The 44,362-nt window shown below is 65.4% G+C and carries 42 protein-coding genes, 1 pseudogene and 1 riboswitch; of the genes and pseudogenes, 30 read left to right on the top strand and 13 right to left on the bottom strand.

The window, feature by feature from the left end; genetic code table 11:
- Positions 1-124: 124 nt before the first annotated feature.
- Positions 125-724 (top strand): annotated as a pseudogene (locus tag B0E49_RS19625) (IS1595 family transposase); the annotation flags it as partial.
- A gap of 6 nt (positions 725-730) precedes the next feature.
- On the opposite strand, the gene B0E49_RS19620 reads toward B0E49_RS19625, so the two are convergent.
- The 4 genes from B0E49_RS19620 to hppD form a co-directional block, all read right to left on the bottom strand.
- Entirely contained in the window at positions 731-1,045 is a 315-nt protein-coding gene (locus B0E49_RS19620) for a type II toxin-antitoxin system RelE/ParE family toxin (RefSeq protein WP_077564456.1), read from the bottom strand.
- Positions 1,045-1,332 (bottom strand): ribbon-helix-helix domain-containing protein, encoded by a 288-nt coding sequence (locus tag B0E49_RS19615; protein WP_077564455.1) that lies wholly within the window; start codon positions 1,330-1,332, stop codon positions 1,045-1,047. Before B0E49_RS19615 ends, B0E49_RS19620 begins: the two co-directional genes overlap by 1 nt.
- Before the next feature lie 76 nt (positions 1,333-1,408).
- Positions 1,409-2,269 (bottom strand): phenylalanine 4-monooxygenase, encoded by an 861-nt coding sequence (gene phhA / locus B0E49_RS19610; RefSeq protein ID WP_077564464.1) that lies wholly within the window; start codon positions 2,267-2,269, stop codon positions 1,409-1,411.
- A gap of 171 nt (positions 2,270-2,440) precedes the next feature.
- Positions 2,441-3,577, bottom strand: coding sequence for a 4-hydroxyphenylpyruvate dioxygenase (gene hppD / locus B0E49_RS19605; RefSeq protein ID WP_077564454.1), 1,137 nt, complete (start codon positions 3,575-3,577; stop codon positions 2,441-2,443).
- 112 nt (positions 3,578-3,689) lie between these two features.
- On the opposite strand from hppD, the gene B0E49_RS19600 reads away from it, so the two are divergent.
- On the top strand, positions 3,690-4,163 hold the full coding sequence (locus B0E49_RS19600; protein ID WP_077564453.1) for an Lrp/AsnC family transcriptional regulator: 474 nt from the start codon (positions 3,690-3,692) through the stop codon (positions 4,161-4,163).
- A gap of 13 nt (positions 4,164-4,176) precedes the next feature.
- Here the strand turns inward: B0E49_RS19600 and B0E49_RS19595 are convergent, their stop codons facing one another.
- Positions 4,177-5,457, bottom strand: coding sequence for a CynX/NimT family MFS transporter (locus B0E49_RS19595; protein ID WP_077564452.1), 1,281 nt, complete (start codon positions 5,455-5,457; stop codon positions 4,177-4,179).
- Positions 5,454-6,158 (bottom strand): FadR/GntR family transcriptional regulator, encoded by a 705-nt coding sequence (locus tag B0E49_RS19590; RefSeq protein ID WP_077564451.1) that lies wholly within the window; start codon positions 6,156-6,158, stop codon positions 5,454-5,456. The genes B0E49_RS19595 and B0E49_RS19590 overlap by 4 nt, the downstream gene beginning before the upstream one ends.
- 180 nt (positions 6,159-6,338) lie before the next feature.
- Between B0E49_RS19590 and B0E49_RS19585 the strand changes: the two genes are divergently transcribed.
- The 8 genes from B0E49_RS19585 (at position 6,339) to B0E49_RS19550 (ending at position 15,024) form a co-directional block, all read left to right on the top strand.
- A complete protein-coding gene (locus B0E49_RS19585; RefSeq protein ID WP_077564450.1) occupies positions 6,339-6,968 on the top strand; it encodes a GNAT family N-acetyltransferase in 630 nt (209 codons plus the stop codon).
- Positions 6,969-7,025: 57 nt separating this feature from the next.
- On the top strand, positions 7,026-7,901 hold the full coding sequence (locus B0E49_RS19580; RefSeq protein ID WP_077564449.1) for a CorC family transporter: 876 nt from the start codon (positions 7,026-7,028) through the stop codon (positions 7,899-7,901).
- Entirely contained in the window at positions 7,901-9,481 is a 1,581-nt protein-coding gene (gene lnt, locus B0E49_RS19575) for an apolipoprotein N-acyltransferase (protein WP_077564448.1), read from the top strand. Before B0E49_RS19580 ends, lnt begins: the two co-directional genes overlap by 1 nt.
- Before the next feature lie 72 nt (positions 9,482-9,553).
- Positions 9,554-10,459 carry a glycine--tRNA ligase subunit alpha gene (gene glyQ, locus B0E49_RS19570; RefSeq protein WP_077564447.1) on the top strand — a complete coding sequence of 302 codons (906 nt, stop codon included), beginning with the start codon at positions 9,554-9,556 and terminating at the stop codon, positions 10,457-10,459.
- Entirely contained in the window at positions 10,456-12,663 is a 2,208-nt protein-coding gene (gene glyS, locus B0E49_RS19565) for a glycine--tRNA ligase subunit beta (RefSeq protein WP_077564446.1), read from the top strand. Before glyQ ends, glyS begins: the two co-directional genes overlap by 4 nt.
- A complete protein-coding gene (gmhB, locus tag B0E49_RS19560; RefSeq protein WP_077564439.1) occupies positions 12,660-13,259 on the top strand; it encodes a D-glycero-beta-D-manno-heptose 1,7-bisphosphate 7-phosphatase in 600 nt (199 codons plus the stop codon). The genes glyS and gmhB overlap by 4 nt, the downstream gene beginning before the upstream one ends.
- Before the next feature lies 1 nt (position 13,260).
- Entirely contained in the window at positions 13,261-14,049 is a 789-nt protein-coding gene (locus B0E49_RS19555) for a lysophospholipid acyltransferase family protein (protein WP_077564437.1), read from the top strand.
- Between the two features lie 9 nt (positions 14,050-14,058).
- Complete coding sequence (locus B0E49_RS19550) at positions 14,059-15,024, top strand: M48 family metallopeptidase (RefSeq protein WP_168175091.1); 966 nt, start codon at positions 14,059-14,061, stop codon at positions 15,022-15,024.
- 231 nt (positions 15,025-15,255) lie between these two features.
- Here the strand turns inward: B0E49_RS19550 and B0E49_RS19545 are convergent, their stop codons facing one another.
- Complete coding sequence (locus B0E49_RS19545) at positions 15,256-16,323, bottom strand: MBL fold metallo-hydrolase (protein ID WP_077564433.1); 1,068 nt, start codon at positions 16,321-16,323, stop codon at positions 15,256-15,258.
- 121 nt (positions 16,324-16,444) lie between these two features.
- Between B0E49_RS19545 and B0E49_RS19540 the strand changes: the two genes are divergently transcribed.
- The 7 genes from B0E49_RS19540 to B0E49_RS19510 all read left to right on the top strand — a co-directional run bounded on the left by B0E49_RS19540 (position 16,445) and on the right by B0E49_RS19510 (position 24,461).
- Positions 16,445-16,849 (top strand): MerR family transcriptional regulator, encoded by a 405-nt coding sequence (locus B0E49_RS19540; RefSeq protein WP_077564432.1) that lies wholly within the window; start codon positions 16,445-16,447, stop codon positions 16,847-16,849.
- 32 nt (positions 16,850-16,881) lie between these two features.
- The gene (locus B0E49_RS19535) at positions 16,882-17,349 is read left to right on the top strand and encodes a PaaI family thioesterase (protein WP_077564430.1); all 468 of its coding nucleotides are present in this window, start codon (positions 16,882-16,884) and stop codon (positions 17,347-17,349) included.
- Between the two features lie 36 nt (positions 17,350-17,385).
- The gene (locus tag B0E49_RS19530; protein WP_077564429.1) at positions 17,386-18,564 is read left to right on the top strand and encodes an isovaleryl-CoA dehydrogenase; all 1,179 of its coding nucleotides are present in this window, start codon (positions 17,386-17,388) and stop codon (positions 18,562-18,564) included.
- A gap of 35 nt (positions 18,565-18,599) precedes the next feature.
- Complete coding sequence (can, locus tag B0E49_RS19525; protein WP_077564427.1) at positions 18,600-19,259, top strand: carbonate dehydratase; 660 nt, start codon at positions 18,600-18,602, stop codon at positions 19,257-19,259.
- A gap of 5 nt (positions 19,260-19,264) precedes the next feature.
- Entirely contained in the window at positions 19,265-21,079 is a 1,815-nt protein-coding gene (aceK, locus tag B0E49_RS19520) for a bifunctional isocitrate dehydrogenase kinase/phosphatase (RefSeq protein ID WP_077564425.1), read from the top strand.
- Between the two features lie 28 nt (positions 21,080-21,107).
- A riboswitch (TPP riboswitch) is annotated at positions 21,108-21,208 on the top strand.
- A 94-nt stretch (positions 21,209-21,302) separates the two neighbouring features.
- Positions 21,303-23,174 carry a phosphomethylpyrimidine synthase ThiC gene (thiC, locus tag B0E49_RS19515; protein WP_077564423.1) on the top strand — a complete coding sequence of 624 codons (1,872 nt, stop codon included), beginning with the start codon at positions 21,303-21,305 and terminating at the stop codon, positions 23,172-23,174.
- Positions 23,175-23,279: 105 nt separating this feature from the next.
- Complete coding sequence (locus B0E49_RS19510) at positions 23,280-24,461, top strand: acetyl-CoA C-acyltransferase (protein WP_077564421.1); 1,182 nt, start codon at positions 23,280-23,282, stop codon at positions 24,459-24,461.
- A gap of 36 nt (positions 24,462-24,497) precedes the next feature.
- Here the strand turns inward: B0E49_RS19510 and B0E49_RS19505 are convergent, their stop codons facing one another.
- Entirely contained in the window at positions 24,498-25,766 is a 1,269-nt protein-coding gene (locus tag B0E49_RS19505) for a carbohydrate porin (RefSeq protein WP_077564462.1), read from the bottom strand.
- A gap of 182 nt (positions 25,767-25,948) precedes the next feature.
- Between B0E49_RS19505 and B0E49_RS19500 the strand changes: the two genes are divergently transcribed.
- From B0E49_RS19500 to B0E49_RS19470, 7 genes are all read left to right on the top strand, one after another.
- Positions 25,949-27,076: an acyl-CoA dehydrogenase family protein gene (locus B0E49_RS19500; RefSeq protein WP_077564419.1), complete on the top strand. Its 1,128-nt coding sequence runs from the start codon at positions 25,949-25,951 to the stop codon at positions 27,074-27,076.
- Positions 27,077-27,228: 152 nt separating this feature from the next.
- Entirely contained in the window at positions 27,229-27,570 is a 342-nt protein-coding gene (locus B0E49_RS19495; protein WP_077564411.1) for a hypothetical protein, read from the top strand.
- 13 nt (positions 27,571-27,583) lie between these two features.
- Positions 27,584-29,161 (top strand): DUF1800 domain-containing protein, encoded by a 1,578-nt coding sequence (locus tag B0E49_RS19490; protein WP_077564409.1) that lies wholly within the window; start codon positions 27,584-27,586, stop codon positions 29,159-29,161.
- 18 nt (positions 29,162-29,179) lie between these two features.
- Positions 29,180-30,364 carry a DUF1501 domain-containing protein gene (locus tag B0E49_RS19485; RefSeq protein ID WP_077564407.1) on the top strand — a complete coding sequence of 395 codons (1,185 nt, stop codon included), beginning with the start codon at positions 29,180-29,182 and terminating at the stop codon, positions 30,362-30,364.
- A 118-nt stretch (positions 30,365-30,482) separates the two neighbouring features.
- On the top strand, positions 30,483-30,896 hold the full coding sequence (locus B0E49_RS19480) for a rhodanese-like domain-containing protein (RefSeq protein ID WP_077564405.1): 414 nt from the start codon (positions 30,483-30,485) through the stop codon (positions 30,894-30,896).
- Entirely contained in the window at positions 30,893-31,300 is a 408-nt protein-coding gene (locus B0E49_RS19475) for a YchJ family protein (RefSeq protein WP_077564403.1), read from the top strand. Before B0E49_RS19480 ends, B0E49_RS19475 begins: the two co-directional genes overlap by 4 nt.
- A 52-nt stretch (positions 31,301-31,352) precedes the next feature.
- Entirely contained in the window at positions 31,353-32,015 is a 663-nt protein-coding gene (locus tag B0E49_RS19470) for an HAD family hydrolase (protein ID WP_077564393.1), read from the top strand.
- An 11-nt stretch (positions 32,016-32,026) separates the two neighbouring features.
- Here the strand turns inward: B0E49_RS19470 and B0E49_RS19465 are convergent, their stop codons facing one another.
- Together B0E49_RS19465 and B0E49_RS19460 are read right to left on the bottom strand one after the other, a co-directional pair.
- Complete coding sequence (locus tag B0E49_RS19465) at positions 32,027-33,031, bottom strand: aldo/keto reductase (RefSeq protein WP_077564460.1); 1,005 nt, start codon at positions 33,029-33,031, stop codon at positions 32,027-32,029.
- Positions 33,032-33,086: 55 nt separating this feature from the next.
- A complete protein-coding gene (locus B0E49_RS19460; protein ID WP_077564391.1) occupies positions 33,087-34,070 on the bottom strand; it encodes an aldo/keto reductase in 984 nt (327 codons plus the stop codon).
- Positions 34,071-34,173: 103 nt separating this feature from the next.
- Here B0E49_RS19460 and B0E49_RS19455 point away from each other — a divergent pair, with 103 nt between their 5' ends.
- Complete coding sequence (locus B0E49_RS19455) at positions 34,174-35,067, top strand: LysR family transcriptional regulator (protein WP_077564390.1); 894 nt, start codon at positions 34,174-34,176, stop codon at positions 35,065-35,067.
- 63 nt (positions 35,068-35,130) lie between these two features.
- Here B0E49_RS19455 and B0E49_RS19450 read toward each other — a convergent pair whose 3' ends face one another.
- Positions 35,131-35,955 (bottom strand): SDR family oxidoreductase, encoded by an 825-nt coding sequence (locus B0E49_RS19450; protein ID WP_077564388.1) that lies wholly within the window; start codon positions 35,953-35,955, stop codon positions 35,131-35,133.
- A 162-nt stretch (positions 35,956-36,117) separates the two neighbouring features.
- Here B0E49_RS19450 and B0E49_RS19445 point away from each other — a divergent pair, with 162 nt between their 5' ends.
- Positions 36,118-36,336 (top strand): hypothetical protein, encoded by a 219-nt coding sequence (locus B0E49_RS19445; protein ID WP_077564386.1) that lies wholly within the window; start codon positions 36,118-36,120, stop codon positions 36,334-36,336.
- A 6-nt stretch (positions 36,337-36,342) separates the two neighbouring features.
- Here the strand turns inward: B0E49_RS19445 and lipA are convergent, their stop codons facing one another.
- Both lipA and B0E49_RS19435 read right to left on the bottom strand, forming a co-directional pair.
- Complete coding sequence (gene lipA, locus B0E49_RS19440; protein WP_077564384.1) at positions 36,343-37,377, bottom strand: lipoyl synthase; 1,035 nt, start codon at positions 37,375-37,377, stop codon at positions 36,343-36,345.
- A 423-nt stretch (positions 37,378-37,800) separates the two neighbouring features.
- A complete protein-coding gene (locus B0E49_RS19435) occupies positions 37,801-39,546 on the bottom strand; it encodes a carboxylesterase/lipase family protein (RefSeq protein ID WP_077564382.1) in 1,746 nt (581 codons plus the stop codon).
- Between the two features lie 154 nt (positions 39,547-39,700).
- Here B0E49_RS19435 and B0E49_RS19430 point away from each other — a divergent pair, with 154 nt between their 5' ends.
- The 4 genes from B0E49_RS19430 to B0E49_RS19415 all read left to right on the top strand — a co-directional run bounded on the left by B0E49_RS19430 (position 39,701) and on the right by B0E49_RS19415 (position 44,235).
- On the top strand, positions 39,701-40,768 hold the full coding sequence (locus tag B0E49_RS19430; protein ID WP_286138152.1) for an AraC family transcriptional regulator: 1,068 nt from the start codon (positions 39,701-39,703) through the stop codon (positions 40,766-40,768).
- 802 nt (positions 40,769-41,570) lie between these two features.
- The gene (locus tag B0E49_RS19425) at positions 41,571-42,068 is read left to right on the top strand and encodes a hypothetical protein (RefSeq protein WP_077564380.1); all 498 of its coding nucleotides are present in this window, start codon (positions 41,571-41,573) and stop codon (positions 42,066-42,068) included.
- Between the two features lie 60 nt (positions 42,069-42,128).
- The gene (locus B0E49_RS19420) at positions 42,129-43,172 is read left to right on the top strand and encodes an alpha/beta fold hydrolase (protein ID WP_077564378.1); all 1,044 of its coding nucleotides are present in this window, start codon (positions 42,129-42,131) and stop codon (positions 43,170-43,172) included.
- 112 nt (positions 43,173-43,284) lie between these two features.
- The gene (locus B0E49_RS19415) at positions 43,285-44,235 is read left to right on the top strand and encodes an alpha/beta hydrolase (RefSeq protein ID WP_077564376.1); all 951 of its coding nucleotides are present in this window, start codon (positions 43,285-43,287) and stop codon (positions 44,233-44,235) included.
- Positions 44,236-44,362 lie beyond the last annotated feature (127 nt).

Genomic DNA, 44,362 nt, shown 5'->3' with positions numbered 1-44,362 from the left:
TTGCACTCGACGCTGGGCTACGTCAGCCCAATGACGTTTGAGCAACGCTGGATCGCGGCCCAGCAGCAAGACAGGAAGTCCGCATAACGGGCAGCCTATGGAGTGCGGACAACAGGGGCAAGTTCACACCGCATTTCGCTGGCGCCATCGCTTTCTTGAGGCTGCGGCCGCACACCGCGCTGAGCACGAGGGTGGGATTGTCGAGGCCGATGAAACCTTCTTTTTGGAGTCCTTCAAGGGCCAGCGTAAGTTGCCACGGCCCGCACGCAAACGCGCAGGGGTGGGCACCCATTGGGAGCGCATTGCGGTGCTCGTAGTGCGTGACCGCGGCGGACAAACCGCCGACTTCAGGTTGGACAAGATCGACGCGCCCCATGTCGCCGCCGTGCTGCGCCCCTTGGTGGACCGGGACGCCATTCTGTGCACGGATGGCGCTCGGGTCTATCAAACGGTTGCCCGTGACATGGGCCTGACCCATCGGGCCATCAATGTCCAACAGGGCGTTCGGGTCATCGACGGAGCCTTCCATATCCAAAATGTCAACGCCTACGATAGTCGCCTCAAGGAGTGGATTCGCCGCTTTCACGGGGTGGCCACCAAGTACCTGGAAAACTACCTCGGCTGGCGCCGCATGATGGAGCGCTACCGCCAAAACATCTCACCTACCGCTTGTTTGTGCGAAGCGCTCGGGAGATTCCCATCTCAACAGCTAATGCAGACATAGCCCGATTTAGTCGTCTAAATCGGATTGCAATGCCGTCTCGTAATCCTGGCCGCCGTAGAAAATACCAATGATGGAGACTTGCTCGGCATCCACGGCAAAGGCGATCACCGCCCGCTTTTTGTAGTTCGTGATGCGCAGGCCGGGGCGCACGTCGTCGCGGCGGGTGCCTCGATGCGGGAAGTCCCGCAAGCCTTCGCAATACGTGACGATGGCACTCGTGTAGCGCTCAGCAATCTCTGGCGAAGCTGCGGCCGCAATGTACCGGTAGAGCGCGGCGAGCTGTTCCTGTGCTTCTGGCGTGAAAACGACGGTGTGCCGCATCACGCTTTTGCAGTGGCCTTCTTGTGCTTCCTGTGCTCGGCCGCAAGCGTTGCCCGCACCTGGTCAACGGTGACCGCCCGCGCCGGGTTGGCCTTCAGCGCGTCGTAGGCGGGTCCTACTTCTTGCCGCAGCCAATGATCCATGGCGCGGTCGCGGGCCATCAGGGCGCGCAGCCCGTCCCGGATGACTTCGCTCTCAGTCGCGTACTCGCCGGCCGCGACTTTGGTTTTCACAATGTCCGCCATTTCGTTGGGCAGGGTGATACTGAATTGCTGTGTGGTCCGCATGATCGGCCTCCATTGACCTAATGGGATTGAATCCTACTCTGGAGGCCATCCCTACGTCAAGAGGGCGAGGCTGCAATCAGCGCGCGATGACGACGTCTTCAGGCAGCCGCGCATCCGCCGCGAGTTCGGGCTGCGCCTTCACGCGCCCGTACAGCGGCGTGAAGTCGGGCGCGGTCAGGTCGAACAGCTGCTGGAAGCTGTCGATGACGAAGTAGGTTTGCTGGTAGCTATCGATCTTGTAGCGCGTGCGCATGGCCCGCTCTGGGCTGAGGGCGATTCTGTTGGGTATTTCGCTGCGCACCGCGTGCTGCAGCTCGCCGCTGGAGCTCAGGATGCCGGCACCGTAGGCACGCAGGCCATCCGGCTGGCGCATCAGCCCGAATTCGATGGTGTACCAGTAGAGCCGGCTCAGCTGCTCGCAGGCGCCCAGTCCGTGCGCTTTCAGGGCGCCGCGGCCGTAGTCCTGGATGTGGTCGGCATACACCGGGTTGAACAGCAGCGGCACGTGGCCGAACAGGTCGTGGAACACGTCGGGCTCGACGATGTAGTCGAACTCTTCGGGCGTGCGCAGCCAGTCGGTCACGGGGAACTTGCGGTTCGCCAGCAGCGTGAAGAATGGCACCTCGGGGATGAGTCCGGGCACGGCGACGATTTCCCAGCGCGTGGCCTTAAACAACCGCGCGTTGATGTCCTCGAAGCGCGGGATGTGGTCCTTCGCGCCCAGCGCGGGCAGCGCGGCGATGAACTCGTCGCAGGCCAAGCCGGGAATGAGCGCGGCCTGGCGCTCGTACAGGCGCCGGTAGGTGTCGTGGTCCTGCGCGGTGTAGGCGGCGTAATTCTGCGGGCAGGTGTAGTCGGCCTGCACCAGCCCCTCGCGGGCGTAGTCGCCGCGCGGCGGGCGCTCGCTGGCGCCGTAGATGGCGGGTTCAACGGCCATGTTGGTCATGCTCCCAAGTTGGTTATTGCGACTTGCTGTCATTCCCGCGCAGGCGGGAATCCACGGCAGTAGCGGCACAGGCGCTTTTTGATATGCGGGCATGGATTCCCGCCTGCGCGGGAATGACAGGGGTGCGCGCGGGAATGACAAACCGGCGGGAAGGGCAGGGACTCACTTGGTTCCCAGCACGCCGCGGCGCATCTGGTCGAGTTCGATGGACTCGAACAAGGCCTTGAAGTTGCCTTCGCCAAAACCGTCGTCGCCCTTGCGCTGGATGAATTCGAAGAAGATGGGCCCCAGCTGGTTCTCGCTGAAGATCTGCAGCAGCAGCGCGCCCTTCTTGCCGTCCAGCAGGATCTTGCGCTTGTGCAGTTCGGCCACGTTCTCGCCGTGGCCGGGGATGCGCTTGTCGATCAGCTCGTAATAGGTGTCGATGGTGTCGAGCAGCTTGACGCCGCGCTCGCGCAGGGCGTCCACGGTGGCGAACAGGTCGTTCGAGCCGAGCGCGATGTGCTGGATGCCTTCGCCGCGGTACATGTCCAGGTACTCCTGGATCTGGCCGGCGGTCTCGTTGCCTTCCTCGTTGATCGGGATGCGGATCTTGCCGCAGGGGCTGGTCATGGCCTTGCTCTTCACGCCGGTGACCTGGCCTTCGATGTCGAAGTAGCGGATCTCGCGGAAGTTGAACAGCCGCTCGTAGAAGTCGGCCCACTCGTTCATGCGGCCGCGGTGCACGTTGTGCGTGAGGTGGTCGATGTAGGTCAGGCCGTTGCCGGGCGGGTTCAGCGCCTCTTTCGCGTCCAGCCCGGGCAGGGCCTCGAAGTCCACGTCGAAGAAGCTGATGTTGCCGATGTCGCCGTCCCTGGCGCCGTTCTTGCCGCGCCAGCGGTCCACCAGATAGATCAGGCTGTCGCCGATGCCCTTGATGGCCGGGATGTTGAGCTCGCCCGGTCCCGCGTGGCCCGCGTAGCCGAAGGCGCCCAGGTCGAGCGCGCGCGCATAGGCGCGCCGCGTGTCCTGCACGCGAAAGGCGATGGCGCAGATGCTCGGGCCATGCTGGCGCGCGAAGCGCTGCGCGAACGAGTCGGGCTCGGCGTTGATGATGAAGTTGATGCCGCCCTGGCGGTACAGCGTGACGTTCTTGTGCCGGTGTTTGGCGACCGGCGTGAAGCCCATGCGCTCGAACAGCGCGCCCATGGCGGCCGGGTCGGGTGCGGCGTATTCGATGAATTCGAAGCCGTCGGTGCCCATGGGGTTGTCCCAGGCGGTGGCGGGCTGCGGCGTGGTGGCCGGCGAGGTTGCGGTCATGGCGAAGTCTCCAGGGTGTAACTCTCAAATATATAAGCGTTGCACATCATTTTTTCTGCATATTGAGGCGCCCGATTTGTATCGAATGCAGGAAAACTGCAAAATACTTTTGATGGAAGCACTCGACAAGCTCGATAAACAGATTCTTCGCAGTCTGCAGGCGGATGGGCGCGCCACCTACGACCAGATCGCCGAGGCCGTGAGCCTGTCGCCCAGCGCCGTGCTGCGCCGCGTGAAGCGGCTGGAGGCGACGGGCGTGATCGACCGCTACGTGGCGCTGGTCAAGCCGGAGGCGGTTGGCCTGGGCCTCACGGCCTACATCAACGTGCGGCTGGAAAAGCACACCGAGAGCCACAAGCGCAACCCGATGGACCTGTTCCGCGCCAGCGTGCAGACCTGGCCCGAGGTGGTGGAATGCGCCGCGCTGACCGGCGAGATGGACTATTTGCTGCGCGTGGTGATGGCCGACATGGCGCACTACAGCCGCTTCATCATGGACACGCTGCTCAAGCACCCGAGCGTGCAGGACTGCAAAACCAGCTTTGTGATGGACCGGGTGAAGGCCACCACGGCGCTGCCGGTGTGAGGTGCGATGAATCTCAGCTGGTCTTGGCGACCGCCACGGCGCGCACGTACTGCGTGCGGCCGGCGCCCAGGCCGCTGGCCACGAGCGCCGCGCCGATCAGCACGAACAGCACGGCCGAAGACGCGAAGCTGCCCGTCCAGCCGCGCAGCAACCCGACCAGCAGCGGCCCGAAGGCGGCCACCAGGTAGCCCACGCCCTGGGCCATGCCGGAGAGCTGCGCGGCCACGTGCGAGTCGGGCGAGCGCAGCACGATGAGCGTGAGCGCGAGCGCGAACGAGCCGCCCTGCGCGATGCCGAGCAGTACCGCCCACGCCCACACGCCGGCCAGCGGCGCGAACAGGCAGGCGAGCATGGCCGCGACCGTGAGCACGGCGACAGTGACCGCGATGCCGACCTGGTTGCGGCAGCGGGCCGCGATCGACGGCACCACGAGGCAGGTGAGCACCTGGGTCATGACCGACACCGAGACCACATAGCCGGCCGTGGCGGCGTCCAGGCCGCGCTCGCGCAGGATCGGCGCGAGCCAGCCCATCACGATGTAGGCGAGGGCGGACTGCAGGCCCATGAACAACGTTACCTGCCAGGCCAGGCGGTCGCGCCACAGGCCGCGCACCGTGACGCCCGATTCGCTGGCGCGGGGTTTCAAAGGCAGCGCCAGCGGCGCCCACAAGAGCGTGACGAGCGCGGCCGGCACGGCCCACAGCGCCAGCGCGCGGGGCCAGCCGCCGCCCAGCGCATGCTCCAGCGGAACGGTCAGGCCGGCCGCGCCGGCCGCGCCGCCGCACACCGCCATCGTGTACAGCCCCATCATGAGGGCGGCCCGGTGCGCGAAGTCGCGCTTGAAGAGGGCGGGCAACAGCACGTTGTTGACCGCGATGCCGATGCCGGCGATGGCCGACGCGACGAACAGCAGGACCAGGCTGCCGCTGCCGCGCGCCAGCGTGCCGACGACGATCAGCAGCATGCAGCCCAGGAGCGTGCGTTCGGTGCCGAAGCGGCGCCCGAGCCACGGCGCCAGCGGCGCGAACAGGCCCAGGCACAGCACCGGCAGCGTCGTGAGGAAGCTCGCGGCGGTGGGCGTGAGGCCGCTCGTGGCCATGATTTCGGGCAGCGTCACCGACAGGCTGGAAAATACCGGGCGCAGGTTGAACGCGATCAGCACCACGCTCAGGCCCAGCAGCAGCTGGCGGCCCCGGCTCGCGGCGGGCGTCGCGCGCGGCGGCGGCCGGTTGTCGGCCTCGGTGTCGATCAGCAGGTCGTCGAGGATGGGGTGTGTGGCGGCGGGGGCGTTCATGGAGCGGTCGTGGCCATCGTGGTGGCCGTGGTGGGGGTGAGTGCCGCGATCATGGGCGCCATGAAGGCGCGCACGGCGGCGGCGGCACGCTCGGGGTCGCGGCTCGCGATGGCGTCGACGATGGCGCGGTGCGCGTCTTCGCCGGGCTCGGGCGGGCCGTCGCCCATCGTGCTGGCGATGGTTTCCCTGATGTAGCCGGACACGAAGCGGCAGGTTTCCACCAGCGCCAGGTTGCCGGAGATGTCGACGATCGCGAGGTGGAACGCCATGTCGCGCTCGATGAAGCCGGCCGCGCCCTGCGCGTCCTCGCGGCTGCCGCGCTGGTCGAGCAGGGTCCGCAGCCGGCGCAAATCGTGCGCCGTGTGGCGCAGCGCGGCCAGGCGCGCCGCCTCGACCTCGAGCGCGCAGCGCAGCTCGAACTGGTCGCGCAGGCTGGCGCGGCGCAGCTTGTGCAGGCCCTCCGACGGGTCGACGTTTGACAGCACATAGGTGCCCGAGCCCTGGCGTACCTCGAGCAGCCCGCCGTGCACCAGCGTCCTGATGGCCTCGCGCACCGTGCCGCGGCTCACGCCCAGCCTGTGCGCCAGCTGCGACTCGATCGGGATGCGTGTGCCCACGGCCCAGCGGCCGCTGGCGATCTCCGTGCGGATGCCGGCGGCGGCGGTATCGGCCAGCGAGGTTCTGGGGGCTTGGGCGAGCATGGGCGTGATATTGCGTTAATTCATAAAATCATCCGATGAATTATACTGAATAGTTGCTCAAGGCCCTGATGAGTCATCGGCCGGGTAAAGGCGACCACGGGCGACCCCGGCGCTGCCGGTGTAACAACTTGTCGTTTTTCCTAAGCTAACTTCACTAGCGAAAACCCGTATATTGAAACCATGACTGACACAAAAACCCCGGTGATGGTGCCGATCCGCTCGCTCGGCCCCGGCCATCGCGAGCGCATCACCGCCCACCTGCTGGCGCTCGACGAGCACGACCGCTACCTGCGCTTCGGCTACATGGCCAACGACGAGCAGATCACGCGCTACGCCGATGGGCTGAACTTCGAGCGCGACGAGATTTTTGGCATCTACAACCGCAAGCTGGAACTGATCGCGATGGCGCACCTGGCCTTCTCGGTGAGTCCCGAGTGCCGCTCGTGTGCGGAGTTCGGGGTATCGGTGCTCAAGCACGCGCGCGGGCGCGGCTACGGCGCGCGCCTGTTCGACCGCGCCGTCATGCATGCGCGCAACGAGGGCGTGGAGCTGATGTTCATCCACGCGCTGTCCGAGAACAAGGCGATGCTCAAGATTGCCCACAACGCGGGCGCCACGGTGGAGCGCGACGGCTCCGAGTCCGAGGCGCACCTGCGCCTGCCGCCCGCCACGCTGGACAGCCGGGTGAGCGAGCTGGTGGAGACGCAGTTCGCCGAAATGGACTACAAGCTCAAGACCCAGGCCAAGCAGTTCCGGGACTTTCTGGCGGGCCTGCAGGCCACGCGGCGCGGCGTGCGCGAGGACCAGTGAGTCGTGCGCCGCACCGATCCGCTATCCTAGAGGCTCCATCACTACCGCACATCCACTGTGTCCGACCCCCACCCTTCGCGCTTTCATGAGAAGGAAGACAAGCGCACTTTCCTGCAAAAAGTTGCCGAATTTATTTCCCCCGGGCCCGATTCCAAAACGGGGTTGATCCAGACCCTGGCCGATGCCGAGGAGAATCAGGTGATCGGCGCCGAGAGCCGCGTCATGCTCGAGGGCGTGATCCGCATGGCCGACATGACCGCCGGCGATGTCATGGTCGCCGCCACGCGCATGGACCTGATCGACATCGACGCGCCCTTCGACGAGCTGCTGCATGACGTGATCCAGACCGCGCACTCGCGCTTTCCGGTGTACGAGGGCGAAAAGGAAAACATCATCGGCATCCTGCTGGCCAAGGACCTGCTGAAACTGCAGCGCGCGCCCGAGCTGAATATCCGCGCGCTGTTGCGCCCCGCCGTGTTCGTGCCCGAGACCAAGGCGCTGAACGATTTGCTGCGCGACTTCCGCGGCAACCGCAATCACCTGGCGATCGTGATCGACGAGTTCGGCCGCGTCGCCGGGCTCATCACCATCGAGGACGTGCTGGAGCAGATCGTCGGCGAGATCGAGGACGAGTTCGACATCCCCGAGGACGAAGGCGACATCTTCGGCCTGGCCGACCACACCTACCGCGTCAGCGGCGACACGCCGATCGAGCGCGTGAACGAGGCCTTCGACGTCACGCTGGCGAGCACCGACCCCGAGGACGAGTTCGACACCATTGGCGGCCTGATCGCGCACGAAATGGGCCATGTGCCCAAGCGCGGCGAGCAGCACCGGATGGCCGGGCTCGACTTCGTGGTGCTGCACACCAAGGGCGGCGCCGTGCGCTGGTTCAAGGTCTCGCCCGCCGCCACCGAAGATCTCACGGGCTAGTGCGAGCTTCCCTCCCACGCTCCCTGCTGCTGGTCGCGCTGGCCGGCGCCGCGCAGGCCGCCAGCCTGGCCTGGCCCTTCGCCTTCGGGCTGGCGCCGGGCGCTCCCGTGGGGTGGCTGCAACTGCTGTCCCTGGGCGTGCTGGCCTGGCAGGTGGACCGCTGCCGTGCCGGCGACGACTGGCGCCACGCGGCGGGGCTGGGCTGGCTGTTTGCGCTGTGCTGGCTCGGCGGCACGTTCTGGTGGCTGTTCATTTCCATGCACACCTACGGCGGCCTGCCGGCCGTCTTGGCGGTTCTGGCAGTCGCCGCCCTGGCGGCACTGCTGGCGCTATACTACGCCGCGGCTTGCGCGGTTTTTGTGGCGCTAGCCCCCGCCGGCAGGGCGCTATCTGCTATTGTTTTCGCAGCGCTGTGGCTGCTCGCCGAACTCGCGCGGGACCAGTGGTTCACCGGCTTTCCGTGGGGCGCGGGCGGCTATGCGCAGGTCGATGCGCTGGGCATGTTTGCCAGCAGCGTGGGTGTTTTTGGCGTGGGCTGGATCGCCACCTTGCTGGCGTATCTGGTGGCGGCCTGGCTGCGCCAGCCGGGGACGCTGGTGCTGCGTCCCTGGGGACTGCTGGCAGCCCTCCTTCCCGTGGCCGTGCTGGTGGCTCTGGCGCGGCATCCCTGGAGCACCGACAGCGGGACGCTGGGCGTGACGCTGCTGCAGGGCAACATCCCGCAGGACGAAAAATTCCAGGGCGGCAGCGGCATTCCGGTGGCGCTGCAGTGGTACGGCGAGCGCCTGCAGGCGGCGCGCACGCCGCTGGTGGTGGCGCCGGAGACCGCCATTCCGCTGTTGCCGCAGCAACTGCCCGCGGGCTACTGGGCCGCGCTGCAGCAGCGCTTTGCGCAGCCCGGCGTGAACGGGCCGCAGGCGGCGCTGATCGGCATTCCGCTGGGCAGCTACGAGCAGGGCTACACCAACTCGGCGCTCGGGCTGGCGCCGGGCCAGGCGGCGCCGTACCGCTACGACAAGCACCACCTGGTGCCGTTCGGCGAGTTCATTCCGCCGCTGTTTCGCTGGTTCACCGAGATGATGAACATCCCGCTGGGCGACTTCAACCGCGGTGCGGTCGGGCAGCCCTCGTTCAAGGTGGACGGGCAGCGCCTGGCGCCCAACATCTGCTACGAAGACCTGTTCGGCGAGGAGCTGGGCGCACGCTTTCGTGATGCGGCTGCAGCCCCCACCATCCTTGTCAACATGAGCAACATCGGCTGGTTCGGCGACACCGTGGCGATCGACCAGCACCTGCAGATCTCGCGCATGCGCGCGCTGGAGTTCGAGCGGCCCATGATCCGCGCCACCAACACCGGGCCCACCGTGATCATCGACTACCGTGGCCACGTGACGCGCGAGCTGCCGCGCTACACGCGCGGCCTGCTGGTGGGCGAGGTGCAGGGGCGGAGCGGCATCACGCCCTACGCCTGGTGGGTGTCGCGCTTGGGGCTATGGCCGCTGTGGGCGCTGGGGTTTCTGAGCGTGGCGCTGGCGCTGTGGCAGCGCCGGCGCAGCGGTGGGGCGCCGGAAGGCCCGTAAAATCAGGGCTCAGGCGGGCTTGAGCCTGCTCCCTTACCGTTTGCGCCGGGCCGGTCGGCGCGCCCATCACCTATGTTGACCTTTCAGCAAATCATTCTGACCCTGCAGTCCTATTGGGATGCCCAGGGCTGCGCGCTATTGCAGCCTTATGACATGGAAGTCGGCGCCGGTACTTCGCATACTGCTACATTTTTAAGAGCAATCGGGCCGGAACCGTGGAAGGCCGCGTATGTGCAGCCGAGCCGCCGCCCGAAGGACGGGCGCTATGGCGAGAACCCGAACCGACTGCAGCACTACTACCAGTACCAGGTGGTGCTCAAACCCGCGCCGTCCAACATCCTGGAGCTGTACTTGGGCAGCCTCACGGCGCTGGGCTTCGACCTGAAGAAAAACGACATCCGCTTTGTCGAGGATGACTGGGAGAACCCCACGCTCGGCGCCTGGGGCCTGGGCTGGGAGGTCTGGCTGAACGGCATGGAGGTCACGCAGTTCACCTACTTCCAGCAGGTCGGCGGCATCGACTGCCGGCCCCTCACGGGTGAGATCACCTACGGGCTGGAGCGCCTGGCCATGTACTTGCAGGGCGTGGACAACGTCTACAACCTGAAGTGGACCGAGAGCATGAGCTATGGCGACGTCTACCTGCAAAACGAGAGGGAACAGTCGGCCTACAACTTCGAGCACAGCGACGCCGACTTTCTGTTCACCGCCTTCAATGCGCACGAAAAGCAGGCGAAGCACCTGATCGAAGTGCAGCTCGCGCTGCCGGCCTATGAGCAAGTCCTGAAGGCCGCGCACAGCTTCAACCTGCTGGACGCGCGCGGCGCCATCAGCGTGACCGAGCGCGCCGCCTACATCGGCCGCATCCGCAACCTCGCGCGCGCCGTGGCGCAAAGTTATTTCGAGAGCCGCGAGCGATTGGGCTTCCCGATGGCGCCGCGCGAGTGGGTGGCGCAGATGACGAAGAAGGCCGCATGAACAAAAATCTCCTCGTTGAACTGTTTGTGGAAGAGCTGCCGCCCAAGGCGCTGCGCGCGCTGGGCGAGGCATTTGCCGGCGTGCTGTTCGAAAAGCTGCAGGCGCAGGGCCTGACGGGCTTTGATGCCCAGCTCACCGCCTTTGCCTCGCCGCGCCGGCTCGCCGCGCATGTCACCGATGTGGCCGCGCAGGCCGTTGACAAGGCCGTGTCGCAAAAACTCATGCCGGTCGCGGTCGGGCTCGATGCCGCGGGCCAGGCCACGCCCGCGCTGCTGAAGAAGTTGCAGGCGCTCGGTGTCGGCGCGCAAGCGGTCCCGGGCCTCAGGCGCGCCGTGGATGGCAAGGCCGAAGCGCTGTTTCTTGAACGCACGGAGAAGGGGGCAACGCTGGCCGAGGGCTTGCAGGCGGCGCTGTTGGACGCCATCGCGAAACTGCCCATCCCCAAGGTCATGAGCTACCAGCTGGAGAGCGGCTGCGAGCTGCCGGGCTGGAGCAGCGTGAGCTTTGTGCGGCCCGCACACGGTCTGGTCGCGCTGCATGGCGCCGACGTGGTGCCGGTGCAGGCGCTGGGCCTGCAGGCGGGGCGCGACACGCACGGCCATCGCTTCGAGGCGCGGGTAGACCCGGTCGTGCTGCGGGACGCCGACAGCTACGCGCAGCAGCTGGCCGAGGACGGCGCGGTGATCGCCAGCTTCGAGGCGCGCCGCGCCGAGATCGTGCGCCAGCTGGCGGCCGCTGCGCTCAAGGCGGGCAGCGCCGACGGCGGGAAGTCGCACGCAGCGCTGCAGCCGATCCACGACGACGCGCTGCTCGACGAGGTGACCGCGCTGGTCGAACGCCCGAACGTGCTGGTGTGCGCGTTCGAGCCGCAGTTTCTCGAGGTGCCGCAGGAATGCCTGATCCTCACGATGAAGGCGAACCAGAAGTACTTCCCGCTGCTCGATGCAAAGGGCAAGCTCACCCATCAGTTCCTGGTCGTCAGCAACATCACGCCCGAGGATGCCAGCGCGGTGGTGCAGGGTAACGAGCGCGTGGTGCGCCCGCGCCTGGCCGACGCCAAGTTTTTCTTCGACCAGGATCGCAAGATATCGCTGGCCTCGCGCGTCGAGCAGCTCGGCAAGGTGGTCTATCACAACAAGCTCGGCACGCAGGGCGAGCGTGTGCTGCGGGTGATGCGCATCGCGCGCGCGATCGCCGAGCAGCTGGGCGGTGCCGGGCTCGCCGCGCAGGCCACGCAGGCCGCGCAGCTGGCCAAGGCCGACCTCGTGACCGACATGGTGGGCGAGTTCCCCGAACTGCAGGGCACCATGGGGCGCTACTACGCGCTGCACGACGGGCTTGACCCGGCCGTGGCCGATGCGATCGAGGACCACTACAAGCCGCGCTTCGCGGGCGACACGCTGCCGCGCAACGCGGTCGGCACGGTGGTGGCGCTGGCCGACAAGCTCGAAACCCTGGTCGGCATGTTCGGCATCGGCAACCTGCCGACCGGCGACCGCGACCCGTTCGCGCTGCGCCGGCACGCGCTCGGCGTGATCCGCATCCTGATCGAGAAGAGTCTGGATTTGGAGCTGGCGCAATTGGTGGGTATGGCGTCTGCCGCGTTTGATCAATCAGCACAAGGCGAGTCAAAACAGGCGGGCGACAAAGCCGGGGGTGACTTTGGTTGGCATTTGGACGCTCCGGGCGCAGACGCAATTTCGACTTTCATCTACGACCGCCTGACCGGCTCCCTGCGCGAACAGGGCTACAGCGCTGGGGAAGTCGATGCTGTGGTGTCGCAACGGCCGCAGCGCCTGGCCGACGTGCCCAAGCGCCTCGACGCCGTGCGCGCCTTCGCCATGCTGCCCGAGGCGCCCGCGCTGGCCGCCGCCAACAAGCGCATCGGCAACATCCTGAAGAAGGCGCCCGAGGTGGACCCGCATGTCAGCGAGCTGCTGCTGAAGGCGCCGGCCGAAGCGGCCCTGTTCGCAGCCATGAACCAGACCGCGGCGCAGGCCAATGCGCAGTTCGAGGCCGGCGACTACACCGCCTCGCTGCAGACGCTGGCGGCGCTGCGCGAGCCGGTCGATGCGTTTTTCGACGGCGTGATGGTGAACGCCGAGGAGCTGGACCTGCGCCTGAACCGGCTCGGCCTGCTCAAGCGCCTGCACGATGCCATGAACCGCGTGGCCGACCTGTCCAGACTGGTGGCCGTGCCATGAAGCTCGTCATCCTCGACCGCGACGGCACCATCAACTGGGACAGCGAAGATTTCGTCAAGACGCCCGACGAATGGATTCCCATGCCCGGTGCGCTGGAGGCGATTGCCCGGCTCAACCATGCGGGCTGGCGCGTGGTGGTGGTGGCGAACCAGCCGGGTCTCGGGCGCGGGCTGTTCGAGATGGCCTCGCTGAACCAGATCCACGCCAAGATGCACAAGCTGCTGGCGGCCCAGGGCGGGCGCATCGACGCCGTGTTTTTCTGTCCGCATGCGCCCGGCGAAGGCTGCAGCTGCCGCAAGCCCGGGGCCGGCCTGTTCGAGCAGATTCGCGAGCGCTACGGCGTCGAACTCAGGAACGTGCCGGCGGCGGGCGACAGCCTGCGCGACATCCAGGCCGGGGTCGCGGCCGGGTGCGAGGTCCATTTGCTGCTGACGGGCCAGGGCGCGCAGTTCCGCGACCGGCTGGCGTGCGGCGAGCCGCTGCCCGAGGCCTTTCCCGCGGGGACCCTGGTGCATGAAGACCTGGCGGCATTTGCCTCGTTCATCCTTGCGCGCGAGGCCGGTCCGCAGCCCGCGCGCGCGGCCGAGATGGCTTGACATGCGTCTGATCCGCTCGCTTTTGCATCTGCTGTGGATGGCCATCACCGTGATTCCGTGGGCCACCTTCGCCATCATCGCCTCGCTGTTCGTGAGCAGCACGCGCATGTACTGGATCTGCGCGGGCTGGCTCCGGCTCGCGGTGAACAGCGGCACCGTGATCCTGGGCATCCAGAACCGCATCACCGGCTGGGAGAACCTGCCGCAGGGCGAGCTGGAGGCGGCGGTGCTGCTGGTCAAGCACCAGTCGACCTGGGAGACGCTGGTGATGCCGGCCATCATGCCGCACCCGCTGGCCTATGTGTTCAAGCGCGAGCTGCTGTACGTGCCGTTCTTCGGCTGGTCCATGGCACGCATGGACATGATCCACATCGACCGCAGCCAGGGCGCGCGTGCCTTCCACAAGGTGGTGACGCAGGGCAAGCGGCTCATGAAGCAGGGCAACTGGGTCATCATGTTCCCCGAGGGCACGCGCATTCCGCGCGGCCAGGCCGGCACCTACAAATCGGGCGGCACGCGGCTGGCGATCCAGTGCGGCGTGCCGGTGATCCCGATCGCGGTCACGTCGGCCAAATGCTGGCCGCGCAAGGCCTTCATCAAGACGCCGGGCATTGTGGACATTTCCATCGGCAAGCCGATCGCCACCACGGGCCGCAAGCCCGACGAGCTGATGCGCGAGGTGCAAACCTGGATCGAGGCCGAGATGCGCCGGCTCGACCCCGAGGCGTACGGCCTGGAGCCCGCGTCCGCCGCCTTGCCAGCCGGAGCCGACGCCGATCGCCGGCGCTGAATCACGATGATGCGCGGGCTGCTTCAGTTCACGCTGGACCTGTTTGGGCCGGAGCCGCCCGCACCGCCGGTTCTTAAGAGAAATCAGCCTGTAGCCCTTGCGGAGCCTGCGCAACAAGCTATCGAATTTGTAGTGACGGCCGCGCCGAACGAGGCTACCCGGCCGCTCGACCAGATGCTGGCGCCGGCCACCTTCCGGCATCCGCGCGCGAACCGCGAGGCGCAGTTGTCGGGCGCCGTGGTGGCCTACGAGTTCCGGCGCGGCAAGCGCCGCACCATCGGCTTTGCGGTGGGACCGGCCGGCCTGGTGGTGAGTGCGCCCAAGTGGGTGCCGCTGCACGAGGTGGATGCCGCGCTGCGCGAAAAATCCGGCTGGGTCGTGAAAAAGCTGGGCGAAGCGCGCGAGCGCCAGGGCCGGCTCGAGTCGAACCGGATCGAGTGGAAGGACGGCGCCACGCTGCCGTTTCTGGGCGAGCGCGTCGTCATCGTGCTCGATCCGCGCCATGCGTTCGGCGAGGTGGGGGCCGTGCTCCGGAGCGATACGGGTGTCGGGGCGCAGAACGCCGCTCTACCCGGCGCGCCGCGGCTGAGCCTGCGCCTCGGGTTGCCGCTCGGCGCCACGCCGGCGCAGATCCGCGATGCCGTGCAGGCCTGGCTGATGCGCCAGGCCCGGCGCATATTTCTGGAGCGGCTGAACCATTTCGCGCCGCGACTGGGCGTGCAATGGCGCCGCCTCGCCCTGAGCAATGCCGGCACACGCTGGGGCAGCGCCAGCGCGGACGGCTCGATCCGCCTGAACTGGCGCCTGATCCATTTCCGCCAGCCCATCATCGACTACGTGGTGGCGCACGAACTGAGCCATCTGCGCGTGATGAACCACAGCCCGCGTTTCTGGGACACGGTGCGCACGGTGGTGCCCGACTACACCGAATTGCGTGGGCAGCTCAAGGAAGAAGCGCTGCCGCGCTGGGATTGAGGCAGCCTCTGCGACTGTCGTCATTCCCGCGAGCATCGTCATTCCCCGCGCAGGCGGGAATCCACAGTTGCCATGACAAGGATCTCGGGTGTGCGGACATGGATTCCCGGTCAGGCCGGGAATGACAGGCAGGGAGGCGGAAATGGACAGGCAGGGAGCCGGGAATGACAGGCAGGGCGTTGGGAATGACCACTTCGGGCCGCTTTGACAACGCCGCGCCGCGGCCAACGCTCAGACGGCGCTGAAGCGGTAGATGCCGTCGCCATCCAGCGTGCGGCGCAGCTGGCCGCCGTACCACAGCGCGTGCAGATGCGCGACCGCCTCGCCCATGGCAAACGTGGTCTGGTGCAGGTCGAGTGGGCGCTTGAACATGATGGGCAGGATGTCGGCGGCGTGGCAGGGCTTGCGCTGGCATGCCTCCATGACTTCGGCGAGCCGGTCGCGGTGGTGGTCGTGCAACTGCTCGATGCGCTTGTGCAGGCCCTTGAAGGGTTTGCCGTGCGAGGGCAGGGTCAGGGTGTCGGCGTCCAGCGCGCTGAATTTGTCGATGGAGTCGAGGAATTGCGTCAGCGCATTGCTCTCGGGCTCGACGTCGTACACGCTCACATTCGTCGAGATGCGCGGCAGCATCATGTCGCCGCCGATCAAAATGTTCAGTTCTGCGCAGTGCAGCGCAATATGCTCCGGGGCATGGCCGTAGCCGCTGATGCAGGTCCAGTCGCGCCCGCCGATACGCACCGTGTAGCCGTCCATCAGGCGGTGGAAACTGCGCGGCACGTCGGGCACCAGGCTCGGGTAGTAGTTGGTGCGGGCGCGGATTTTCTCGATCGAGTCGGGGTCGGTCAGGCCGTGCGAGGCAAAGAACCGGGCGGCGCTCTCGCCGCCGAAGCCGGTGGTGCTCTGGGTGCTCAGACGCGCCACGTTGTAGTCGGTGGCGCTGATCCACAGCGGCGCCTGCCAGCGCTCGCACAGCCAGTGCGCCAGGCCGATATGGTCCGGGTGCATGTGGGTCACGATCACGCGCAGGATCGGCAGGCCCTGGAGCTGGGTCGCAAAGATGGCTTCCCACTGGGCCTTCGATTCGTCCCGGCTGATGCAGCAGTCCACGATGGTCCAGCCCTGGACCGGGCCATCCGGGCCGTCCATCTCATCGCGCAGCAGCCACAGGTTGATGTGGTTCAGCGCAAACGGCAGGCTCATGCGGATCCAGCGCACGCCCGGTGCGACCTCGAGGGTGGTGCCGGGTTCGGGCAAAACATCGCCCAGGGGGTAGTGGAGTTGTTGTTCGAGCAGGTTCATGAAGGAGGCCGGTTGATGTTGACGTTTACGTAAACGTAAGGTGTAATCGTGCATTGTAGGGACATCACCCCCTTTGCAGTGTCACTTCGGTAAAACCTTCCCGCATCGCACATTTCCCGCCATGGCCATCACCTACACGATCAGCGACCTTGCGAAAGAGTTCGACCTGACCACGCGCGCCATCCGCTTTTATGAGGACATGCAACTGCTGCAGCCCGAACGCGAGGGCCCCGGCGGGCGCAACCGCGTGTACAGCGCGCGTGACCGCACCCGGCTCAAGCTGACGCTGCGCGCCAAACGGCTGGGGCTGAGCCTGACGGAGGCCCGGGAGATCATCGACAGCTACGACAGCCCGCGCGACACCGCGCCGCAGCTGAAGAAATTCCTGGCCGTGCTGTCGAATCACCGCCAGCAGCTGGAGCAGCAGATGGCCGAATTGCAGGCGAATCTGGAAGAGGTCAAAACGCACGAAAAAGAGGCGAGGGCCCTGCTGGCCAAGGTCGAAAAGGCCGAAAAAGCCCGCTAGCGCATTCACGTCAACTTCAATCTTCCCACCTCATGACCGAACCCACTCCTGCGACATCTCCCCCCGACGCGCCTGACGCCGGGCTGTTCCGGCGCATCGAGGCCAGCTTCAGCCGGCAGGGCATGATGCGGCATCTGGGCGCGCGGCTGCTGCGCGTGGCGCCCGGCCTGTGCGAGATTGCCCTGCCCCATTCGGACAAGGTCACGCAGCAGCAGGGCGGTTTTCATGGCGGCGCGATGGGCGCGCTGGCCGACATTGCCGGCGGCTATGCCGCGCTGACCCTCGTGCCCGAGGGCATGGAGGTGACCACGGTCGAGTACAAGATCAACTTCCTGGCCGCCTACCAGGGCGGCGAACTGCGGGCCACCGGGCGTGTGGTCAAGGCCGGCAAGCGCATCGTCGTGACCACCGCGCAGGTGGTGCATCTGGACCAGCACGGCAGGCAAAGCGACTGCGCGGTGATGCAGCAAACGCTGGTGCCTGTGCCCAAAACCTATTAACCTGTTTTATTCCACCTCCGACAGCAGAGACACACCATGAACATGCCAGGACTCAACTTTCAGCTCGGCGAAGACATCGATGCCCTGCGAGACGCCGTGCACGATTTTGCGCAGACCGAGATTGCGCCGCGCGCGGCGGAGATCGACCGCAGCGACCAGTTTCCGATGGATCTGTGGCGCAAGATGGGCGATCTGGGCGTGCTCGGCATCACCGTAAGCGAAGAGTATGGCGGCGCCAACATGGGCTACCTCGCGCACATGATCGCGATGGAAGAAATCTCGCGCGCCAGCGCCTCGGTGGGCCTGTCCTACGGCGCGCACAGCAATCTGTGCGTGAACCAGCTCAAGCGCAACGGCAGCGAGGCCCAGCGCAAGAAATACCTGCCCAAGCTGATCTCCGGCGAGCACGTCGGCGCGCTGGCCATGAGCGAGCCGGGCGCGGGCTCCGACGTGATCAGCATGAAGCTCAAGGCCGAGGACAAGGGCGGCTTCTACCTGCTGAACGGCAACAAGATGTGGATCACCAACGGGCCCGACGCCGACACGCTGGTGGTGTATGCCAAGACCGAGCCCGAGCTCGGCGCGCGCGGGGTCACCGCCTTCATCATCGAAAAGGGCATGAAGGGCTTTTCCATTGCGCAAAAGCTCGACAAGCTCGGCATGCGCGGCAGCCACACGGGCGAGCTGGTGTTCCACAACGTCGAGGTGCCGGCCAGCCAGATTCTGGGCGGGCTGAACGGCGGCGCCAGGGTGCTGATGAGCGGGCTCGACTACGAGCGCGCGGTGCTGTCGGCCGGGCCGATCGGCATCATGCAGGCGGTGATGGACAACGTGGTGCCCTACATCCACGACCGCAAGCAGTTCGGCCAGAGCATCGGCGAGTTCCAGCTGATCCAGGGCAAGGTCGCCGACATGTACACCGTGCTGCAGGCCGGCCGCGCCTACTGCTACACCGTGGGCAAGAACCTCGATGCGCTGGGCAGCGAGCACGTGCGCCAGGTGCGCAAGGACTGCGCCAGCCTGATCCTGTGGTGTGCCGAACAGGCCACCCGCATGGCCGGCGACGGCATCCAGATTTTCGGCGGCAACGGCTACATCAACGAGTACCCGCTGGGGCGCCTGTGGCGCGACGCCAAGCTGTATGAAATCGGCGCAGGCACCAGCGAAATCCGCCGCATGCTGATCGGGCGCGAATTGTTCAGCGAGACGATGTGAGGCGTTGCAGATGTCCCCTAAATTAAAATCACCCCATGACTACACCCAATATTGACGAGCTGTTCGTCCACAATCGCAACTGGGCCGCGCAGATGGAGCGCGAGCGTCCCGGCTTCTTCACCAGCCTGGTGAAGCAGCAAACGCCCAAATACATGTGGATCGGCTGCTCCGACAGCCGGGTGCCGGCGAACCAGATCACCGGACTCGATCCGGGTGAGGTGTTCGTGCACCGCAATGTCGCCAACGTGGTGGTGCATTCGGATCTGAATGCCTGGTCGGCGATCCAGTTCGCGGTCGAGCGGCTCAAGGTCGAGCACATCATGGTAGTGGGCCACTACGGCTGTGGTGGCGTGGGTGCGGCGCTGGAAAATGCGCGCATCGGCATGGCCGACAACTGGATCCGCCACATTCAGGACGTGCGCGATCGCCATCAGGCGCTGCTCGATGCCCTGCCGGCGGCGAACCGCGCCGACGCCCTGTGCGACATCAACGTGATCGAGCAGGTGGTGAATATCTGCGTCGGCACCGTGATGCTGGACGCCTGGGGGCGCGGCCAGAAGGTCAGCATTCACGGCTGGGCCTTCGGCGTGAACGACGGACTCCTGCAGGACCTGAAGATGACCGTCTCCAGCTCCGAAACCCTGCAGCCCCAGTACCGCGCCGCCATCGCCGCCGTGATCGCCGCACGGAGTTAGTTAGCTTGTTCCCCCAGCGCCTGGACTCGCCGCTGGCCTACGACATCGCCAAGGCCATGGTGGACGGCTTCAACCGCCACTACCGGTTGTTCCGCACCGAGTCGGCCCGCGCCAAGCACCGCTTCGAGACCGCCGACTGGCACGGGCAGCAGCGCGCGCAGCGCGAGCGCATCGAGTTTTATGACCTGCGCGTGCGTGAATGCTTCACCCGGCTCGAGCGCGAATTCAAGGCCGGCGCGCTGCCCATGGACGTGTGGCAGCAGATCAAGCTGCACTACATCGGCCTGCTGGTGGACCACTACCAGCCCGAGCTGGCCGAAACCTTTTTCAATTCGGTCACCACCAGGATCCTGCACCGCACGCACTTTCACAACGATTTCATTTTCGTGCGGCCGGCGGTCAGCACCGAGTACATCGAGAACCCCGAACGCACCGCACGCCCCACCTACCATGCCTACTATCCCACGCGCGAGAACATGCGCGAGGTGTTCAAGCAACTGGTGAACGACTTCGACCTGCGTCGCCCGTTTGAAGACCTGGACCGCGATACCGGGTATGTCTTGCAAGCGATGAAAAGGCGGCTCGGCGACGCCAAGCTGCGCGCCAATTTCCAGTTCCAGGTGCTGTCCGGTCTGTTCTTTCGCAACAAGGGCGCCTACGTGGTCGGCAAGATCATCAACGGTTTCACCGAGATCCCGTTTGCCCTGCCGATCCTGCACAACCGGCATGGCAAGCTGGTGATCGATGCGGCGTTGTTCGGCGAAGACGATTTGCTGATGCTGTTCAGCTTTGCGCGCGCCTACTTCATGGTGGATATGGAGATTCCCTCGGCCTGGGTGCAATTCCTGCGCAGCCTGATGCCGCGCAAGCAGCGCACCGAAATCTACAACGCGCTGGGCCTGGCCAAGCAGGGCAAGACGCTGTTCTACCGCGATTTTTTGCAGCACCTGCGCTATTCCACCGACCGCTTTCGCATCGCGCCCGGCATCAAGGGCATGGTAATGCTGGTGTTCGACCTGCCCTCGTTCCCGTTCGTGTTCAAGCTTATCAAGGATTACTTCCCGCCGCAAAAGGAAACCACGCGCGAACAGATCAAGGCCAAGTACCTGCTGGTCAAGCAGCACGACCGCGTGGGCCGCATGGCCGACACGCTGGAATACCGCGAGGTGGCGTTTCCGCGCGAGCGCTTCGAGGACGCTCTGATCGAGGAAATCCGCAAGTTCGCACCGAGCCAGCTCGAGATCAGCGACCGCGACGGCGATGGCCATCTCGAGGTCATCATCAAGCACCTGTATATCGAGCGGCGCATGATCCCGCTCAATATCTACCTGCAGGAGGCCTTCGACGCGGGGCCGGGCGATCCGCACGCCAGGGCGCAGGTCGAACGCGTCGTGATCGAGTACGGCAACGCGATCAAGGACCTGGTGGCCGCCAACATCTTTCCGGGCGACATGCTGTGGAAAAATTTCGGCGTCACGCGCAATGGCAAGGTGGTGTTCTACGACTACGACGAGATCGAGTACATCACCGACTGCAACTTCCGCCGCGTGCCCGAGCCGCGCAACGAAGAGGAAGAGATGAGCGGCGAGGTCTGGTACACGGTCGGCCCGCACGACGTCTTTCCCGAAACCTTTGGCCCCTTCCTGCTCGGCAATCCGCAGGTGCGTGCGGTCTTCCTCGAACACCACGCCGACCTGCTCGATGCCTCGTTCTGGCAGGCGCACAAGGAGCGCATCGCGCAGGGGCACGTGTACGACGTGTTTCCCTATGACCAGAAAAAGCGCTTCAACCCGACGGACGGGGAAACCGATTTGTCATAGTCGCGCGGCGGCGGCGAATCGCCTATACTGGCGCCGCCCGGGGTGCGCAGGATCTGCGCTGAGATGGTTTCCAAACCCGCGAACTTGATCCGGCTTGTACCGGCGTAAGAAGAGCCAGACGATGGTCTGTACGTCCCCTTGGGGGCATCGTGTCGTCTCCTTTCAGTTCGCATGGTTGTCACCGTCCTTCGGAGCAATGTGCCATTGACCAGGAGACTTTGCCATGAATGCACCCGACAAATTAGCCCAATTCATCAACCTCACGCGTGAGCCGCTGCCGGCGTCGCGCAAGCGCTACGTCACGGGCGCGCTTGGCATCAAGGTGCCGCTGCGCGAAATCCTGCAAAGCAACGGCGAGGCCGTCACGGTGTACGACACCTCGGGCCCCTATACCGACCCCGATGCCGTGATCGACGTGCGGCGCGGCCTGCCGACGCCGCGCCAGCACTGGATCGACGCTCGAGGCGACACCGAGGCCTATGCGGGCCGCGCGCCGTTCGCGCTGGACGACGGCGCCAAACACGGCGAAACCGACACGCTGGCCGCTTTGCGCGCCCAGGCCGCGGGATTGCAGCGCGCGCCGCGGCGCGCCCGTGCCGGCGCCAACGTGTCGCAGATGCACTATGCGCGCCAGGGCATCGTCACGGCCGAGATGGAATACGTGGCGATCCGCGAGAACCAGAAGCTCGAGTGGATGCAGCAATACCAGCAGGACGCCGCACGCGAAAAGCGCCTGGCCGGCAACAGCTTTGGCGCGGCGATCCCGAAGGTCATGACGCCGGAATTCGTGCGCGACGAGGTGGCGCGCGGGCGCGCCATCATCCCGGCCAACATCAACCACACCGAGCTCGAGCCGATGGCCATCGGGCGCAACTTCCTGGTCAAGATCAACGCCAACATTGGCAATTCGGCGGTGACCTCCAGCATCGAGGAGGAGGTGGAAAAGCTGGTCTGGGCGATCCGCTGGGGCGCCGACACGGTGATGGACCTGTCGACCGGCAAGAACATCCACACCACACGCGACTGGATCGTGCGCAACTCGCCGGTGCCGATCGGCACGGTGCCGATCTACCAGGCGCTGGAAAAAGTCGGCGGCGTGGCCGAGGATTTGACCTGGGAGATTTTCCGCGACACCCTGATCGAACAGGCCGAGCAGGGCGTGGACTACTTCACGGTGCACGCCGGCGTGCGCCTGCCGTTCATCCACCTCACGGCGAACCGTGTCACCGGCATCGTCTCGCGCGGCGGCTCGATCCTGGCGAAATGGTGCATCGCGCACCACAAGGAAAACTTCCTCTACACGCACTTCGAGGAAATGTGCGAGATCATGAAGGCCTACGACGTGAGCTACTCGCTGGGCGACGGCCTGCGCCCGGGTTCGGGCGCAGACGCCAACGACGAGGCCCAGTTCGCCGAGCTGCGCACGCTCGGCGAGCTCACGCAAGTGGCCTGGAAGCATGACGTGCAGGTCATGATCGAAGGCCCCGGCCATGTGCCCATGCACATGATCAAGGAGAACATGGATCTGCAACTGGAGCACTGCCACGAGGCACCGTTCTACACGCTGGGCCCGCTGACCACCGACATCGCCCCCGGCTACGACCACATCACCAGCGGCATCGGCGCCGCCATGATCGGCTGGTACGGCACGGCGATGCTGTGCTACGTCACGCCGAAGGAACACCTGGGCCTGCCGGACCGCGAAGACGTCAAGACCGGCATCATCACCTACAAGATCGCGGCGCACGCGGCCGACGTGGCCAAGGGCCACCCGGGCGCACGCGCGCGCGACGATGCGCTGTCGCGCGCGCGCTTCGAGTTCCGCTGGATGGACCAGTTCAACCTGTCGCTGGACCCCGACACGGCGCGCAATTTCCATGACGAGACCCTGCCCAAGGACTCCTCCAAGGTGGCGCACTTCTGCTCCATGTGCGGGCCCAAGTTCTGCTCCATGAAAATCACCCAGGAAGTGCGCGAATACGCCAAGACCCTGGGTGTGACGGACGAGCAGGCCCTGAGCGAGGGCATGCAGAGCATGTCGGAGGAGTTCAAGCGCAAGGGCGCGGAGATTTACATTCCGATCAGCAAGGCGTGAAAGGCGTGCCGGCTTGCATCGTGCACCGATTCTGTCAGAATTGACGTTTACGTAAACGTCAACTGTGGTTGATTCGGATCGCTCTTCTTTTGCAAGGAAAAAATCATGTCTGATTCCATCGTTATTGTCGGTGCGGCCCGCACCCCCATGGGCGCCTTCCAGGGCGATTTTTCCAGCCTCGCGGCGCACGACCTGGGCGGCGCGGCCATCAGGGCGGCGGTCGAGCGCGCCGGCATTGCGCCCGACCTGGTCGGCGAGGTGCTGTTTGGCAACTGCCTGATGGCGGGGCAGGGCCAGGCGCCGGCGCGCCAGGCGGCATTCAAGGGCGGGCTGCCCAAGAGCGCGGGCGCGGTCACGCTGTCCAAGATGTGCGGCTCCGGCATGAAGGCCGCCATGCTGGCGCACGACATGCTGCTGGCGGGCAGCTTTGATGTCATGGTGGCCGGCGGCATGGAGAGCATGACCAACGCGCCCTACCTGCTGCAAAAGGCGCGCGGCGGCTACCGCATGGGCCACGACCGGATTTTCGACCACATGATGCTCGACGGGCTGGAAGACGCCTATGAGCCCGGTCGCTCCATGGGAACGTTCGGTGAAGACTGCGCGGCCAAATACAGCTTTACCCGTGAAGCACAGGACAAATTCGCCATAGCCAGCGTCCAGCGTGCCAAGGCTGCTACGGAATCAGGAGCGTTCCGGGCCGAGATCACGCCCGTCACGGTCAAGAGCCGCGCCGGCGAGGCGGTGATTGCCATCGACGAAGGCCCGGGCAAGGTCAAGCTCGACAAGATCCCGCAACTCAAACCCGCCTTCAAGAAAGACGGCACCATCACCGCCGCGTCCAGCTCGTCCATCAACGACGGCGCCGCCGCGCTGGTGCTGATGGGGGCTGCGACCGCGGCCCGGCTGGGCACCAAGCCGCTGGCGCGCATCGTCGGCCACACCACGCACGCGCAGGAGCCCAACTGGTTTGCCACCGCGCCGGTGGGCGCTGTGCAAAAGCTGCTGGCCAAGACCGGCTGGGGTGCGAAGGACGTGGACCTGTGGGAAATCAACGAAGCCTTTGCCGTGGTGCCGATGGCGCTGATGACCGAGCTGTCGATTCCGCATGAAATCGTTAACGTCAACGGCGGCGCCTGCGCCCTGGGGCATCCGATTGGCGCCAGCGGCGCCCGCATCATGGTCACCTTGATGTACGCCCTGCGCGCGCGCGGACTCAAGCGCGGCATTGCCACCCTGTGCATCGGCGGCGGCGAAGCGACCGCGGTGGCGCTGGAACTGCTGTAACGCGCCGCTGTCGGGCCGCCACCGGCGGCTCATGCTTCAGAATTCGGCGTGCATCCGCAGCGCGACCAAGGGCACCGGGCCGCGATCCCGGTTATAGCCCGGGTTGACGACATGCTGGAAGTTGAAGGTGATGGCAACATGCTTTTGCACCTGCCAGCTGTAATACATCTCGGCGATCCGTTCCGTGCCGTAACTGAGCTGCCCGTCGCCGATGAGGACGCCCAGGCCGCCGGCGGCGAAATACGCGCGTGCCGCGTCCGATAGACCGTTCACCACTGCCGCGACGCCCACCGTGTCGTCGTGCCGGCCCCAGCGGTCGCCCTGCAGGGCAAGGCCCGCGGACAGCGATCGGTTGATGTCGGTGAACTCGTAGGCTTCCCGGCTGCCGTTGTTCACGCTGGCACGGGCAAAAATGCCCAGGTCAGGCGCCACCTCCTGCTCGATATTGAGCACCGCGCCGGCGCGGGAGGCAAAACGCCGCACCAGCGCCGTGTCCGGCGCAGCGCCCGTTTGCTGCGCCAGACCCAGTGCGTCCGCATAGCGGCCCATGTTGGCGCGGTTCACAAAGCCCAGCAGCTTCACCTTGCCCGGGTGGCCGAAGAGTTGATGGCGTGCTTCCAGCTCGCCCACCCATTCATATTGCTTGAAACGAGGATCCAGCTGCTCCCCGTTGGGCACGGTCGAGAGATCGAACAGGCCGGTGCGCAGGGTCCACCAGGAGCGCGTCCACTCCACGGCCGCGCCCACGGTATAGCCCCAGGCGTCGGCCGCGTAGTCGAAGGCGCCCCCATCCACAACGGACCAGTTCAGAAAGTCCGCACGGGCGTCGTGCGCGTAGCTGTTGGTGTCAAAAATGTCGACGACCGAAAACTTGCCTACCGTCACGGTGAGGTTGTCTGCCGCCTGGCTACCGCCGAGCTGATTCGCCCCGGCCTGCACCGGCACCGCGGCACCGCCCAGATCGATGACCTGGCGGATGAACGCGCGGGGCAGGCGAGCGTAAGGTGTGTTCGCCCCCACCCGGCTGGCTTCGCCACTGGGAAAGCCGGCAACACCCGTCGTGTCGCTCAGGCCGAAACCCTGGTTGATCTCGGGGTTCAGGTAAAGGGCACCGCCCTGCCACAGGCGCGCACCGAGGAACAGGGTCATGTCGGTGCTTTCTGCACTGTCGCTGCGCGGCGACAGGCTGTTGGTTCCGCTGTAAGGCGCCTGAAACGCAGGGTGCCACTGCGTGGTGTTGGTCAGCTGCCCGTGGATGCTCCACGGCTCCGCCGTCGTGTCCTGCGGGCTTGCGCTGGCCGCCATCGCACCGTAGGGCAGGCCGAGCAAGCATGCGGCTGCGAAGAATTTCCGGAATGCCAGATTCACAATTTTCTACTTTAAGGCTGAAGGCAGGCCTGGGAATGAACCCGCGACCGGGGGGACGGGCACTGCGTGGGGATGCAGCAGCATAATTGAAACATACGTCAACACCCACGCCCCGCACCATGCTACTGACCCAAGACCAGGAAATGATTCGCGACGCCGTGCGCGCTTTCGCCCAGGAACAGCTGTGGCCGAACGCGCCGGCGTGGGACAAGACGCATCACTTCCCGAAAGAAGCGCACCAGGGCCTGGCCGAGCTCGGCGCCTACGGCATCTGCGTGCCCGAGGAGTTCGGCGGCGCCCATCTGGATTACGTGACACTGGCTCTCGTGCTGGAAGAAATCGCGGCCGGCGACGGCGGCACCAGCACCGCCATTAGCGTCACGAATTGCCCGGTCAACGCGATCCTGCTGCGCTACGGCAATGCGGCGCAAAAAAAGCAATGGCTGACCCCGCTGGCGCAGGGCCGGATGCTGGGCGCGTTCTGCCTGACCGAGCCGCATGTGGGCAGCGATGCGTCGGGGCTGCGCACCACCGCGACCCGCCAGGGCGATGAATATGTCATCAACGGCGTCAAGCAGTTCATCACCAGCGGCAAGAACGGCCAGGTGGCCATCGTCATCGCCGTCACCGACAAGGGCGCGGGCAAAAAGGGCATGAGCGCCTTTCTGGTGCCGACCAACAACCCCGGCTATGTGGTCGCGCGCATCGAGGACAAGCTGGGCCAGCACAGCAGTGACACGGCGCAGATCAACTTCGAGAACTGCCGCATTCCGGCGGAGAATCTGATCGGCCTGGAGGGCGAGGGCTACAAGATCGCGCTGGGTGGGCTGGAGGGCGGGCGCATCGGCATTGCCGCGCAGAGCGTAGGCATGGCGCGCAGCGCGTTCGACTGCGCCGTGGCCTATGCGAAGGAGCGCGAGAGTTTTGGCACTTTCATCATCAATCACCAGGCAGTCGGCTTCCGGCTTGCGGAGTGCGCTATGAAAATAGAAGCGGCGCGGCAATTGATCTGGCACGCCGCGAGCCTGCGTGACGCGGGCCGCCCGTGCCTCAAGGAGGCCGCCATGGCCAAGCTGTTCGCCAGCGAAATGGCCGAGCAGGTCTGCAGCGCTGCGATCCAGACGCTGGGTGGCTACGGCTATGTGAGCGACTTCCCGGTCGAGCGCGTCTATCGCGACGTGCGCGTGTGCCAGATTTACGAAGGCACCTCCGACGTACAGAAAATCATCATCCAGCGCGCGCTGTGATTCCGGGGGTATTCCATGACGAGGGCCGCGCGCAGCGCCCCGATGTTTCCGTTGTGTAAAGGTTCCGCCGGCGGTCGGCTCCGGTTTCGGCGCCGGCGTTAGAGTACCCAGGCACACCAAAGGGGTCTGCCGGAAACCACAAGGAACACAGCATGAAAACCTCCGTCCGCACCACTCTGGCCCTGCTCGCCCTGACCACGGCTGCCGGCTTTTTGACCAGCAATGCATTCGCCGCCGACACGCCGTGGCAGAAGGCCCATCCGCGCCGCGAAGAGGTCAACCACCGCCTGCACGTCCAGAACCAGCGCATCACCCATGAGGTCAAGGAAGGGGAAATCACCCACCAGCAGGCGCACCAGTTGCGCGCCAACGACAGGGGGGTGCGCGCGCAGGAGCGGTCCATGGCCCGGCAGGACGGCAGCCACATCACGAAGGTCGATGACAAGGCGCTGAACCAGGAACTGAACAAGAACAGCAAGGCGATCGGCCAGTAAGCGGTCTCGCAAAATGGCTGTTGGCCGCCTTCTGCCCGTCACCACTCTGGCGGCATTGCTCGCCGGCGGGATGCTGGGCGGCTGCACCACACCGGGCGTGGCCGGTACCCCTGTGGCCACGACGGCGCCAGCGCCGGGGCCGGGCCAACCGGGCGACGTCGAGGTGTTCAAGGTCATCAATCACCTCACCTGGGGCGCCAACACCGCTGCGGTCGAGCAGGCGCAGGGCTCCCGCCTCGACCCCTACCTGAGCCGGCAACTGCATCCAACGCCTGCGCGGCTCCCGCCGGCGGTGCAGGCGCAGATCGACGCCATGAGCATCAGCCAGCGGCCGATGGGCGAGCTGGCGCAGGAGATGGCGCAACGCCGCAAGGCTGCCGTGGCCCTCACCAACGACGATGACAAAAAGGCCGCGCTGCAGGCCTGGCAGCAGGAGATGAACCGGCTCGGGCGCGAGGCGGCGACGCGCCACATCCTGCGCGCGCTTTATTCCCCGAACCAGCTCCAGGAGCAGATGACCTGGTTCTGGATGAACCACTTCAGCGTGTTCCAGTACAAGGGCAATCTGCGCGCCACGATCGGCGACTACGAAGACACGGCAATCCGGCCCCATGCGCTCGGCAAGTTCAGGGATTTGCTCGGCGCGGTCGCGCACCACCCGGCCATGCTGGTGTATCTGGACAACGTGCAAAACGCCGCGGGCCACATCAACGAGAACTACGCGCGCGAACTGATGGAGTTGCACACGCTGGGCGTGAACGCCGGCTACACGCAGCACGACGTGCAGGAACTGGCGCGCATCCTGACCGGCGTGGGCGTCAACTACGGCGCGAACGAGCCGGCGCTGCGGCGCGAGCTGCAGCCTTTTTACGTGCGCCAGGGCGCGTTCGTGTTCAACCCGCGGCGGCACGATTTCGGTCCCAAGGATTTCCTGGGCCAGCCGATCCGCAGCCAGGGCCTGGCCGAGTTCGACGAGGCGCTGGACCGGCTGGCGCGTGCGCCAGCCACGGCCCGCTTCATCAGCCACAAGCTGGCCGTGTACTGGCTGTCGGACGATCCGCCGCCGGCGCTGGTGGCGCGCATGGCGCAGACGTTTGCGCACACTGACGGCGACATCGCCGCCACCTTGCAGACCCTCTTGACTTCGCGCGAATTCGCGCAGTTGGCTGGGCGCAAGTTCAAGGACCCGATGCGCTACGTGATCTCGTCCCTGCGGCTGGCTTATGACGACAAGACCATCCTCAACGTAGCCCCGATCCTGAACTGGCTGAACCGCATGGGCGAGCCCTTGTACGGCCACCAGACGCCCGACGGCTACCCCCTGATCGAGTCGGCCTGGGCCAGCCCGGGCCAGATGGCCACGCGCTTTGAAATTGCCAAGGCCATTGGGTCGGGCAGCGCCGGCCTGTTCAAGGCCGATGAGCCGCAGCCCCGCGAGCGGCCGGCCTTCCCGCAACTGGCCAATGCGCTGTACTTTGACGCCATCCGCCAGACGCTGAGCCCGGCCACGCGCCACGCGCTGGACCAGGCGGCCTCGCCGCAGGAGTGGAATACCTTCCTGCTGTCGTCGCCCGAGTGGATGAACCGCTGACGTCTTGAAGGAGTCGCCATGAAACGCCGCAACCTGCTCCAATCAATCGGTGCCCTGCCGCTGGCAGGGGGCGCCGGACAACTGCTGGCCGCGCCGGCCGCGCAATCGCGCCTGTTGATCGTCTTTTTGCGCGGCGCCTACGACGCCTGCAACCTGCTGGTGCCGGTCTCCAGCAGCTTTTACTACGAGGCGCGCCCCGACATTGCGGTGCCGCGCCCCGGCGCCGATCTGAATACGGCGCTGCCGCTCAACGCCGACTGGGGCCTGCACCCGGCGCTGCGCGACACGATTTTTCCGCTGTACCAAAAAGGCCAGGTGGCCTTCGTTCCCTTCGCCGGGACGGACGACAGCTCGCGCAGCCATTTCGAAACCCAGGACAGCATCGAGCTGGGGCAGCCACTGGATCGCAGCCGGGACTACCGCTCGGGTTTTTTGAACCGGCTCGCGTCCGTGGTCAACGGCGCCACGCCGATTGCCTTCACCAACCAGCTGCCTTTGTCACTGCAGGGCAAGGTGCAGGTGCCCAACGCGGCACTCAAGACCGTCGCCAGGACTTCGGTCGACCCGCGCCAGAGCCAGCTCATTGCGTCCATGTACCAGGGCACGGCGCTGGCGTCGCGCGTCAATGAGGGCTTCTCGGTGCGCGACGAGGTGACGCGCGAGATGACGGCCCAGATGGACGCCGCCAGCCGCGATGCCATGACGGCCAAGGGCTTCGGCGGCGAGGCGCGCCGCATCGCGCGCCTGATGAGCGATCGCTACAACATCGGCTTCGTCGATGTCGGCGGCTGGGACACGCATGTGAATCAGGGCGGTGCCCAGGGCTATCTGGCGAACCGGCTGGACGAACTCGGCCAGGGGCTGGCGGCCTTTGCGCAGGAAATGGGCCCGGGCTGGCGCGATACCACGGTGGTGGTGATCAGCGAGTTCGGCCGCACCTTCCGGCAAAACGGGAATCGCGGCACCGACCACGGGCACGGCACCGTGTACTGGGTGCTGGGCGGGGGCGTGCGCGGCAACCGGCTGGCGGGCGACCAGGTCCGGGTGGAACAGGCCACGCTGTTCCAGAACCGCGACTACCCCGTGCTCAATGAGTACCGCGCCGTGCTGGCAGGATTGTTCGCGCGCCAGTTCGGACTCAATGCGGGGCAGCTCGACCAGGTGTTTGCGGGCGTGAAGCCGCGCGACATCGGCCTGATCTGATGGTCTTGCCCCTTCCTCCTCCGGGGGAAGGCGGGGATGGGGGCCGCGCGCGAACCCGAGTTGCCGCTATTCTCCAGTTTCGGGGGATACCCCTCGAACCATTTTCAGGAGAACATCGATGCCCATCACCAAAGGCTACCAACAACTCGTCGACGAGGCCATGGCCCAGGTCAAAACCTACTCGGTGGCCGAGGTGCGCGCCCGGCTCGGCGACCCTCATGTGCAAATCGTCGATATCCGCGACGTGCGCGAACTGAACGCGGGCACCGTGGCCGGCGCCTACCATGCGCCGCGCGGCATGCTCGAGTTCTGGGTCGATCCCGCGTCGCCCTATCACAAGCCGCTGTTTGCCGACGAGTCGAAGGAATTCATCCTGTTCTGCGGCGCCGGCTGGCGCAGCGCGCTGGCCACCAAGGCGCTGCAGGACATGGGCATGACCAACGTGGCGCACATCGACGGCGGCTATGCCGAATGGGTGAAGCAGGGCGCGCCGACCGAAACGCTGGAGCAGCGCAAGGCCAAAAAGGCGTGAGCCGCGCAGCGCCCGGCGCGGCTTGCCCGTGCGGGCGGCTGGACGCGCGTGGCCGCCCGCTCGCGCATGAGGCCTGCTGCGGCCGCTACCTGCACGCGGGGCTTGCGGCGCCCGACGCCGAGTCGCTCATGCGCTCGCGCTACAGCGCCTTTGTGCTGGAACGCGCCGATTACCTGCTCGCCACCTGGCACTCCAGCACCCGCCCGCCAACGCTGGACTTCGAACCCGGCGCGCAGTGGCTGGGGCTGGAGGTGCGCGCACAGCGCCTGCTCGATGCCGATCACGCCGAGGTCGAGTTCGTCGCGCGCCATCGCGTCGCCGGCCGCGCCGTGCGCCTGCACGAGCGCAGCCGCTTCGTGCGCGAGGACGGGCGTTGGTACTATGTGGACGGCATGTTTTTCTGAACTATTTAAATGAAAAGTGGCTGCAGCCCATATTGGGTATGCACAAGTAGCTATGAATTTTGAAGCAGTGTTGTTCGATTGCGATGGTGTGCTGGTGGACTCCGAGTCCATCACCAACGGTGTGTTGCGCGACATGCTGGGTGAGATGGGCTGGAGTCTGAGCGCCGAAGAATGCATGCGCCTGTTCGTCGGCAAGGCGGTCAAGGACGAGCGCGCGCTGATCGAGGCGCGCACCGGCCAGCCTTTGAGCGAGGCCTGGATGGCGCGCTTTCGCGAGCGCCGCAACGACGGCCTGATGCGCCACCTCCGGCCCATCGAGGGTTCCGCGGCGGCCGTGGCGCTGCTGCATGAGCGCTTTGAGGGCCGTATCGCCTGCGCCTCCGGCGCCGACCGCTTCAAGGTCGAACTGCAACTGGAGAAGTGCGGCCTGATGCCGTACTTCGAGGGGCGCATCTTCAGCGGGCACGAACTGCCCCGTTCCAAGCCCGCGCCCGACGTTTACCTGGCCGCCGCTGCGGCGCTGGGCGTGGCGCCCGCGCACTGCGCCGTGGTGGAGGACACGGTGACCGGCGTCGCGGCGGGCGTGGCTGCCGGCGCGACCGTGTTCGGCTTCAGCCCGCCGCAGGCCGGCCACGATGCGCCGGCGGCGCTCAGGGGCGCGGGAGCGCAGCATGTTTTTGTGGCGATGGCGGAGTTGGAAGATCTCTTGCGCTAGGGGCCGCGCCGTCACGTGACTCGTCGTCCTTCGATCGGGTAGCCCGGATCGGTATAGCCCGGGGTCGAAGCGTGACCCGGCGCAACGAGGCTGTCCACGAGCGTCTCGTCGTCCGGGCCAAGCTGCAGCGTCAACGCTTCGATGTAGCGGTCCCACTGGGCCTCGGTGCGCGGCCCCGCGATGGTGGCGCTCACCAACCGGTTCTGGAGCACCCACGCGAGCGCGAACGCAATCGACGTCGTGCCGCGCTGCGCGGCATGAGCGGCGATGGTTTGCGCAACCTTGAGAGACTCCGCCCGCCACTCGGTCTGCTGGATGCGCCTGTCGCCGCGGCCTGCGCGCGAGTCGGCGGGCGGCGGCGCATCGACCGCGTACTTGCCGCTCAAAACGCCACGCGCCAGCGGGCTGTACGAGACGACGCCCAGACCGTAGTGGGCCGCCGCCGGCAGTTGCTCGACCTCGGCGGTGCGGTCGACGAGGTTGTACAGCGGCTCGCTCGCGACCGGCCGTTCGATGCCCAGCTGATCGGCCAGGCGCGCGATCTCGGCAATGCGCCAGCCGCGGAAGTTGGACACGCCAAAGTAACGGACCTTGCCCTGGCGGATCAGGTCGCCAATGGCACGCACGCCTTCCTCCAGCGGCGCCCCGGCGAGCGCCCGGTGGAAGTACAGGATGTCGATGTAGTCCGTGCCCAGGCGCTTCAGACTCGCTTCGACCGACTGGATGATCCATTTGCGCGACTGACCCTGCTCGTTTGGACCCTGGGCGGTCGGGTAGCCGAACTTTGTCGCGACAACCCAGTGGTCGCGCCGATCCGCCATGGCACGCCCCACGATTGCTTCGGAACGCCCCGCGTGATAGACGTCGGCCGTGTCGATGAAATTGACGCCCTGGTCGTGCGCCTTGTCGATGATGCGCCTGGCGGTCGCCTCGTCGGTCTCGCCGCCGAACATCATCGCACCCAGACACAGGGGTGAAACCTTGAGGGCGCTGCGGCCCAGATACCGATAGTTCATGGGCATGATCATGCTCCGTTCAGGCTGCGCCTGCGATTGTTCTCGTCGGCCGCACTCAACGGCCCACGAGCTTTTGCCGGTCTGCCGAGTAGCGCGCGCCCTGCACCGGAACACTCGAGACGGCCGCCTCGATCTCCTTCAGGTCCTCGGACGACAGCATGACCGCCGCGGCACCGGTGTTTTCTTCGAGACGGTGCAGCTTGGTGGTGCCGGGGATCGGCACGATCCATGGCTTTTGAGCGAGCAGCCAGGCCAGCGCGAGCTGGGCAGGGGTCACCTTTTTGCGCGCTGCAATGCCGGCCAGCACGTCAACCAGCGCGCGGTTCGCCTGCCGGGCTTCGGGCGCGAAGCGCGGCACCGTGTTGCGGAAGTCGGTTGCACCGAACGATGTCTGCGCGTCGATCGCGCCCGTCAGGAAGCCCTTGCCCAGCGGGCTGAATGGCACGAAGCCAATACCCAGCTCCTCCAGCGTTGGCAGGATCTCCTTCTCGGGCTCGCGCCACCACAAGGAATATTCGCTTTGCAACGCCGTTACCGGCTGCACCGCGTGCGCACGGCGGATGCTGTCGACGCCGGCCTCGGACAGGCCAAAGTGCTTCACCTTGCCCTCGCGGATCAGTTCCTTCACGGTGCCGGCCACCTCCTCCATGGGCACCTGCGGATCGACGCGGTGCTGGTAGAGCAGGTCGATGCGGTCCGTGTGCAGGCGCTTCAGCGCCTCGTCGGCCACCTGCCGGATGCGTTCCGGCCGGCTGTCCAGGCCCTTGCCGGTGTCGCCCTCGCGAAAGCCGAACTTGGTGGCGATCACGACCTGGTCGCGCATCGGCTCCAGCGCTTCGCCAACCACGCTTTCGTTGATGAAGGGGCCATAGGCCTCCGCCGTGTCGAAGAACGTGATCCCGCGTTCGAAGGCGGCGCGGATCAGCCTTACGGCGTCAGCCGTGTCGGTGGCAGGCCCGTAGCCGTAGCTCAGGCCCATGCAGCCCAGGCCCAGCTCAGAGACGGTCAGGCCGCTGCGGCCCAGTTGACGTGTTTTCATGGTGGTGTGTCCTTGTCGTGAATCCATGTCAGGGACTGTAGTCACGCCGCCATTGAATGACTAGACTACCTGATCGACATGACTTTATAAGCAGTACTTATCAATGGCACGATTCGACGATCTCGCGGCCTTCGCAAGCGTTGTGCGCGAGGGCAGCTTCACGCGCGCCGCCGCACAACTGGGCGTGTCGCAGCCCGCGCTCAGCCAGACGGTGCGCGCGCTGGAGCGCCGGCTCGACCTGAAGCTGCTGAACCGCACCACGCGCAGCGTCTCGCCCACCGAAGCGGGTGAGCGGCTGTACCAGACGGTGGGCCCGCGCCTGGCGGACATCGAAGCCGAACTGGCTGTGCTGGGCGAGATGCGCGGCAAGCCGGCCGGCACCGTGCGCATCACGGCAACCGAACATGCCGTGCGCACGCTGGTCTGGCCCAGGCTGCTGCCGTGGCTGCCCCGATACCCCGACATCAAGGTCGAGATCAGCAGCGACAACCGCTTCACCGACATCGTGGCCGAGCGCTTCGACATTGGCGTGCGCCTGGGCGCCGACGTGGCCAAGGACATGATCGCGATGCGCATGGCGCCGGACATGCGCATGGCCGTGGTCGGCAGCCCGGACTATTTCGCGCGCCGCCCGCGGCCCGATGCGCCGCAGGACCTCACCGAACACGATTGCATCGGGCTGCGCCTGCCGTCCCACGGCGGGCTGCTGAAATGGGAGTTCGCGCGGCGCGGACGCATCCTCAGCGCCCACGTGTCGGGACGGCTCGCGTTCAACGCCAGCGAGCTGATCATCGCCGCGGCGCTGGCCGGCCTTGGGCTGGCCTGGGCTCCCGTTGACACCGTCGACGGCCACATCGCGGCGGGCCGCCTCGTGTCCGTGCTGGACGACTGGGCGGCGACGTTCCCCGGGTACCACCTGTACTACGCCAGCCGCAGTGCCTCGCCCGCCCTGGCGCTGGTCGTGGACGCTTTGCGCCGCGGCCAGGAATTTGTATGAAAAGTGGCTGTAGCCTTTGTAGAATCTAGGCTTGAAGCTATTAAATCAGGAGCGGCGCCTGCTTCAGGACGCCAATCCAAAGCGCTGGCGGAGCGCCCCCAGCAGGGCCTCCTCGCCGAGTTCCCTGCGCGACTGCATGACGGCGAGCGCGTCGTCGCCAACCACGTAGCGCACCTGGGCGCTGCCGTCGGTCGCTGCGTCGTACAGGGCCTGGGCCAGCCGCTCGGGCGTGGCGCCGCCCACGGCGCGATTCGCCTCGAAGGTGCCCACGACCTTGCGGATCGAGTCCGCGTAGGGGCCGCCGTCGCCCTCGAAGGTGCGCGCCATCGAGCGGCCCGAGAAGTCCGTCGCCACCGCGCCGGGCGCGATCACCTTGACCCGGATGCCGAGCGGCGCGAGTTCGTGGCTCAGCGATTCGGAGAATCCGACCACCGCGTACTTCGAGGCCGCATACAGCGAGTACAGCGGCATCGCGACCAGCCCGGTCAAGGAGGCCACGTTGACGATCACCCCGCTGGCGCGCTCGCGCATGTGCGGCAGCACGGCGCGCGTCACGGCGAACACGCCAAAGACGTTGGTCTCGAACTGGCGGCTGATCGCCTGCGGCGTGGCGCTCTCGAACGGGCCGAACAGGCCGTAGCCGGCGTTGTTGATCAGCACGTCGATCCGCCCGAAGCGCTCGAGCGTGCGGGCGACCGCCGCGTCGACCGAGTGCTGGTCGGTCACGTCGAGCGCGAACGCCTCGACACGGCCCGTGCCTGGCTCGAAGCGGGCCGCCGAGGGGTTTCGCAGTGTCGCAGCAACGTTCCAGCCTTGGTCGGCAAACCGGCGCACGGTGGCCGCGCCGATGCCCGAGGAACAACCCGTGATCAGAACAGTGGCACTCATTGGCAAATCTCCGTTTGGTTAAAGGACAAAAAAACGCCGGAATCAGGCCTGGGGAGCATCCCGGCACATGGAAAAGGCCGACACCCAACAACTGTAGCGGCCAGGGCAGCAAGGCGTGCGCCCGCACGCTATCCTGTGAATCCCGATTTTGGAAAACACATCATGCGCAGTTTCGACGATGCACAGGGCAACCAGTGGCAGGCCGCGTTGCTGGAGGCGTCCTACGGCAGCTATCTGGTCGTTTTCAGCCGCACTGGCGGCGACGAGGTGCTGAAAAATGAACTCAATGCGAGCAGCCTGATCGAGGCGGAACAGTTGCTTGCCGCCATGGACGAGGCCGGCGTCAGGGCCACGCTGGCCGGGGCGGTTCCCTGGGGTTGACCGGGTTCAGCAGCGCATCGAGGCCGTCTGGCGGATGCCGTCGGCGACATCTGGCGCAAGGCCCACATTGTTGTGTTGCAACACCTGCTCGGCCCGGTAGCTCGATCGCACCAGCGGCCCCGCAACGACCTCAAGAAAACCCTTGGCGAGCGCCATGTCGCGGTACGCCTGGAATTGCCCGGGCGTCACAAAGCGCTCGACCGGCAGGTGGTTGTGCGTGGGCCGCATGTACTGGCCCATCGTCACCACGTCCACGTCGGCCGCGCGGAGGTCGTCCAGTGTGCGGTCGATCTCGGCGTCGGTCTCGCCCAGGCCCAGCATCAGGCTGGTCTTGACGATGGTTTGCGGCGCATGGCGCTTGGCAAACTTGAGAATGCCAAGAGTCTGCCGATAGCCCGCGCGCGCATCGCGCACCGGATGGGTCAGCCGCTCGACCGTTTCGATGTTTTGCGCATAAGTGGCCAATCCCGCATCGATCACCGTGGCAACCTGCTCGTGGTGGCCGGCGAAATCCGGCGTCAACGCCTCGACCGATGTCTGCGGCATGCGCGCGTGGATCGCGCGGATGCAGGCGGCGTAGTGAGCGGCGCCGCCATCGGGCAGGTCGTCGCGGTCGACCGAGGTCAACACCACGTATTTCAGATTCATCAGCGCCACCGCGTCGGCCACGCTCGCGGGCTCCAGCGGATCGAGCCAGCCGTGCGGGTTGCCGGTGCTGACCGCGCAGAACTTGCAGGCGCGCGTGCAGACCGATCCCATCAGCATCAAGGTCGCGGTGCCGCGCCCCCAGCACTCGGCGATATTCGGGCACTTCGACTCGGCGCACACCGTGGACAACTTGTGGGTGTGCACGATGTCGCGGATTTCCTCGTATTTCGCGCCGGCCGGCACTCTCACGCGCAGCCAGGGCGGCTTGGGGGCCGCGTCGGGCACGCTGCTGAGCGCACTCGGGCGGATGCCGTCCTTGATCGCGCGGGTGCCCTGCGGGCTGGTGAACTTGCTGCCCGGCACAGGGCGGGCGTTGCTGGGGGATGCATCCATGGAGGTACCAATAAGAGGAAACAGGCGAGCCCAAGGGATGTGCCCGCCTTGGTCATTTTATGGACCGGAGCCGGCCTGTGGCCGACCGGCTTCAGTCCCTCACCTCCCGATGGGGACTTTGCAACCACTGCGGAAAGTCACCGCATTCGCGCGGCGGCACGATCCGGGTGCGAGTCCGCCGCGGGCTACGGGTTTCAAAAATATATATGAAAAGTGACTGTAGCCCTTATGCAGTCTTGGCGAGTAGCTATTAAATTGAAAGCAGTGAAACTTGACTGCGACTGCGTGCTCGCTCAGTGACGATGAATTCAACGATCGAGGCACCCGCAGCCGACCAGGAGCGGGCGCTCATTCCTCGAACGAGCGCCCGCTTAATTGCCTGAAATCATGCCTGGCGCGTTGAGGTTGTCCACGCTGCGCACTTTAGGGCACTGAAATCGCCTTGTCGGTCAGTGTGGCGTCGAATACCAACTTCTTGGGCCAGGTGGGCCAGGTCACACCCAGGGCCGGGTCGTTGGGGTCGCCGTTCCTAGCGAAGGCTGCCAGGCTCTTCATCATGGCGTTGGACAGGGCCAGGCGCCCGCCCTTGTTGGCGGTGCCACCTATCACGTTGCCGAACAGCGAGGGGCCGAAGTTACCGAACAGGAAGGGCAGGTCGAACGCATGGGCCGCGCCATACACATCGTTCCACGGCGCCGGCTCCTTGTCCCAGTTGAACTGGTAGTACCACACGCCGCTCTGCTGGCTCTTCACCGCGCTGAGCACGTTGTCGCGGCTGGGCAGGAAGAAGATGCTGTTGAGCAGGTCCGTCTTGGCGTTGTAGCCGGTGCCCGGCGTGGCCACTGGCAGGTACTGCGGGTTGATGAAGTCGGCGTCGGTCAGCGTGGTGGGCGCATCCGGGTTGAAGGTGAACATGGTGGCGTAGCGGCTGGCGTCGCTGACGATCAGCCCGGGCACGCCGCCCAGCGCGGGCGACAGTGCCAGGAAGGAGGCGAACAGCTTGGCCTCGTCGCGCGTGTTGCTGGCCAGCAGCGGCACCTTCAGGTAATTGCCAGCGCTGATGTTGGCCACCGGGTCCACCGGCACCACGGTGCCCTCGGGGATAGGCCCGGAGCCTGACAAGCCTGCTGCCGCCAGCTTGGTCAATAGCACTGTGAAGATGGTGCTGCCGTCCTTGCCGCGCAGGTAGCTGGCGATCTGGTCGTCGGTCTGGGTGGCCGCATAGGCCTGGGCCGAGGCGGTGTCGGTGGCCTTGCCGTCGGCGATCAGCAGGTTGTACAGCAGGGCGTTGCCCTGGGCCAGATAGGTGGAGGCCGGGCTTAGCGTGGCGATGGAGCCGGCCGGCAGCTCGCTGGCCAGTGAAATGCCGCCGCTGATGGCCACCGCCTTATGGAACAGTTTGGGGCTGGCGCTGACCACTTGGGGCGAGGTCATCAGCGCATAGACATTGATAGCGCCGGCCGACTGGCCCATGACGGTGACGTTGCCGGGGTCGCCGCCAAAGTTGGCGATGTTCTTGTTGATGAACTGCAGTGTCTTGATGGTGTCCAGCGTGCCGAAGTTGCCCGAGTCGTCGTTGGCATTGCTGCCGGTCTTGAGCTGCGGCAGGTTCAGCCAGCCGAACAGGCCCACGCGGTAGTTGGCGGTCACCACCACCGCGTTGGCGCTCCTGGCCAGCGCGGCGCCGTCGTACACCGGGTCGGCCGAATAACCCGACACGTCGCTGCCACCGTAGATGAAGTAGATCACCGGCAGGCTGGCGTCGGTGCTGGCGGGGCGCCAGATGTTGAGCGTCAGGCAGTCCTCGCTGCCCACCGCAGTGTTCAGCGTGGTGCCTATGGTGGCGTCGTACTTGTTGTTGGCGCCGGGGCCGTAGATGCGCCCGTACTGGATGCAGGCGTTACCGAAGCTGCGCGTCGTCAGCGTGCCGCTCCAGGCGGCGGGATCGACCGGCGCCTTCCAGCGCAGCGTGCCCACCGGTGGTTTGGCGAAGGGAATGCCTTTCCAGGAATAGGTGCCGGTCGCAGCGCTGTCGTCGTTGCCCTGCACCTGGCCGTACGCGGTGGCGCGCAGCGTCGGGTCCACCAGCGCGGACGAGCCGCCGCAGCCGTAGAGACCGGCGGCCAGCGCCAGGCCGGTGCCCAGCCGTTGAAGAGCCGTAATGTTCATGTGATTGTCTCCATTGGTATTAGTCTGGCTTGTGTTGCATGGCCCCCGCGCGCACACTGCGGGCTATGCCATGCACCCAGAAAAATTCTAGGAGCCGGGGGGCCGCAGTGCACTATCCCAACGGCAGCAATCAACTGACTTTGCGGCTCATGCGATGACCGCGCGCACCAGCTCCGCCACCTGGCTCAAGGGCGTGGCCGACATGTTTGCCGCGCAGGGGCTCGACGTGCCCGCTCTGTTTGCGGCTGCCCGGCTGGACATGGGCCAACTGGGCGACCCGCAGGCGCGCTATTCGGCCGACGACATGAGCGTGCTGTGGGAGCAGGCGGTCGTCCGCTCCGGCAACCCGCACCTGGGCTTGTCGCGCGACCTGGCGGCGCGTTATGGCAATTTCGACCTGGTGGGTTACGCCATGGTCTCCAGCCCCACGTTGCTGGCCGGCCTGCAGCGCATGGCTGAAGCGATGGCCGTGGTGTCCGACGCCGCCACCTTCCACGTGGCGGTGCAGGGCGACCGGTGTGCGCTCACACTGGGTCACCTGGGCAATATGCGCCCGGTGCCGCGCCAGCGCACCGAATATGGGTTGCTCACCATCCTGATGCTGTGCAACTGGCTGACGCACCAGGACTTGCAGCCGCTGACGGCGGAGTTTGAATTCGCGCCGCCGGAAAGCCTGCTACCGTACCAACAGGCGTTCCAGTGCCCGGTCAAGTTCAGCCAGCAGGCCACCCGGTTGTTGCTGCGGCTGCAAGATGTGAATGCCCCGCTGTCCAGCCACAACCCGGCCATCCTGGCGGTGCATGAGCAACTGATTGCCCTCCGCCTGCACGACCTGGGTGACCAGAGCATGGTGGCCAAGGTGCGCCGCCAGGTGTTGGCCAATCTGCACGACGGCGAGCCGCTGCGCCAGGACATTGCACGCCAGCTGCATCTCAGCGATGCCACGCTGAAGCGCCACCTTCTGGCCGAGCACAGCAGCTACCAGCAAGTACTGGACGAATTGCGCGTGGAGCTGGCGCGCAAGTACCTGGCCGACCCCCGGCACACGCTGTCGCAGGTGTCGGCGTTGCTGGGGTTTGGCGATGAGAGCAATTTCTTTCGCGCCTGCAAGCGCTGGTTTGGTGTGCCGCCGGGGGCGTATCGCCGGCAATTGCCGAGAGTCGATGCCGACTTTTGCCCTCGGGATATAGAGTCCGCAGTTGATTCAAGGTGGACGGGTTAGACCAATAAAGAAACAACTGACCGCAAGTGAAGTGGCAGAAACCGGCGATTTGCGTCTACCGTCATTCACTGAATAGCTTCGGTTGATGCGTGGATGTGTCTACGCCCGCTTCGGGAACGATGGAGCCTGTGACCGGTGGTCGTAATCTGGAACCATGGTTTTGAAGTGCCCAATGACAGCTTTCTGGCCAACCCATTCGACCCGCAATTCGGCGCCGTTCAGTGCCAGCTATCGATCGGGATTTTTTTCTCGACCGTCAGCAGCAGACCGGGTGCGGCTGTAGAGATTTCAAAACTGGTCGCCCGAAAGCGGCCCCCGAACTCTGCAAGTGGAATACCGGCTATGCGGCAATGATTTCAACGATTGCGACACCTGCACCCGACCAGGAATGGCCGCTCCAGCCCAAACCCTGATTCGCCCCAGTGCCGACTACCACATCGGCGCAAAGCGGGCCTTCAAGGCAAGAATTGCGTGAGGCAAGGTCAAGGTAACCGGTGCCTGGCCCTGAGTGCCGGGGCGCGCCCGGCTAACAAGACAGATACCAGCCGACCGTCCGGAAAAGCCGAGTCACGCCCACAGCGCCCGACGCGACAAGAGTGTGGTGGGCACCCCTTGAGGGCAATTTTTTCGCGGCCCCAAATACCCGTACTGTCCAGGCACGCCGCCTCGCCCGTGAAAAGCCTTGAATCGGGTTGAGGCGTCGCCTATGCTTTCCTTCACTTCGGCTGCAAATGGTGGAGGGGTTGGAGTTGCATCTGGAGCGTAGTGTTCTCGCGGTCTCACATAAACCTAAGGAAAACTCATGAGCCACGCAGCCCGCATTCTCAATTTGGCCGCCGCTCTGGTGTTGACAACGCTCTCCACGAGCGCACCGGCCCAGGCCACCATGACTTTTAAAGCCACCTGCCAGAACGTCGGCGTGGCTCCCCAAGAGCCAGTCGGGGACCGGGAGGGCCATGCAATATCCGTCACTCAATACAGTTGTCGAAATGAAGGCGGAATGATGGACGGGGCCATCACGACTGGCATGAACATTTATGAGTGGGACAAAGGGGTCGGCGAGACGCTTTCAGCTAACGGGGTCATACGCAAGCCTGGCGCAATCGCAGTTTATGAAACGAGCGAACAAAAAACCACGTTCATCATGGTTGACGGCAAGGTGACCGGCTTCACCGGCTCTTCCAAGGGCGTGTACAAGCTGGCCACGGGCAGTCTCGCACCGCTTTCGGGAAAGTCCTACACATTCACGTACCGAAGCATTCCAGGGGGTCAGTTCGCCGTCGAGATAGCCATCCACTGAGCGTCCGATGGAGTCAGGGGCCAGTAGAGGAATGTCGGGTTCCCAACGGGAGTTAAAACCATGAATCACCGTACCGTTCTTACGCTGAGTTCGGCGAGCACTGCGTCCGCAGCGGACATCTCGATGGGCGCACCCACCCGGGTGCCATACGTTTCACGAATCCACAACTGGACCAACCTTCATACCACGATGAAGGTCTGCTTGATCTGTGGTTTGCTCCTCCTGGCGATCGGCCAGGCTTGGTCGGCGGGAACATCCGGTGGTCCGCGGATCAAGCAGGCCAGCGTCAACGGTGTCACGCTCGTCTATCAGGAACAGGGGGATGGCGCGTCCGTGATTTTCATTCACGGTTGCTGCACAGACTACCGCGCCTGGGATGCGCAACGTCAAGCCATCGCGCCGCACTATCGCTTCATCGCTCTCAACATGCGTTATTTCGGGACAGCCCCGTGGCCCGATGGTGAATCGAAATACTCGCAGCAGACGGACGCGGACGATATTGCCGCCTTCATTCGCGGTTTGAACGCCGGCCCGGTGGACCTCGTCGGCTGGTCCTACAGCGGTCCGATCGTCATGTTGGTGGTGTTGCAGCATCCGGAGCTGGTGCACAGCCTGACTATCCATGAGCCAGGCACGATAAGCTACGTTACCGACCCCGCGATCGTCAAGATCGCGAACGAGGATCACGTGGCCGCGTTGGGGCCTGTGATCGCTGCGGCGAAGACCGACGACTTCGCAAGTGTGGCTCGGCTGACCCCGATCGGGGTCAACCACCAGCCTGATTTCTGGGAGACCACGACGCCGGAAATTCGTACCATGTTCCTCGACAATGCGCGCACTTGGACGCTCGCTCTTGCGGCACCGCCGCAACCTCCGATCACGTGCGATATGCTTCATCAGATCAAGAAACCGGTATTGATCACCGTCGGCAAAGACACACGCTCTTACTACCACATTGCCTCGGAGGGAGCGGCCGCTTGCATTCCCGGCGTCCAGTTTGTAACGATACCTGGCCGCCATTTGGCGATCGCTCAGCAGCCCGCGGCGTTCAATGCGGCGCTGCTGCAATTCCTTGCAAGGGCGGGTTCACAACCGAAGCCCTGATCGGCAAGTTGGACGATGCGGTGGGTGACATCGACCAGATCGCCGTCAAGGAGCTGGGTTAGACGCCGAAGAATGCACACCGACAAACCGTGACCTTGATGCGGGACCGCAGATGAAAACCTATGCCAAGCAAAAGAATTGGCGCGAGATTCAAAGCTTTCTTCCTGCTGAGTTTCAACTTCGGCCCGGACAGGAGCCGCAAGAAGAGTGGTGGCCTTGGGGGCCGCACCATATTCATCTCGACTGTTATCGCAATGAAGCCGCGCCGCTCAAGGTCATTCTTTTCCATGGCCTCGGAACGAACGGCCGCCAGATGTCCTCCATTCTCGGCGCCCCGCTTGGACACAGGGGCTTCGAGATGATTGCCATCGATATGCCGGAGTACGGTTTGACACAACTAGGCCGCGGCAAGCCGGTTCGGTACGACGACTGGGTTCAGGCCGGTAGTGACCTCGTCAACGCGGAACTGGCGAAGGACAGCCGTCCGATCATCCTCTATGGCCTGAGCGCAGGGGGTATGGAGACTTACCATGTTGCGGCAAAGAATGGGAACATCAAAGGCATCGTTGGCATGACGTTCCTCGATCAGCGGGTTCAGCAGGTGCGCGACGAGACAGCACTTAACCGATTCATGAGCCGAGTGGGCGGACCTCTGGCACTGGTGACTGCTCGGACGCCCTTGTCCGGCTTGCGCATGCCAATGACGGCTGCGGGCAAGATGAATGCACTGGTCAACGACAAGGCAGCACTGAAGGCCTGCTTGGCGGACAAGACCTCGGCCGGCAAGTGGGTAACGATGAGTTTCCTGGCCAGCTACATGAGCTACTCGCCGACGATCGAACCGGAGGATTTCGACGTATGTCCAATTCTCCTGACGCAGCCAGCGCAGGATCGCTGGACACCTTTGCATCTGAGTGAGTTGTTCCTGAAGCGAATTAAGCGTGTGCCGCTGAAGGTTGTGATGCTGGAAAATGCTGGCCACTATCCGTTGGAGCAACCGGGGCTAAGCCAGATGGTCAATGCAATTCACGAATTCTGCCTCAGTGTGACGCGCGATGCGTGACCACGCAGCGACGCCGATTAGCCAGTGTCATTCCATCATGGATGACTGGTTTGTCTCGGCAAAGCAGTCACTCTCGATTGCTACCGCCGCGCGCTCCGACCCCCACGCATCATCTACGCCCCCACCC

It is taken from the genome of Polaromonas sp. C04, from assembly GCF_002002705.1.
GTDB lineage: Bacteria > Pseudomonadota > Gammaproteobacteria > Burkholderiales > Burkholderiaceae_C > Rhodoferax_A.
The sequence above is the reverse complement of the archived record's forward strand: the minus strand, read 5'-3'. Positions and strand labels throughout refer to the sequence as shown.

Bases quoted from the DNA above. Each gene is read 5' to 3' on its own strand.
- B0E49_RS19620 (WP_077564456.1), bottom strand. From the start codon at position 1,045: ATGCGGCACACCGTCGTTTTCACGCCAGAAGCACAGGAACAGCTCGCC.
- B0E49_RS19615 (WP_077564455.1), bottom strand. From the start codon at position 1,332: ATGCGGACCACACAGCAATTCAGTATCACCCTGCCCAACGAAATGGCG.
- phhA (WP_077564464.1), bottom strand. From the start codon at position 2,269: ATGGCCGTTGAACCCGCCATCTACGGCGCCAGCGAGCGCCCGCCGCGC.
- hppD (WP_077564454.1), bottom strand. From the start codon at position 3,577: ATGACCGCAACCTCGCCGGCCACCACGCCGCAGCCCGCCACCGCCTGG.
- B0E49_RS19600 (WP_077564453.1), top strand. From the start codon at position 3,690: ATGGAAGCACTCGACAAGCTCGATAAACAGATTCTTCGCAGTCTGCAG.
- B0E49_RS19595 (WP_077564452.1), bottom strand. From the start codon at position 5,457: ATGAACGCCCCCGCCGCCACACACCCCATCCTCGACGACCTGCTGATC.
- B0E49_RS19590 (WP_077564451.1), bottom strand. From the start codon at position 6,158: ATGCTCGCCCAAGCCCCCAGAACCTCGCTGGCCGATACCGCCGCCGCC.
- B0E49_RS19585 (WP_077564450.1), top strand. From the start codon at position 6,339: ATGACTGACACAAAAACCCCGGTGATGGTGCCGATCCGCTCGCTCGGC.
- glyQ (WP_077564447.1), top strand. From the start codon at position 9,554: ATGTTGACCTTTCAGCAAATCATTCTGACCCTGCAGTCCTATTGGGAT.
- glyS (WP_077564446.1), top strand. From the start codon at position 10,456: ATGAACAAAAATCTCCTCGTTGAACTGTTTGTGGAAGAGCTGCCGCCC.
- gmhB (WP_077564439.1), top strand. From the start codon at position 12,660: ATGAAGCTCGTCATCCTCGACCGCGACGGCACCATCAACTGGGACAGC.
- B0E49_RS19555 (WP_077564437.1), top strand. From the start codon at position 13,261: ATGCGTCTGATCCGCTCGCTTTTGCATCTGCTGTGGATGGCCATCACC.
- B0E49_RS19550 (WP_168175091.1), top strand. From the start codon at position 14,059: ATGCGCGGGCTGCTTCAGTTCACGCTGGACCTGTTTGGGCCGGAGCCG.
- B0E49_RS19545 (WP_077564433.1), bottom strand. From the start codon at position 16,323: ATGAACCTGCTCGAACAACAACTCCACTACCCCCTGGGCGATGTTTTG.
- B0E49_RS19540 (WP_077564432.1), top strand. From the start codon at position 16,445: ATGGCCATCACCTACACGATCAGCGACCTTGCGAAAGAGTTCGACCTG.
- B0E49_RS19535 (WP_077564430.1), top strand. From the start codon at position 16,882: ATGACCGAACCCACTCCTGCGACATCTCCCCCCGACGCGCCTGACGCC.
- B0E49_RS19530 (WP_077564429.1), top strand. From the start codon at position 17,386: ATGAACATGCCAGGACTCAACTTTCAGCTCGGCGAAGACATCGATGCC.
- can (WP_077564427.1), top strand. From the start codon at position 18,600: ATGACTACACCCAATATTGACGAGCTGTTCGTCCACAATCGCAACTGG.
- thiC (WP_077564423.1), top strand. From the start codon at position 21,303: ATGAATGCACCCGACAAATTAGCCCAATTCATCAACCTCACGCGTGAG.
- B0E49_RS19510 (WP_077564421.1), top strand. From the start codon at position 23,280: ATGTCTGATTCCATCGTTATTGTCGGTGCGGCCCGCACCCCCATGGGC.
- B0E49_RS19505 (WP_077564462.1), bottom strand. From the start codon at position 25,766: ATGGCGGCCAGCGCAAGCCCGCAGGACACGACGGCGGAGCCGTGGAGC.
- B0E49_RS19500 (WP_077564419.1), top strand. From the start codon at position 25,949: ATGCTACTGACCCAAGACCAGGAAATGATTCGCGACGCCGTGCGCGCT.
- B0E49_RS19495 (WP_077564411.1), top strand. From the start codon at position 27,229: ATGAAAACCTCCGTCCGCACCACTCTGGCCCTGCTCGCCCTGACCACG.
- B0E49_RS19490 (WP_077564409.1), top strand. From the start codon at position 27,584: ATGGCTGTTGGCCGCCTTCTGCCCGTCACCACTCTGGCGGCATTGCTC.
- B0E49_RS19485 (WP_077564407.1), top strand. From the start codon at position 29,180: ATGAAACGCCGCAACCTGCTCCAATCAATCGGTGCCCTGCCGCTGGCA.
- B0E49_RS19480 (WP_077564405.1), top strand. From the start codon at position 30,483: ATGCCCATCACCAAAGGCTACCAACAACTCGTCGACGAGGCCATGGCC.
- B0E49_RS19470 (WP_077564393.1), top strand. From the start codon at position 31,353: ATGAATTTTGAAGCAGTGTTGTTCGATTGCGATGGTGTGCTGGTGGAC.
- B0E49_RS19465 (WP_077564460.1), bottom strand. From the start codon at position 33,031: ATGAACTATCGGTATCTGGGCCGCAGCGCCCTCAAGGTTTCACCCCTG.
- B0E49_RS19460 (WP_077564391.1), bottom strand. From the start codon at position 34,070: ATGAAAACACGTCAACTGGGCCGCAGCGGCCTGACCGTCTCTGAGCTG.
- B0E49_RS19455 (WP_077564390.1), top strand. From the start codon at position 34,174: ATGGCACGATTCGACGATCTCGCGGCCTTCGCAAGCGTTGTGCGCGAG.
- B0E49_RS19450 (WP_077564388.1), bottom strand. From the start codon at position 35,955: ATGAGTGCCACTGTTCTGATCACGGGTTGTTCCTCGGGCATCGGCGCG.
- B0E49_RS19445 (WP_077564386.1), top strand. From the start codon at position 36,118: ATGCGCAGTTTCGACGATGCACAGGGCAACCAGTGGCAGGCCGCGTTG.
- lipA (WP_077564384.1), bottom strand. From the start codon at position 37,377: ATGGATGCATCCCCCAGCAACGCCCGCCCTGTGCCGGGCAGCAAGTTC.
- B0E49_RS19435 (WP_077564382.1), bottom strand. From the start codon at position 39,546: ATGAACATTACGGCTCTTCAACGGCTGGGCACCGGCCTGGCGCTGGCC.
- B0E49_RS19430 (WP_286138152.1), top strand. From the start codon at position 39,701: ATGACCGCGCGCACCAGCTCCGCCACCTGGCTCAAGGGCGTGGCCGAC.
- B0E49_RS19425 (WP_077564380.1), top strand. From the start codon at position 41,571: ATGAGCCACGCAGCCCGCATTCTCAATTTGGCCGCCGCTCTGGTGTTG.
- B0E49_RS19420 (WP_077564378.1), top strand. From the start codon at position 42,129: ATGAATCACCGTACCGTTCTTACGCTGAGTTCGGCGAGCACTGCGTCC.
- B0E49_RS19415 (WP_077564376.1), top strand. From the start codon at position 43,285: ATGAAAACCTATGCCAAGCAAAAGAATTGGCGCGAGATTCAAAGCTTT.